52 protein-coding genes (2 of these 52 running past the window's edge) are annotated in these 56,088 nt (G+C 67.8%); 24 read left to right on the top strand and 28 right to left on the bottom strand.

What is annotated here, in order from left to right; translation table 11 throughout:
* The 4 genes from RAH40_RS02785 to RAH40_RS02770 all read left to right on the top strand — a co-directional run.
* Positions 1-198 carry the 3' portion of a succinate dehydrogenase cytochrome b subunit gene (locus tag RAH40_RS02785; protein ID WP_306600549.1) on the top strand. 501 nt of this gene lie to the left of the window's left edge, so the window shows 198 of its 699 coding nt (coding positions 502-699); its start codon lies off the left edge, out of view; the stop codon is at positions 196-198.
* Positions 199-209: 11 nt separating this feature from the next.
* Complete coding sequence (locus tag RAH40_RS02780; RefSeq protein WP_306600548.1) at positions 210-2,126, top strand: fumarate reductase/succinate dehydrogenase flavoprotein subunit; 1,917 nt, start codon at positions 210-212, stop codon at positions 2,124-2,126.
* Positions 2,127-2,138: 12 nt separating this feature from the next.
* Positions 2,139-2,921 (top strand): succinate dehydrogenase/fumarate reductase iron-sulfur subunit, encoded by a 783-nt coding sequence (locus RAH40_RS02775; RefSeq protein ID WP_306600547.1) that lies wholly within the window; start codon positions 2,139-2,141, stop codon positions 2,919-2,921.
* Positions 2,922-3,106: 185 nt separating this feature from the next.
* Positions 3,107-3,670, top strand: coding sequence for a hypothetical protein (locus tag RAH40_RS02770; protein WP_306600546.1), 564 nt, complete (start codon positions 3,107-3,109; stop codon positions 3,668-3,670).
* A gap of 10 nt (positions 3,671-3,680) precedes the next feature.
* Here RAH40_RS02770 and RAH40_RS02765 read toward each other — a convergent pair whose 3' ends face one another.
* Together RAH40_RS02765 and RAH40_RS02760 are read right to left on the bottom strand one after the other, a co-directional pair.
* Positions 3,681-4,847: a CapA family protein gene (locus RAH40_RS02765; RefSeq protein ID WP_306600545.1), complete on the bottom strand. Its 1,167-nt coding sequence runs from the start codon at positions 4,845-4,847 to the stop codon at positions 3,681-3,683.
* A gap of 49 nt (positions 4,848-4,896) precedes the next feature.
* A complete protein-coding gene (locus tag RAH40_RS02760; protein WP_306600544.1) occupies positions 4,897-5,763 on the bottom strand; it encodes a radical SAM protein in 867 nt (288 codons plus the stop codon).
* 174 nt (positions 5,764-5,937) lie between these two features.
* On the opposite strand from RAH40_RS02760, the gene RAH40_RS02755 reads away from it, so the two are divergent.
* Positions 5,938-7,068 carry a saccharopine dehydrogenase family protein gene (locus tag RAH40_RS02755; protein ID WP_306600543.1) on the top strand — a complete coding sequence of 377 codons (1,131 nt, stop codon included), beginning with the start codon at positions 5,938-5,940 and terminating at the stop codon, positions 7,066-7,068.
* Positions 7,002-7,370 (top strand): hypothetical protein, encoded by a 369-nt coding sequence (locus RAH40_RS02750; protein ID WP_306600542.1) that lies wholly within the window; start codon positions 7,002-7,004, stop codon positions 7,368-7,370. The genes RAH40_RS02755 and RAH40_RS02750 overlap by 67 nt, the downstream gene beginning before the upstream one ends.
* On the opposite strand, the gene RAH40_RS02745 is transcribed toward RAH40_RS02750, so the two are convergent.
* The 6 genes from RAH40_RS02745 to sucC are packed head-to-tail and all read right to left on the bottom strand — an operon-like array spanning position 7,321 to position 11,662.
* A complete protein-coding gene (locus RAH40_RS02745; protein ID WP_306600541.1) occupies positions 7,321-7,773 on the bottom strand; it encodes a tetratricopeptide repeat protein in 453 nt (150 codons plus the stop codon). The genes RAH40_RS02750 and RAH40_RS02745 overlap by 50 nt on opposite strands.
* A 50-nt stretch (positions 7,774-7,823) precedes the next feature.
* Positions 7,824-8,384: a 2'-5' RNA ligase family protein gene (locus tag RAH40_RS02740; RefSeq protein ID WP_306600540.1), complete on the bottom strand. Its 561-nt coding sequence runs from the start codon at positions 8,382-8,384 to the stop codon at positions 7,824-7,826.
* Between the two features lie 27 nt (positions 8,385-8,411).
* The gene (locus RAH40_RS02735; RefSeq protein ID WP_306600539.1) at positions 8,412-9,206 is read right to left on the bottom strand and encodes a phosphatase PAP2 family protein; all 795 of its coding nucleotides are present in this window, start codon (positions 9,204-9,206) and stop codon (positions 8,412-8,414) included.
* Positions 9,206-10,087 carry a succinate--CoA ligase subunit alpha gene (gene sucD, locus RAH40_RS02730; protein ID WP_306600538.1) on the bottom strand — a complete coding sequence of 294 codons (882 nt, stop codon included), beginning with the start codon at positions 10,085-10,087 and terminating at the stop codon, positions 9,206-9,208. Before sucD ends, RAH40_RS02735 begins: the two co-directional genes overlap by 1 nt.
* 22 nt (positions 10,088-10,109) lie before the next feature.
* Positions 10,110-10,508, bottom strand: coding sequence for a hypothetical protein (locus tag RAH40_RS02725; protein ID WP_306600537.1), 399 nt, complete (start codon positions 10,506-10,508; stop codon positions 10,110-10,112).
* Positions 10,505-11,662, bottom strand: a complete 1,158-nt coding sequence (gene sucC, locus RAH40_RS02720) for an ADP-forming succinate--CoA ligase subunit beta (protein ID WP_306600536.1) — start codon at positions 11,660-11,662, stop codon at positions 10,505-10,507. The genes RAH40_RS02725 and sucC overlap by 4 nt, the downstream gene beginning before the upstream one ends.
* Positions 11,663-11,782: 120 nt before the next feature.
* On the opposite strand from sucC, the gene RAH40_RS02715 reads away from it, so the two are divergent.
* Positions 11,783-13,330 carry a type IV pilus twitching motility protein PilT gene (locus tag RAH40_RS02715; RefSeq protein WP_306600535.1) on the top strand — a complete coding sequence of 516 codons (1,548 nt, stop codon included), beginning with the start codon at positions 11,783-11,785 and terminating at the stop codon, positions 13,328-13,330.
* 155 nt (positions 13,331-13,485) lie between these two features.
* Here the strand turns inward: RAH40_RS02715 and RAH40_RS02710 are convergent, their stop codons facing one another.
* From RAH40_RS02710 to RAH40_RS02700, 3 genes are read right to left on the bottom strand one after another with little or no spacing between them, the layout of a single operon-like run.
* A complete protein-coding gene (locus tag RAH40_RS02710) occupies positions 13,486-14,481 on the bottom strand; it encodes a polyprenyl synthetase family protein (RefSeq protein WP_306600534.1) in 996 nt (331 codons plus the stop codon).
* A gap of 3 nt (positions 14,482-14,484) precedes the next feature.
* A complete protein-coding gene (locus tag RAH40_RS02705; RefSeq protein ID WP_306600533.1) occupies positions 14,485-14,982 on the bottom strand; it encodes a YajQ family cyclic di-GMP-binding protein in 498 nt (165 codons plus the stop codon).
* Positions 14,972-15,622, bottom strand: coding sequence for an NUDIX hydrolase (locus tag RAH40_RS02700; protein ID WP_306600532.1), 651 nt, complete (start codon positions 15,620-15,622; stop codon positions 14,972-14,974). The genes RAH40_RS02705 and RAH40_RS02700 overlap by 11 nt, the downstream gene beginning before the upstream one ends.
* A gap of 50 nt (positions 15,623-15,672) precedes the next feature.
* Here RAH40_RS02700 and RAH40_RS02695 point away from each other — a divergent pair, with 50 nt between their 5' ends.
* Positions 15,673-16,296 (top strand): hypothetical protein, encoded by a 624-nt coding sequence (locus RAH40_RS02695; RefSeq protein WP_306600531.1) that lies wholly within the window; start codon positions 15,673-15,675, stop codon positions 16,294-16,296.
* Here the strand turns inward: RAH40_RS02695 and RAH40_RS02690 are convergent, their stop codons facing one another.
* From RAH40_RS02690 to RAH40_RS02670, 5 genes are all read right to left on the bottom strand, one after another.
* The gene (locus RAH40_RS02690) at positions 16,297-17,013 is read right to left on the bottom strand and encodes an AraC family transcriptional regulator (RefSeq protein WP_306600529.1); all 717 of its coding nucleotides are present in this window, start codon (positions 17,011-17,013) and stop codon (positions 16,297-16,299) included.
* A 121-nt stretch (positions 17,014-17,134) separates the two neighbouring features.
* A complete protein-coding gene (locus RAH40_RS02685) occupies positions 17,135-18,547 on the bottom strand; it encodes an alanine racemase (protein ID WP_306602276.1) in 1,413 nt (470 codons plus the stop codon).
* Positions 18,548-18,552: 5 nt separating this feature from the next.
* A complete protein-coding gene (locus RAH40_RS02680) occupies positions 18,553-19,776 on the bottom strand; it encodes a mandelate racemase/muconate lactonizing enzyme family protein (RefSeq protein ID WP_306600528.1) in 1,224 nt (407 codons plus the stop codon).
* Between the two features lie 21 nt (positions 19,777-19,797).
* Positions 19,798-22,746, bottom strand: a complete 2,949-nt coding sequence (locus tag RAH40_RS02675) for a carboxypeptidase regulatory-like domain-containing protein (RefSeq protein WP_306600527.1) — start codon at positions 22,744-22,746, stop codon at positions 19,798-19,800.
* A 168-nt stretch (positions 22,747-22,914) separates the two neighbouring features.
* Positions 22,915-24,105, bottom strand: coding sequence for a mandelate racemase/muconate lactonizing enzyme family protein (locus RAH40_RS02670; RefSeq protein ID WP_306600526.1), 1,191 nt, complete (start codon positions 24,103-24,105; stop codon positions 22,915-22,917).
* Positions 24,106-24,377: 272 nt separating this feature from the next.
* On the opposite strand from RAH40_RS02670, the gene RAH40_RS02665 reads away from it, so the two are divergent.
* Positions 24,378-26,315 (top strand): serine hydrolase, encoded by a 1,938-nt coding sequence (locus tag RAH40_RS02665; RefSeq protein WP_306600525.1) that lies wholly within the window; start codon positions 24,378-24,380, stop codon positions 26,313-26,315.
* A 63-nt stretch (positions 26,316-26,378) separates the two neighbouring features.
* On the opposite strand, the gene tdh is transcribed toward RAH40_RS02665, so the two are convergent.
* Together tdh and RAH40_RS02655 are read right to left on the bottom strand one after the other, a co-directional pair.
* A complete protein-coding gene (gene tdh / locus RAH40_RS02660; RefSeq protein WP_306600524.1) occupies positions 26,379-27,407 on the bottom strand; it encodes an L-threonine 3-dehydrogenase in 1,029 nt (342 codons plus the stop codon).
* Positions 27,408-27,423: 16 nt separating this feature from the next.
* Complete coding sequence (locus RAH40_RS02655) at positions 27,424-28,611, bottom strand: glycine C-acetyltransferase (RefSeq protein WP_306600523.1); 1,188 nt, start codon at positions 28,609-28,611, stop codon at positions 27,424-27,426.
* A gap of 99 nt (positions 28,612-28,710) precedes the next feature.
* On the opposite strand from RAH40_RS02655, the gene RAH40_RS02650 reads away from it, so the two are divergent.
* Genes RAH40_RS02650 through RAH40_RS02640 form a run of 3 tightly spaced genes read left to right on the top strand, consistent with a single transcriptional unit; the run spans position 28,711 to position 31,757 of the window.
* On the top strand, positions 28,711-29,256 hold the full coding sequence (locus RAH40_RS02650) for a hypothetical protein (RefSeq protein ID WP_306600522.1): 546 nt from the start codon (positions 28,711-28,713) through the stop codon (positions 29,254-29,256).
* 31 nt (positions 29,257-29,287) lie between these two features.
* On the top strand, positions 29,288-30,817 hold the full coding sequence (gene guaA / locus RAH40_RS02645; protein WP_306600521.1) for a glutamine-hydrolyzing GMP synthase: 1,530 nt from the start codon (positions 29,288-29,290) through the stop codon (positions 30,815-30,817).
* Positions 30,818-30,869: 52 nt separating this feature from the next.
* Complete coding sequence (locus RAH40_RS02640) at positions 30,870-31,757, top strand: TIGR01777 family oxidoreductase (RefSeq protein ID WP_306600520.1); 888 nt, start codon at positions 30,870-30,872, stop codon at positions 31,755-31,757.
* Here the strand turns inward: RAH40_RS02640 and RAH40_RS02635 are convergent.
* The 3 genes from RAH40_RS02635 to RAH40_RS02625 are packed head-to-tail and all read right to left on the bottom strand — an operon-like array spanning position 31,754 to position 35,435.
* Entirely contained in the window at positions 31,754-32,395 is a 642-nt protein-coding gene (locus tag RAH40_RS02635; RefSeq protein ID WP_306600519.1) for a redox-sensing transcriptional repressor Rex, read from the bottom strand. The two genes, RAH40_RS02640 and RAH40_RS02635, sit on opposite strands and share 4 nt — an antisense overlap.
* 33 nt (positions 32,396-32,428) lie before the next feature.
* The gene (gene miaB, locus RAH40_RS02630; protein ID WP_306600518.1) at positions 32,429-33,733 is read right to left on the bottom strand and encodes a tRNA (N6-isopentenyl adenosine(37)-C2)-methylthiotransferase MiaB; all 1,305 of its coding nucleotides are present in this window, start codon (positions 33,731-33,733) and stop codon (positions 32,429-32,431) included.
* Positions 33,734-33,764: 31 nt separating this feature from the next.
* Positions 33,765-35,435, bottom strand: a complete 1,671-nt coding sequence (locus RAH40_RS02625) for a metallophosphoesterase (protein WP_306600517.1) — start codon at positions 35,433-35,435, stop codon at positions 33,765-33,767.
* 61 nt (positions 35,436-35,496) lie between these two features.
* On the opposite strand from RAH40_RS02625, the gene RAH40_RS02620 reads away from it, so the two are divergent.
* On the top strand, positions 35,497-36,276 hold the full coding sequence (locus RAH40_RS02620; RefSeq protein WP_306600516.1) for a ferredoxin--NADP reductase: 780 nt from the start codon (positions 35,497-35,499) through the stop codon (positions 36,274-36,276).
* 827 nt (positions 36,277-37,103) lie between these two features.
* On the opposite strand, the gene RAH40_RS02615 is transcribed toward RAH40_RS02620, so the two are convergent.
* From RAH40_RS02615 to groES, 3 genes are all read right to left on the bottom strand, one after another.
* A complete protein-coding gene (locus RAH40_RS02615; RefSeq protein ID WP_306600515.1) occupies positions 37,104-37,592 on the bottom strand; it encodes a hypothetical protein in 489 nt (162 codons plus the stop codon).
* Between the two features lie 210 nt (positions 37,593-37,802).
* Positions 37,803-39,440: a chaperonin GroEL gene (gene groL, locus RAH40_RS02610; RefSeq protein WP_306600514.1), complete on the bottom strand. Its 1,638-nt coding sequence runs from the start codon at positions 39,438-39,440 to the stop codon at positions 37,803-37,805.
* Between the two features lie 34 nt (positions 39,441-39,474).
* Positions 39,475-39,762: a co-chaperone GroES gene (gene groES / locus RAH40_RS02605; RefSeq protein ID WP_306600513.1), complete on the bottom strand. Its 288-nt coding sequence runs from the start codon at positions 39,760-39,762 to the stop codon at positions 39,475-39,477.
* Positions 39,763-39,978: 216 nt separating this feature from the next.
* Between groES and RAH40_RS02600 the strand changes: the two genes are divergently transcribed.
* The 4 genes from RAH40_RS02600 to RAH40_RS02585 all read left to right on the top strand — a co-directional run bounded on the left by RAH40_RS02600 (position 39,979) and on the right by RAH40_RS02585 (position 43,480).
* A complete protein-coding gene (locus RAH40_RS02600) occupies positions 39,979-40,686 on the top strand; it encodes a zinc ribbon domain-containing protein (RefSeq protein ID WP_306600512.1) in 708 nt (235 codons plus the stop codon).
* 10 nt (positions 40,687-40,696) lie between these two features.
* A complete protein-coding gene (locus RAH40_RS02595) occupies positions 40,697-41,359 on the top strand; it encodes a YggS family pyridoxal phosphate-dependent enzyme (protein ID WP_306600511.1) in 663 nt (220 codons plus the stop codon).
* A gap of 89 nt (positions 41,360-41,448) precedes the next feature.
* The gene (locus RAH40_RS02590; RefSeq protein ID WP_306600510.1) at positions 41,449-42,996 is read left to right on the top strand and encodes a methyl-accepting chemotaxis protein; all 1,548 of its coding nucleotides are present in this window, start codon (positions 41,449-41,451) and stop codon (positions 42,994-42,996) included.
* A gap of 64 nt (positions 42,997-43,060) precedes the next feature.
* Positions 43,061-43,480 (top strand): hypothetical protein, encoded by a 420-nt coding sequence (locus RAH40_RS02585; RefSeq protein ID WP_306600509.1) that lies wholly within the window; start codon positions 43,061-43,063, stop codon positions 43,478-43,480.
* Positions 43,481-43,599: 119 nt separating this feature from the next.
* Here the strand turns inward: RAH40_RS02585 and RAH40_RS02580 are convergent, their stop codons facing one another.
* From RAH40_RS02580 to RAH40_RS02570, 3 genes are all read right to left on the bottom strand, one after another.
* Complete coding sequence (locus RAH40_RS02580; RefSeq protein ID WP_306600508.1) at positions 43,600-44,298, bottom strand: NAD(P)H-binding protein; 699 nt, start codon at positions 44,296-44,298, stop codon at positions 43,600-43,602.
* A complete protein-coding gene (gene ftsW, locus RAH40_RS02575) occupies positions 44,295-45,401 on the bottom strand; it encodes a putative lipid II flippase FtsW (RefSeq protein ID WP_306600507.1) in 1,107 nt (368 codons plus the stop codon). Before ftsW ends, RAH40_RS02580 begins: the two co-directional genes overlap by 4 nt.
* Before the next feature lie 86 nt (positions 45,402-45,487).
* Positions 45,488-48,067 carry a zinc-dependent metalloprotease gene (locus RAH40_RS02570; RefSeq protein ID WP_306600506.1) on the bottom strand — a complete coding sequence of 860 codons (2,580 nt, stop codon included), beginning with the start codon at positions 48,065-48,067 and terminating at the stop codon, positions 45,488-45,490.
* A gap of 412 nt (positions 48,068-48,479) precedes the next feature.
* Here RAH40_RS02570 and RAH40_RS02565 point away from each other — a divergent pair, with 412 nt between their 5' ends.
* Positions 48,480-48,746 (top strand): hypothetical protein, encoded by a 267-nt coding sequence (locus tag RAH40_RS02565; RefSeq protein WP_306600505.1) that lies wholly within the window; start codon positions 48,480-48,482, stop codon positions 48,744-48,746.
* Positions 48,747-48,797: 51 nt separating this feature from the next.
* Here RAH40_RS02565 and RAH40_RS02560 read toward each other — a convergent pair whose 3' ends face one another.
* Entirely contained in the window at positions 48,798-50,453 is a 1,656-nt protein-coding gene (locus RAH40_RS02560) for a methylmalonyl-CoA mutase (RefSeq protein ID WP_306600504.1), read from the bottom strand.
* 85 nt (positions 50,454-50,538) lie between these two features.
* Here RAH40_RS02560 and RAH40_RS02555 point away from each other — a divergent pair, with 85 nt between their 5' ends.
* The 6 genes from RAH40_RS02555 to RAH40_RS02530 form a co-directional block, all read left to right on the top strand.
* Entirely contained in the window at positions 50,539-52,134 is a 1,596-nt protein-coding gene (locus RAH40_RS02555) for an amidohydrolase (protein ID WP_306600503.1), read from the top strand.
* The gene (rpe, locus tag RAH40_RS02550) at positions 52,131-52,793 is read left to right on the top strand and encodes a ribulose-phosphate 3-epimerase (RefSeq protein WP_306600502.1); all 663 of its coding nucleotides are present in this window, start codon (positions 52,131-52,133) and stop codon (positions 52,791-52,793) included. The genes RAH40_RS02555 and rpe overlap by 4 nt, the downstream gene beginning before the upstream one ends.
* A 171-nt stretch (positions 52,794-52,964) precedes the next feature.
* The gene (locus tag RAH40_RS02545) at positions 52,965-53,639 is read left to right on the top strand and encodes a PAS domain S-box protein (RefSeq protein WP_306600501.1); all 675 of its coding nucleotides are present in this window, start codon (positions 52,965-52,967) and stop codon (positions 53,637-53,639) included.
* 79 nt (positions 53,640-53,718) lie between these two features.
* On the top strand, positions 53,719-54,672 hold the full coding sequence (locus RAH40_RS02540; protein WP_306600500.1) for an energy-coupling factor ABC transporter permease: 954 nt from the start codon (positions 53,719-53,721) through the stop codon (positions 54,670-54,672).
* Positions 54,669-55,475 carry a cobalt ECF transporter T component CbiQ gene (cbiQ, locus tag RAH40_RS02535; RefSeq protein ID WP_306600499.1) on the top strand — a complete coding sequence of 269 codons (807 nt, stop codon included), beginning with the start codon at positions 54,669-54,671 and terminating at the stop codon, positions 55,473-55,475. The genes RAH40_RS02540 and cbiQ overlap by 4 nt, the downstream gene beginning before the upstream one ends.
* Positions 55,472-56,088, top strand: partial view of an energy-coupling factor ABC transporter ATP-binding protein gene (locus tag RAH40_RS02530; RefSeq protein WP_306600498.1) — the 5' portion only. It continues 136 nt past the right edge of the window; the window shows 617 of its 753 coding nt (coding positions 1-617); the start codon lies at positions 55,472-55,474; its stop codon lies off the right edge, out of view. Before cbiQ ends, RAH40_RS02530 begins: the two co-directional genes overlap by 4 nt.

Genomic DNA, 56,088 nt, shown 5'->3' with positions numbered 1-56,088 from the left:
GCGTTCTACATCGTGGCCCAGCTCTGCCTGGGCTTCCACATGTGGCACGGCGTGTGGAGCCTGACGCAGACGCTCGGCTGGTCCCATCCGCGCTACGACCGCCTGCGCCGCAGGTTCGCCTACGTGATGGCCACCCTGGTGGCCGCCGTCAACATTTCGTTCCCCATCGCCGTCCTCACCGGCATCATCCACCTGTAGAAGGCATGACCATGGAACTGAAATCGAACTGCCCGACCGGACCCATCGCCGACCAGTGGGACAAATACCGCTTCGACCTGAAGCTGGTCAACCCCACCAACAAGCGCAGGTACAAGATCATCATCGTGGGCTCAGGCCTCGCCGGCGCGGCCGCCGCCGCGTCCCTGGCCGAGCTGGGCTACGACGTGCACTGCTTCTGCTACCAGGACAGCCCGCGCCGCGCCCACTCCATCGCCGCGCAGGGCGGCATCAACGCCTCCAAGAACTACCACAACGACGGCGACAGCACCTTCCGCCTCTTCTACGACACCGTCAAGGGCGGCGACTTCCGCGCCCGCGAGGCCAACGTCTACCGCCTCGCCCAGGTGTCGGTGAACATCATCGACCAGTGCGTGGGCCAGGGCGTGCCCTTCGCCCGCGAATACGGCGGGCTCCTGGACAACCGCAGCTTCGGCGGCGCCCAGGTGAGCCGCACGTTCTACGCCCGTGGGCAGACGGGGCAGCAGCTGCTGCTGGGCGCCTACCAGTCCCTGGAGCGCCAGATCGGCCTGGGCACCGTGAAGATGTACACCCGGCACGAGATGCAGGAAGTCATCGTGGTCGACGGCGTGGCCAAGGGCATCGTCACCCGCGACATGGTCACGGGCAAGATCGAAAGCCATGTGGCCGACGCGGTGGCTCTCGGCACCGGCGGCTACGGCAACGTCTTCTACCTGGCCACCTACGCCAAGGGCTGCAACACCACGGCCATCTGGCGCGCCTACCAGAAGGGCGCGGCCTTCGCCAACCCCTGCTACACGCAGATCCACCCCACCTGCATCCCCGTCACCGGCGACCACCAGTCCAAGCTGACCCTCATGTCCGAGAGCCTTCGCAACGACGGCCGCATCTGGGTGCCCAAGAAGCAGGGCGACAAGCGCGCCCCGGGCGACATCCCCGAGGACGAGCGCGACTACTACCTCGAGCGCAAGTACCCCTCGTACGGCAACCTCGCCCCCCGCGACATCTCCAGCCGCGCCGCCAAGCAGGTCTGCGACGAAGGCCGGGGCGTGGGCGACACGGGCCTGGGCGTCTACCTGGACTTCAGCGACGCCACCAAGCGCCTGGGCGAGAACAAGATCCGCGAGAAGTACGGCAACCTCTTCGAGATGTACGAGCGCATCACGGGCGAAGACCCCTACAAGGTGCCCATGCGCATCTACCCCGCCAGCCACTACACCATGGGCGGCCTGTGGGTGGACTACAACCTCATGACCACGATCCCGGGCCTCTTCTGCATGGGCGAGGCCAACTTCTCCGACCACGGCGCCAACCGCCTGGGGGCCTCGGCCCTCATGCAGGGCCTCGCCGACGGCTACTTCGTCCTCCCCGCCACCATCGGCGGCTACCTGGCCACGATCAAGCCCGGCTCGCGCATCACCACGGACCACCCCGCGGCCAAGGCCGCCGAGGAATCCGTGCGCGCCAAGAACAACAGGCTCCTGTCCGTCAACGGCAAGGAGACCCCCACCGAGCTGCACCGCGCGCTCGGGAAGATCATGTGGGAGAACTGCGGCATGGGCCGCACCGAGGCCAGCCTCAAGAAGGCCCTCCAGGAGATCCCCGCCCTCAAGGAGCGGTTCTGGAAGAACCTGAAGGTCCCCGGCAGCATGGCGGACGTGAACCAGTCGCTGGAACTGGCCGGGCGCGTCGCCGACTTCATCGAACTGGGCGAGCTCATGTGCCTGGACGCCCTGGAGCGCCGCGAGTCCTGCGGCGGCCACTTCCGCGAGGAATGGCAGACTCCGGACGGCGAGGCCCTGCGCGACGACGAGAACTTCTGCCATGTGGCGGGCTGGGAGTACACCGGCGACGGGAACGCCCCCAAGCGCCACGTGGAAGAGCTCCAGTTCGAAAACGTCCACCTCGCTACCCGCAGCTACAAGTAAGGAAGGCAGGCCATGGAAAAGCACATCAACGTCAAGCTGCACGTATGGCGCCAGAAGAACGCCGCGGACAAGGGCCACTTCCAGGATCTCGAGGCCAAGAAGGTCTCCACCGAGATGTCCTTCCTGGAAATGCTCGACGTGGTCAACGAGGACCTCATCCACAAGGGCGAGGAGCCCATCGTCGTCGACCATGACTGCCGCGAGGGCATCTGCGGCGCCTGCAACCTCGTCATCAACGGCCGCCCCCACGGACCCAAGGAACGCACCACCACCTGCCAGCTGCACATGCGCAGCTTCCAGGACGGCGACGACATCACCATCGAGCCGGTGCGCGCCGACGCGTTCCCGGTGATCAAGGACCTGATGGTGGACCGCTCCGCCTTCGACCGCATCATCGCCAAGGGCGGCTTCATCAGCGTCCCCACCGGCAGCTGCTGCGACGCCAACGCCCTGCCCGTGGCCAAGGAGAACGCCGACCTGGCCATGGACGCCGCCGCCTGCATCGGGTGCGGCGCCTGCGTCGCGGCCTGCCCCAACGCCAGCGCCATGCTCTTCGTGGCCGCCAAGATCAGCCACCTCGCCCTGCTCCCCCAGGGCCAGCCCGAACGCTACACCCGCGCCCGGGCCATGGTGAACCAGATGGACGCGGAGGGCTTCGGCACCTGCACCAACCACGGCGAGTGCGAGGCCGCCTGCCCCAAGGGCATCACCCTCGACAACATCGCCCGCATGAACCGCGACTACATCAAGGCCAGCATCACCTACCGTCCCGAAAGCGCCACGGGCGGATTCTAGCCCCGGCGGACCGACACCCCCGGCCGTCCGCTTTGGCGGACGACCGGGGGTGTTCGTGTACCGCCGGGCTTCTGGCGTTCGGCCGCCACTGCGCCGGAGGCCTGTCGAATGAAATCGTTAAATAAGAATTCTATTGTGTGAACGTTTTTGTATATGCTTAAACGTAAATATACCTAGGAGGTCCCATGTTGCCCGTGTTGCTCCTCAGCGCACTCCTTCAGGCCGCCCCCGCACCCCAGGCCAAGCCGGCGCCTGCGCAGGCGCCCCAACCCTCCTTCAAGGTCAACGAGGTCCGCCCCGGCCTGTACACGGGTGGGCTCATGACCTACGAGACCCTGTCCGGGCTCAAGAAGCTGGGGATCCAGACGGTGCTCCATCTCCGCCCGGAGAAGGAGGCGCTTTCGCTGCCCGCCACCGAGCGGGTCGCCGTGGAGGGCATGGGCCTGACCTACGCGCACTCCCCCGTCACCCCCCAGTTCGAGGACGAGGAGTTCGACGCCGTCCGCAGGGCGATCAAGGCCATCGACCTGAAGAAGGGCGCGATCCTGCACTGCTTCAACGGCAACCGGGCCTCGGCCTCGCTGCTGACCTACTTCGTCCTGGACGAGAAGCTGCCCCTGGACCAGGCCCTGGTCCTGGCCCGCAAGGGCGGGCTCACCCTGGTGGCGGCCGAGAACGCTGCGCGCTTCTACATCAGCCGCAACGGGGGGCCGGCCTACGTGGAGCAGGCGGGAGCGGTCAAGCACTAACGGCGTCCGCTCACGGCCTCCCGCCCACCACGACCGCCGCCCCGAGGATCTCCGCGGCCCGGGCCCGGCGCAGGTAGAGGGTGCGGAGGTATTCCTGCTGCTCCACCACCTTCGCCTTGTCCATCGGCTCAGCGGCCCGCAGGCGGTCCAGCTCGCCTTCGGCCTGGGCCAGCGTCGTGCTGAGGGGAATCACCTCGATGGAGCGGACCTTGGTCTTCCCCGCGTTGCGCTCCTGCCAGTTGTTGCGGGTCCACAGGGGCTCGCAGCGTGCGTCCTCAACCCGCACCGGCTCGGAGCCGTCCGCAAGCTTGAGCTTCACGAACCGGCAGCGGAACAGGACGCCGTCCCGGCTGTCGCCCCCGGCCACGGGGAAGAGGTCGGCCCGGTACATGCGGTCCTGGTTGGAGATGAAGTTGCCCAGCGAATAGGCCACGACGGTGCGGCGGGGGCCGGTCTCCAGCACCTCCACGGCCTGGAGCACGTGGGGGTGGTGGCCCAGGATGAGGTCGGCACCGGCCCGGGCCAGGCGCCGGGCCACGTCCTTCTGGCGCGGCAGGGGCGCGTGGAGGTATTCGGCACCCCAGTGGATGCTCACCACCACGGCGTCGGACTGGGCCCGGGCGGCGGCCACGGCCCTTTCGGCTTCGGCGGGGTCGAGGGAGCGCACCCAGGGGCTTGCGGCCTTCTGGTTGAGGTTGACGTTGAAGATGTCCGTGAAGGCCAGGAAGGCGATCCTCAGGCCCTTCACCTCCAGGATCCGCGGCGCCTCGGCCAGGGCCCGGGTGGGTCCGCTGCCCACGGCGGGGAGGCCGGCGGCCTCCAGGCGCTCGAGGGTTTCCGCCAAGCCTTTGGGCCCCTGGTCGAAGGCGTGGTTGTTGGCGGTGGAGACGATGGTGAGGCCGGAAGCCTTGAGGGCGGCGGGCAGGTCCTCGGGGGCGTTGAACTGGAAGGGGCGGCCGGGGCGGCCGGTCCTCGGGGCGATGGGGGTCTCCAGGTTGGCGAAGGCGATGTCCGCCTGTTTGAAGAGGGGCGTGACCTCCTTCCAGAGCTCGGTAAGGCTCCCCGCCTGGACGGCGGAGGTCTTGACGTCCTGGTGCATGAGGATGTCCCCCACCGCCACCAGCTCCACGCGCGCCAGTTCCTCGGCAAGGCGGCCGTCGGGCGTGCCCGGGGCCACCGGGGCGCGGCTCCCCAGGGTCAGGGCCAGGAGACCGGCCAGGAGCAGTCTAGGCGGGACCGTAGAAGACCTCCACCGGCAGGCCTGGCACTCCGTCCATCACCTTGGCAGCCAGCAGGTCCAGGTCGCGGGCCGGCAGGGGCCTGGCCTCGGGCTCGGGCGTGGGGCGCGCCACGGTGTAGAGCTGGATGGCCTGGAGGGTTCCCCGTTCCCGCACGGTCCGCAGGCACTGCAGGTAGGCCTCCACCTCGCCGTCGGAGGGGCCCTTGCCCCGCCATTCCAGGAAGAGGGTCTGGATCACGATGGGCCAGCGTTCCGCGGTGGCCCCCAGGTTGTCCAGGATGCGTGAGAAGGGCACCTTGGAGCGGTTCACCTCCCGGTAGTAGGCTTCCGTCCCGGCGTCCAGCTTGGCCCAGATCTCGCCGTTGTTGGCCATCAGGAGGCCCAGCCCCTCGACGATCTCGGGCGCCTGGAGCCGCGAGGAATCGGTGATGAGGACCAGCTTCACGTCCTGGAGGCCCTTGCGGGCCTTCAGGGCGGCGATGCGCTCCACGGCCCGGGGGAACTCGCGCAGGGTCGTGGGCTCGCCGTCCCCGGAGAAGGCGATGTCGTTCAGGCGCCGGTGGCGTTCGTCGGCGGTGTGGAAGGGGGGCGTGGCGAAGAGCTCGCCGGATTGCGTGAGGTCCAGCAGCACCTCCATCTCGCGCTCCAGCTGGTCCAGGTCCACATCCCTGCGCCGGGCCGGCGTGGCGCGGTCCACTTCGCAGTAGACGCAATCGAAGTTGCACACCTTGTCGGGGTTCAGGTTCACGCCGAGGCTCACGCCCTTGCTGCGGCGGGAGATGACCGGGTAGCAGTAGTCGAAGTCCTGCCAGCTGCGCCGATGGTCCAGGTGGGCTGTGACGAGCTCGTTCATGCCTGAAGGATACTACGGGTCTCGCGTCCGCCCTTCGCTTGGGCGGGCAGAGACACAGACCGCCGTGGACCGGTCCCTCCAACCGGTGTGACCACATCATTAAAATTTGGCAAAAGCCTTCATTCCCTTGAGGTAGTATGGATTTACGAAAAAAATATTACGGGAGGGCTTCATATGAAGAATATTTGCGTGCTCGGCGCCGGCCGCGTCGGCGCGACCATGGCCCTTGACCTCGCCCGGGACGGGGAGTTCGACGTCACCGTGGCCGATCTCTCGGAAAAGGCCCTGGCGCGGCTTTCGTCCAAGGGCCTCAAGGTCACCGCCCGCGACCTCTCCCGGCCCGCCGAAGTGACCGCGGCCATCCAGGGCGCGGACCTGGTGGTGGGCGCCGTGCCCGGCTTCATGGGCTTCCGGACCATGAAGACCGTGCTGGAGGCCGGCAAGCCCATCGTCGACATCTCCTTCTTCCCCGAGGACCCCTTCCTCCTGGACGGCCTGGCCAAGGAGAAGGGGCTCATCGCGATCATGGACGCCGGCGTGGCCCCGGGCTGCGACAACTTCATCGTGGGCGACCTGCAGCGGCGCCTGGACTCCATCAGCAACTTCGAGTGCTACGTGGGCGGCCTCCCCGCCATCCGCACCTGGCCCTTCGAGTACAAGGCCGGCTTCAGCCCGGTGGACGTGGTGGAGGAGTACACCCGCCCCGCCCGCTACGTGGCCCACGGCAAGGAGATCGTGATGCCCGCCCTCAGCGAGCCCGAGCTCATGGACTTCCCCGGCGTGGGCACCCTGGAGGCCTTCAACACCGACGGCCTGCGCTCCCTCATCCACACCGTGGACGCCCCCTTCAAGAAGGAGAAGACCCTGCGCTACCCCGGCCACATCGAAAAGATGCGCATGCTGAGGGAAGCCGGGTTCTTCGGCCTGGAGCCCATCGACGTGGGCGGCGTGAAGGTGGCCCCCATGGACCTCACCACCCGGCTCCTCTTCCCCATGTGGCAGATGGAGGAGAACGACGAGGACTTCACCGTCATGCGCGTCATCGTCGACGGCATGAAGGACGGGAAGCCCGAGCACCACGTGTGGGACCTGCTGGACCGCTACGACCGGGAGACGAAGATCACCTCCATGGCGCGGTCCACCGGCTACTCCTGCACCGCCACGGTGCGCCTGGTGGCGGCGGGGCTGTTCACCCGCAAGGGCATCGCGCCGCCGGAATACGTGGGCAAGGTGGAGGGGTGCTGGGAGTTCATCCGGAAGGATCTGGCCCGCCACAACGTGAACTGGATCGAGACGAGGTCCTGACCGGGTTAGGAGTCGGCCTGGCAGGTCGCACCTGCCACGCCAATCAGCTCCTGCCCGATGCCGCCACCAACCGCCTGGTCGGGGTCCGCCAGGAGACCTCCACGGGCAACACGCTGGTGACGTTCAACAACCTGGCCACCGGCACCCAGCTCGGGTTCCTGTCCCTTCCCGGCGCGTCCAACGCCTCCATGCGCATGCTGCGCTTCGGAAAGCGGGGGCTCGCCATTGTCTCGCACGTCTACAGCGAAACCCTCAGCCGGCTGGACCTGTTCGAATCGGACCTGCTTTCGGCCTTTCCATGAGGCGGGCCCGCTCCAGCAGGGCCTGAGCCCGGAGCGGGTCCTTCCCGCCGCCCTGCCCTTCCCTGAGCATCCCGGCCAGCCGGATCATCGCCTTCGGGTGTCCCGCATCGACCGCCCGCTCCAGCCAATGCCGCCCGGACGCATCATCCCGGTGGAGATCGGCCTCGCCCCCCAGATACTGGGCAGCCAGCTGGAAGCAGGCCTCCGGGTCCCCGTCCCGGGCCCGGTCGATGAGGTCATGGGTCGCCCGGGTGTAGCGTTGGCCACGGTCCCGCAGGCGATACCCCAGGATCAGGAAGATGGGGGCCACCGGCAGGAGGATCCAGAAAGGGTTGTCGTGTTCGCCCGGAAGGCCCCGCGCGGCGGCGAAGGCGGCCCACAAGCCCAGAAGGGCGAAAGCCACGCCGGCAACGAGAAGAGACACGGTCAGGCGCGGCGCCCAGCGCCCTGGCTTCAAGGCTCGCCGGCCGCCGCCGGCCGTCCCATCAGGGGGAACCGGTCGCAGGGCTCGTAGCGGGGGCCGATCCAGTCGAACAGCGTGAGGTTGCGCACCTCGAAGGAGAGCCGCAGGTCCTGCTGCAGGACCAGGTCCACGGCCTGGCCGTAGGTGCCCCTGGCGGCATCCCCCTGGGCCAGGGTGACGTGGGGCACCCAGCGCTCGGGGTGGTACAGGGGCGGGATCTGGCCGCCCCGCTTCGTGAGCTCGGCGCAGACGGCCTGGTGCAGCTCGAACAGGACGGGGGTCTTCACAACGGGGGCGTAGAGGATCCGGGCCGGAGCGCCGAACAGGCCGATGCCGCTGGTCTCCAGCATGAAGGGGGGCATGGACTGGGAGACCCGCTCCAGGAGATCCTTGACGTCGTGGTGGGTCAGCTGGTCGAAGGCGAGGAGGGTGACATGGGGAAAGGGGACCTTGTGGACCCCTGACAGGCCGAACTCCGCTTCCAGCAGCGACCAGATCCCCCGCACCCGGCTGGCGGCCGGGTCATGAAGAACCAATGCGATTGTGGACATGGACAGAAGTATACCCGAAGGCCCGGGTCAGAACCGCGCGGTGAGCGTGAGGCCCTTGAAGCCGGGGGAAAAAGCCGGTGTGACGTTGAACTCCGCGCGGCCGGCCCGGGAGCGGATCCCCTGGTTCACCCGCACGACGGCTCGGCCCATGACGGTGCCCACCAGGGCGCCGGCTACCACATCCGAGGCGAAGTGATCCCGGGTGCCGAGGCGGGAGGCCCCCACCAGGCCGGCGACGCCGTAGGCGCACCAGCCCACCCATGGCTCGGCCGAACGCATGGACAGCACCGAGGCCATGGCGAAGGCCTGGGTCGCGTGACCGGAAGGAAAGGCATTCTGGTGGGAGAGGGGATGGAAATCGTGCGTGCCCTTCTCCTCCGCGGGCCGAGTCCGGCCGAGGCCGACCTTCAGCGGCAGGATCGCCACCTGGGCCAGCACGGTGGCCACGCCCATGTCCACGACGACCGAGCGGGCCTCCTCCTTGCCGAGAAGGGTGAAGCCCAGGTAGCCCGCGCCCATGAGGACGAGGCCGCCGGTGCCGCCGGGCTGGGAGAGGTTCTTGAAGAGCCTGTCCCGGGAGTCGGTGCGGTTGCGCCGCGAGGCATCGTCCAGGGTCGTGTCCAGGAGGAGGGCGGTGCCCACCACGGCCGCGGCGCCCAGGCCCAGGGCCTGCCAGTCGGAGGCGACCCAGGAACCCGGGGCCCGGGCCAAGGTCGTGGCGTCCTCCCAGGCCAGGCCGGGGAGCCGGGTGAAGTCGTCGCAACGGCTGGGGGTCTGGCTCCAGGCGACCGTGCCCGCGAGGGCCAGCGCAAGCGCCCGCATCAGGCCTTGGCCGCCAGGCGCTGGGCCATGGCCTTGCCCATGTCGGCGGGGCTCACCACCACGGTGATGCCCGCGGCCTCCAGGGCGGCCATCTTCTCCTTGGCGGTGCCCTTGCCGCCGCTGATGATGGCGCCGGCATGGCCCATGCGCCGGCCCGGAGGGGCGGTCTGGCCCGCGATGAAGGCCACCACGGGCTTGGTGACGTTGGCCTTGACGTAGGCGGCGGCCTCCTCCTCGGCGTTGCCGCCGATCTCGCCCACCATCACGATGGCGTGGGTGTCGGGGTCGGCCTGGAAGAGCTTGAGGCAGTCGATGAAGTTGGTGCCGTTGATGGGATCGCCGCCGATGCCCACGCAGGTGCTCTGCCCGATGCCCAGGGCCGTGAGCTGGCCCACGGCCTCGTAGGCCAGGGTGCCGGAGCGGCTGATGATGCCCACGTGGCCGGCCAGGTGGATGCGCCCGGGCATGATGCCGATCTTGGCCTGGCCGGGGGTGATGACGCCGGGGCAGTTGGGCCCCACGAGGCGCTGGCCGGGGTGCTCGGCCAGCACCCGGTTCACCTTGACCATGTCCTGCACGGGAATGCCCTCGGTGATGCAGACGATGAGCTCGATGCCCGCGTCCAGGGCCTCGAGGATGGCGTCGGCGGCCGCGGGGGGCGGCACGAAGATCATGGTGGCGTTGGCGCCCGTGGCCTTGCGGGCGTCCTTCACGGTGTTGAAGACGGGGAAGCCGTCCACCTCGGTGCCGCCCTTGCCGGGCGTGACGCCGCCCACCACCTGGGTGCCGTAGTCCCGGCAGCCCTTGGCGTGGAAGAGGCCTTCCCGGCCGGTGATGCCCTGGACGATCAAGCGCGTGGAATTGCCGAGAAGGATGGACATGGTTGACCTCGGAAGAAGGGGTTCAGGCGTCGTCGCGGAAGGAGTCGGGATCCGGCCCCGGCGCGGGCCGGGACGCGGGGATGCGGGAGTCCGGCAGCCGCGACTTGAGGGCGCGGAGCTCGGTGAGGTACTGGCGCTTGACGGCGTCGAGCTCCAGGTTCCTGCGGTACAGCTGCAGCACGAGGGCCGCCACCACCGCCAGGTTGAGCGGCACGGCGATCCACATGAGGAGCGGGGCGTGGAAGGTCGTCTTCTCCCAGTTGCCCGCGCCCACGATCCAGATGAAGAGCCACATCATGGGCAGGAAGCCCACGGTGACGTAGAAGAAGCCCCACCCGATGCGCCAGGCTCCCCGGTGCATCACGGACTGGTACTCGGCCCACTTGGCCTCGTACTCGGCCTTGGGATCGGCAGCGCTCATTGGATGGAGGCCACGACCTTGCGCGCCGCGTCGTCGAGGTTGGCGGCCACCTGGATGCGCAGCCCGCTCTCGGAAAGGATCTTCTTGCCCTGCTCGACGTTGGTGCCCTCGAGGCGCACCACCACGGGGATCGTCACGCCGATGTCCTTGGCTGCGTTCACCACGCCCGCGGCCACGATGTCGCAGCGCATGATGCCGCCGAAGATGTTGACCAGCACGGCCTTGACGCCGGGGTCCTGGAGGATGATGCGGAAGGCGTTCTTCACGGCCTCCTCGGAGGCTCCGCCCCCGACGTCCAGGAAATTGGCCGGGCTCGAGCCGTGGTGCTGGATGATGTCCATGGTGGCCATGGCGAGTCCGGCGCCGTTGACCATGCAGCCGATGCTGCCGTCGAGCTTGATGAAGTTCAGGCCGAACTTCGAGGCCTCGATCTCGGCATGGGCCTCCTCGTCGAGGTCGCGGTAGGCCACGATCTCCGGGTGGCGGAACAGCGCGTTGTCGTCGAAGGCGATCTTGGCGTCCAGGGCGCAGACGTCGCCCTGCACGGTGACCACCAGGGGGTTGATCTCGACCATGGAGCAGTCCTTCTCCACGAAGAGGCGGTACAGGTTCTGGAAGAACGCGGCGCCCTTCTTCCAGCTGTCGCCCTCCAGGCCCAGCGCGAAGGCCAGTTCCCGGGCCTGGTGGCCGGAGAGTCCCAGCGCGGGATCCACGGCGATCTTCACGATCTTCTCGGGGGAGTGCTCGGCGACCTCCTCGATCTCGACGCCGCCCTCGGTGGAGGCCAGGGCCGTGACCCGGCCGGTGGCGCGGTCCACCAGGAAGCTCAAGTACAGCTCCCGGGCGATGTCCACGGGGTCGGAGAGGAAGACGGTGTGGACCGTGCGGCCCTCGGCGCCGGTCTGCTTCGTGACCAGATTCATCCCGTTCATCTTCGTGAAGAGCTCGGCGGCCTCCTCTGGGGTCTTGGCGAACTTGACGCCGCCGCCCTTGCCGCGGCCGCCGGCGTGGATCTGCGCCTTCACGACGCTCTTCCCGCCCATCTCCTTCGTGATGGCGGCGGCTTCGGCCGCGTCCCGGGCCACCCTGCCTCCAGGCGTGGCGACGCCGTACTGCCTTAGTAGTTCCTTGGCCTGGTATTCGTGAATGTTCATCAGGTCTCCTGGAGCATGGCGCGGGTTGCGGATCGCCTAGTGTAGCCGGATCCTGGGTCTTTGTATCAACGAGTCCGGAGCCGGATTCGGCTAGACTGGGGGGGCCCCACGGAGCCCGCCATGCCCCAGTTGGACCGACTGCTGGCCCACATCACCCCGCGGGGCGGCCACCGGCTCCGCCTGGAACCCAACGCCCCGCCCATCCTGGAAATGGCCGGGGGGGTGGAGATGCCGCTCCTGGCCAACCCCCTGCCCCCGTCCATGGTCGAGGCCCTAGCCAAGGAGGTCGTGCCCACCGCCAAGGAGGCCGCGCTGGCCGCCACCGGCGAGGCCTACTTCGACCACGAGGCCGGCGGGGAACTGTACCGCGTCCTGGTGAGCCGCGGACCCCAGGGCACCCGGATCACCGCCGAGCCCTCCCGGGGCGCCGCCACGGAAACCCAGCCCCTGCCCCGGCGAACGAACCCGCCGGCCGCGCCGGTCACGGCGCCCCTCCCGGTCCCCGCGGCCCCGCCCCCGGGCCAGAAGGGCGGAACCCGCGCCCAGCCCATCTACGGCACCCACCCCATGGCGGAGGCGATGTTCCGGGCCCTCCTGGAGCGCAAGGGATCCGACCTCCACCTCAGCTCCTTCGAGGCGCCCATCGCCCGGGTTCACGGGGACCTGGAGGACCTCACGGACTTCGGGATCCTGGGCCCCACCCAGATCATGGAGATCATGGAGGCCCTGGCGCCCGTGGCCGCGTGGCGGCAGTTCGCCGAGAAGAGCGACGCCGACTTCGCCTACCCCTTCGAGGCCGGCGGCTGCCGCCTGCGGGTGAACTACTTCATGGACCGGGTGGGGCCCGGGATGGTGTGCCGGGTCATTCCCAACGAGATCCCGGACCCGGACAGGCTGGGCCTGCCCGACCCCGTCCGGCGCCTGGCGGGCCTCAACAAGGGCCTGGTGCTCGTCACCGGCCCCACCGGCTCGGGCAAGTCCACCACCCTGGCCGCCATCATCGACCTCGCCAACAAGCAGCGCGACGACCATATCCTCACCATCGAGGATCCCATCGAGTTTGTGCACGCCCGCAAGCGCTGCCTGGTGAACCAGCGGGAGGTGGGCACCCACACCGAGTCGTTCAAGTCGGGCCTGAGGGCCGCCCTGCGCGAGGACCCCGACATCGTCATGGTGGGGGAGATGCGGGACCTGGAGACCATCTCCATCGCCCTCGAGACGGCCATCACCGGTCACCTGGTCTTCGGCACCCTGCACACCTCCAGCGCCATCGGCACCGTGGACCGCATCGTGGACCAGTTCCCCGCGGACCGCCAGCAGCAGATCCGGGTGATGCTCGCCGACGCCCTGAAGTGCGTCATCAGCCAGGCCCTGCTCAAGCGCATCGGCGGGGGCCGCACCGCCGCCCTGGAGACCCTCTTCATCACGCCGGCCATCTCCAACCTCATCCGCGAAGGCAAGAACTTCCAGATCCCCAGCGCCATGCAGACGGGCCGCGCCTACGGCCAGAAGCTCATGAACGACGCCCTGGTGGAAATGATCCTGGCCAAGCAGATCGAGGCCAAGGAAGGGTACATGAAGTGCCCCGACAAGGAATCGTACATGAACGCCCTGAAGCGGGCCGGCATCGAGTGGGATCTGCGGGCCCACGAGGCGCAGCAGGGCTGACAGGCTGGCCTAGCCTTCCTCGGCGAACCTCGGCCCCCCGGCCTCCTCGGCGATGCATTCTGTTTCAGCCCTCTCCGGCGCATCTTTTTTTTGCGCCGCGGGATCGAGGAAAGAAAGGCATCGCCGAGGTAGCCGAGGTTCGCCGAGGAGGGAAATCAGCTGCTCCGGGCCAGCAGGATGTCCGGGATGTCCAGCAGGAGCCGCTTGGTGCCCGCGTGCCCCTCCACCTTCTCCAGCGCCGCGGTCGCGGCCTCCGAGGCGCGGCGGGCCAGGTCGCGCGTCTCGGAGAGCGCCTCGTGGCGCTCCAGGAGATCGCGCAGGGACTTCTCGTCGGCGGGCGCGATGGGGACCTTCTCGCCGTTCTCCCAGATGCGGGCGATGATGGGCCGGGCCTCCAGGGGGGCCCGCTCCATGAGGGTGAGCATGGGGAGGGTCAGCTTGCCTTCCCGCAGGTCCGAGAAGACCGGCTTGCCCATCTCGGCCTCGGTGGAGGTGTAGTCCAGGAGGTCGTCCACCAGCTGGAAGGCCCTGCCGATCTCCAGGCCGTAGCGGCGCAGGGCCTCGCAGTCGGCCTCGGGGCGCTTCGCCAGCACGGCGCCGGTCTCGGTGCAGCCGGCGAAGAGGAGGGCCGTCTTGCGCTCCTGGATGTCGAAGTAGTCCTTGCGGGTGGTGTCCAGGTTGAAAAGGCAGTCGTTCTGGATGAGCTCGCCCTCGATCATGCGCGTGGTGACGTCGGCCATGATCTCCAGCATGCGGAAGGACCTGCCGGCGATGGCCGAGGACATGGAGTGCAGGTAGAGGAGGTCCCCGAAGAGCACGGTGAGGGTGTTGCCCCAGAGCGAGTTGAGGGTCGGCCTGGCCCGGCGGGTCTGGGCGTGGTCGATGACGTCGTCGTGGATGAGGGTTGCGGTGTGGACCAGTTCGAAGACCACGGCGAACCGCACGTCCTCGCTGGATTCGACGCCGCAGAGGCGGCTGCCCAGGAGCACCAGGGCCGGCCGCAGGCGCTTGCCCTTGCCCGAGCCCACGTGCTCGGCCAGCCTGCTGATCACGGCCACATCGGACTTGAGCTTGCGCTGCAGTTCCTCCTCCACCTCGGCCAGCTTGCCGGAGATGGGCAGGAAATAGCGCAGCAGGTCGATGCGGGCCATCGTTCAGTTCCGGTAGTTCGTGAACTGGAGATCGAGCCCCTGGTCGTTCTTCTTGAAGAGGGCGATGGCCTCCTGCAGGTCGTCCCGGTTCTTGCCCGAGACCCGCAGCTGGTCGCCCTGGATGGAGGCCTGCACCTTGACCTTGGCGTCCTTGAGGACCTTCACCAGGCCCTTGGCCTTTTCGGAGGGGATGCCCTGGAGGATCTTGACCTCCTGGCGGCAGGTGCCCTTGGTGGCGGGTTCCACCTTGCCGAACTCCATGGCCCGGATGCTCACGCCGCGCTTGACCAGCTTGCTCTGGAGCACGTCCACCACGGCCTTGAGGCGCACCTCGTCGTCGCTGGCCAGGACGAGGACCCCTTCCTCCTTCAGGTCGATCTTGGAGATGGAACCCTTGAAATCGAAGCGCTGGCCGATCTCCTTCATGGCCTGCGTGACGGCGTTCTTCACCTCGTCCATGTCCACCTTGGAGACAACATCGAACGAACAATCACTGGCCATCAACCCCTCCGTGATCCTCCAATGTAGCATCCCCGTGACGATTTAGGTCCCTCTTGAGGTCCTCCCACCCCTCCCACAGGAACATGCGCAGAAGGGCCACCTGCACCAGCGCATGCTCGATGCGGCCGTCCCTCAGCATCGCCTCGGCCTCCACCCAGGGCACGGCCCATACCCGGAGTTCCTCGGAGGGATCCAGGTCCAGCGCAGCCTCCTGCCGGCAGCCCAGGGCCAGGAAGAAGTGGCAGCGGTTGTCCTGGATGGCGGGGTTGGGCAGGCAGCTGCCCAGGCTGATCCAGCGGTCCGGGGCGTGGCCGGTCTCCTCCAGCAGCTCCCGCCGTCCGGAGGTGCCCGGATCCTCGCCGGGGTCGCAGACCCCTCCCACCACCTCCAGCGTGCTCGCCCCGATCCCGTGGCGGAACTGCTCGACCAGGAGCAGTTCCCCCTCCCGGGTGAAGGCCACCACGTTCACCCAGTCCGGGCACAGGAGCCGGGTGAAGCCGTGTTCCCGGTCCGTGTGGGGCGAGCTGCGCTGGACGAGTATGTGCTGGAACAAACGGGTTTCACTTTTCACCTCCACGACCTTGTCGAGCCAGGGACGGGAGGGATCGAAACCGGGGGAGTGCTGGGCGAGTAGGCGCATGGGACCAGTCTAATCTTCATTCCAGGTCGGGTTGGTGCTATGGTTCCGCCATGGACTTCCCGCGAGCATCGATCCTGGCCCTGGCGGCGGTGTTGCTAACCGGCTGCGGCTCGGAGGATCCCCGCCTTCCGGAAAAATTGTATGAAGAAGCCATAGAACTCAACCGGCAAGGGCGGAACCAGGAGGCCCAGAGCCTCATGAAGCAGCTGGCCTCCCAGTACCCCGAGTCCCCCAAGGGCCAGCAGGCCACCAAGGACCTCTTCACCCTGGAGGCCCTGCTCCGGCAGGACCTGCGGGACCGCACCCGGCAGCTCCACGGCACCATGAAGCGCATCTCGGACGCCCTCACGCGCTACAAGGGCAACCACGGCGAGTACCCGCGGTTCCTCTCCGCCCTGGTGCCCGAGTACCTGGAGCAGATGCCCGAGACCCCCTGGAAGCACCCCTTCTTCTACCGGCCCTACGTGACCTCCCCGATCATGGACGTCAAGGACCGCCGGGGCCGCGTGGCCCAGGTGTTCAGCTCCAAGCTCGACGGCTACCTCCTGGTGTGCCTGGGCGTGGACATGCAGGTGGGCGGCGACGACCTGGCCGCGGACACCTACGTGGTGAACGGCGAGTGGTACAAGGGCAGCGCGCCCCCGACCATCCCGACCCCCCAGCCGGTGCGCTGACTAGGACTTCATCCGCTTCGAGATGGCCCGCATATGGGAAGGCGTGACCCCGGTAACGGAGCGGAAGGCGCGGGTCAGGGCGCTGTGGTCATAGAAGCCGCAGTTCTGGGCGATCTCGGCGATGTTCTGGTCCGTGTCCCTCAGCTGGCGGGTCGCCTCGGTGAGGCGCACCTGGTTGATGAGCTGGCTGGGCGTGACCCGGAAGATCCTCTTGATGAGCCGCGCGAAACGGACCGGAGCGATGCCGCAGCGCGCCGAGAGGTTCAGCGGGGAGATGGGCTCGTCGAAATGGCACTCGAGGTGATTGAGAGCCTCGGCTAGGGTCGGAGGAATCTCCACGTGTTCACCCGGGGCCAGAAGGACGCGGCTGGTCGCGACCAGTCCGACGATCTTCCTCCCCTGGTCCATCAAGGGGATCTTCGTCATGAGGCACCACCCCGGCCGGCGGAAGGAGTACCAATCCAGCTCCAGGTGGTTGATGAAGGATTTCCCGGATTGCATGACGAGCTGGTCCTGGGCCTCGAAGATCGCAGCGAGGGCCTTGGGGTAGATGTCCCAAACCGTCCGGCCGTAGAGTTCGGACTTGTTCTTGAGGCCCACCCGGGCCACCAGGGCCTGGTTGACGCCCACATACCGGCCGCCGAGATCCTTGATTGCGAAGACAGTGTTGGGCTGCTGGTCGAAGAGTTCCTCGAATGCGGATTGGCCGGCAAACAAGGGCGTGACGTCAGGGAGGGCGTGCGGCAGGGGTCCCCGGTTCGGGGGCCCCGTGGGAGGCGCCGGACTGGGCCGGCCTGGATTCAAGGAGTTGGGGAGACTCATACGTTCGATGGTAGCCTTATTGATTGAAGAGGTCCTGGAATCGATCCCGGAGCTTCATGACGGTGACCTTCCCGTCCCCATCCACAAGGATCCGGGCCGGACGCGGAAACGCATTCGCGTTGCTGGCCATGAAGTGGCCGGAATAGGCTCCCGTGTCCCGGACGACCAGGGTGTCGCCGCGACGGGGGCGGCGGTGCAGGCTCGTCTTGAAGGGAGTGAGCAGATCTCCAGAGAAGCAGAGGTTGCCGGCGATGAAGGTCTCGAAGGGTTCGGACTCGGCCGGTCCCCCCAGAAGGTGCCACCGATTGGCCCCCCCTTCCAGGAGGGCGTCCGCATGGCTCGTGATGCCCATCTCCACGGCCACAAGGTTGTGGGCCGACGCGACGCGCCGGACCTGGGAGACCGTGCAGAGGGTGATCCCCGCGTCCTCCACGATGCTGCGCCCCGGCTCCACCATCAGTTCCGGTCCCTCCAGGGACGCCAGCGCCTCGAGGGTGCCCAGAGCCCGGCCCTCCACCTGGACCTGACCCTGGAGGATCGCCCGCAGCATCGCCGCCTTGGGCCAGGGGCTGTGGAAGGCGGTTCCGTGCCAGCGGGAGGCATCCAGGACGCCGTCCGCGCCCGCGCGCAGACCTCCCGTGGCCCCATTCCAGCCGAAGCCGTCCTGGGCGGCGAGGCGCCGGAGCAGGGTGTCCCAGGCCGGCCGGTCAAGGTAGTTGACGGGAAAGCCGCCCCCCAGGTTCAGGATGGAACATCTCCCCGTCCGGGCCTTCAGGGCCCGGGCCAGTTCCACCATGCGTCCCAGCACCGCGAGATAGGGTTCCGGGCGCGTCACCTGGGAGCCGATGTGGGCGTGGAGTCCCAGGAAACGAAGCGATGGGAAAGCGGAGAGGTTTTCCAGCAGATCCTGGATCTCGTTGATCTGGATGCCGAATTTCGACCAGGTGCCGCTCGTGAGGATGCTGGCCCCCGTCACCTCCCCCAGGGCGAAGCCCGAGAGCCTCAGGAGCAGGCGCGCCTGGCGTCCCTGACTGCGGGCCACAGCCTCCACCTGGGCCAGTTCCTCCACAGAGTCGGCCACCAGCAGCATGTCCTGGGCCACGGCCTCCCCGATGAGCCCGTCGTCCTTTGCGTTCCCGTTGACGTTCACGGCCTGGGCGGGGATTCCGGCCTGCAGGGCGCAGCGGACCTCGAAGGGCGAGGCGGCGTCGGCCCCTGCCCCGTCCTGCGCCACCGCAGCCAGCAGCGCCGGATGGCCCGAGGCCTTCACGGCGTAGCGGATCGAGCCTTGGGGATACAGGTCGCGGAAAACCCGGGCGAAGTCCCGCAGGTTGTTCCGGACCGGGGGAAGGAACGTGACGTGGAGCGGCAGGCCGTAGGCCTCCGGCCACGCCTCGGCGGAGCAGCCGAACCCCTCCCCCAGGTCCATGGGCCTCAAACTCGCTTCATCCGCTTCAGGAACGCCGGATCGATGTCGGCACCCAACCCGGGTTTCTCCGGCAGGGTGACGACGCCTTGGCGGACCGTCATTCCGTCGATGACCGGATCATCCCCGAATTCCAGGAAGGCATCGAGATCGGCGAAGGTTATGTTCTGGCGCGCCGCGTGGACATGGGCCGCGGCTGTCAGGCCGAGGCGGCTCTCGGCCATGCACCCGACCATGCAGGGGATGCCGGCGGCCTCCGCGATCCAGGAGATCCTGAGGGCGTTGCTGATGCCGCCGGATTTCATGAGCTTGATGTTGAAGTAGTCGCACGCCTGGGCGCGGATCAGCGCGAGGGCGTCATGGGGTGAGAAGAGGGCCTCGTCCGCCATGATCGGGATCGGGCTGGCGTTGCGAACATGGCGCAGGCCCTCGAGGTCCGAGGCCGCCAGGGGCTGCTCGCAGCACTGGATGTTGAACTTCTCCATGCGCCGCAAGGCCTGTACGGCCTGGGGGACGGAGTACCCCTGGTTGGCATCGATGCGGATGGTGCAGTCGTAGCCCACGGCGTCCCGGATGGCCTGGAGCCTGGCGACGTCCGGATCGGGTTCCGTCCCCAGCTTGACCTTGTGGATCCTGAAGCCCTTGGCGAGGTGGTCGCGCACATCCTGGGCCATCTTCTCCGGGGTGCCCAGGCCCGTGGTCCAATCGGTCTCGAAGGACGTCTGGTCCCCGCCCAGCAGCCGGAACAAGGGGAGGCCTGCGGCTTTGCCGAGCAGGTCGTAGAGGGCCATATCGAAGGCCGCGATGATGCTGGGGTTCGAATGGAGGTAGCCGCCGAACACCTTCTGGGCGCCCTCGATGGCCAGGGGGTCCCTGCCCTTGAGCAGGTCGCGCAGGTGGCGGGCCACATCAAGGTTGGTGGCCTGGTTGTCGCCCGTGACCGACTGGAGGGGGCTGGACTCGCCCAGGCCCACCAGCCCGGAATCCGTGAGGATCCGGATCAGGACCCCCTGGGTGCCCTCGATGACATCAAAGGCGATCTTGAATGGCTGGTTGAACTTCAGATCGAAGCAGTAGACTTCCACGTCCTTGATCTTCATCCGCCCCGTGACCTTCCGGGCTTCCGTGAGCGCGCGGGAGGCGGAGGCGGCAGGGAGGGCAAGGCCGCCGCTGGCCACTGCCAGGGCCCCTGCGCCCAGGGTCTTCAGGAACTCGTTGCGCGTGAAGGGCATGTCATACCTCGGAAAGGAGACTCAGAACTGGATCTTGACGCCCAGGGTGTAGCGCCGGCCCTGGACCCAGGCCCTTGACTGCTCGAGCTTCGGGTCCCGGTCGCCCGGATCGCCGGTGAAGGGCTGGGTGGCCGTCTCATAGACGTAGGTGGTCTTTCGGGTGTTGAAAAGGTTGAAGCAATCCACGAAGGGGGTCGCCTTGAGGCCCATGGGCAGGCTTACCTGGTAGTCCAGGTGCAGATCGAAATTCGTGATCCAGGGGGTGCGGCCGAACTGGCCCAGGCGCCCACCCGCCGGTGAAGCGGCGCCGGCCCCGGTGAAATCGCCGTGGTTGTCGAAGTGGCTGATGGGCACGCCACTGGTGGAGTCGCCGCTGAGGCCGGCGTTGAGGTCGTTGCCGGCCACCGTGAAGCGGTGGGAGGCCTGGAGCTTGATGGCGTGGGTCCGGTCCCCGATGAGGAGGCCCGAGCCGACCATGAAGGCGTTGTTGTAGGCTTGGCCTATGTTGGCAAAGCCCGCGGAGGTTGTGCTGGGGCTGGCGCTGTAGCTCACCCCCTGGTAGTTGCCGCTCAGGCGGGACCAGGTATAGCTGAACTGCAAGGCATCGCGGTCCGAGCGCTTCGCCAGGGAAATGTCGATGGATTTGTATTCGTTGTACATTTTCGGGTAGTGGGTATCGTTGACCGTGATCTTCTGGCCGCTGTTCTGGCTGCTGGGATCCGTGCGGGCGGTCCAGGATGCCGTCGGTCCGGGATTCCAAAGAATGCCCTGGCCGGGCCACTGGACGGGACTGCCGCCGATGAAGGCGCTCGCGACCCCGGAATCGTAGTAGTTGCCCTCCGTGTCGGCGAGGGCGGAGATCTCGATGGGATCCGTGAGCTTGCGGTATTTCGCATGCAGGCCCAGCCACCAGCCGCGGGACAGGTCCTTGTCGAAGCCGAATATCCATTCCGTGCGCTTGGGGAGCTTGATCCCATCCGCGACGGGGGCCGACTTCGTCTGGCCGCTGGAGTCCTGCATCAGGTCATAGCCATTGGGGTCGAGGATGATCGGCTGGCCGTTGTTGTAGGTGAAGGCGGTACTGGGGCCGAAGTAGCCGAATATTCGCTGTGTGAAGGTCTGGTCCCCCGCAAGGGCGACGGCGATGAAATTCGGCATGGCCTCGTAGTACACGGCATAGCTCGCCGAGAACTTGGTCCTGCCATCATTGGCCGGATCCCAGGTGAGGCCGAGCCTCGGCTGGAGGTAGTCCTTCCCCTTGAACGAGAGGATGGTCTGCCCACCCACCTGCCGGACGCTCTGGGATTCCATCCGGGCGCCGTACATCAACCGCAGGCCGGGCAACGCCTCCCAGATGTCCTGGGCGTAGAAGGCCGAGTATCTGGATTTACCGGTGGTCTTGCTGTGCAGTTCCACCACGTCGAGCATGGGCCATTCATTGGCGAGGACGTAGTACAGGAGCGGATACTGGCCATTCTCGCTCATGGGACTGAGAGGTCCGGTGGTGGTCTGGCCGTTGTGCACCGTGGCGTCGATCTGGCTGAACCCGAATTTGAAGGCATGCTGGTTCCAGAGCCAGGACAGATCGATGCGGGCCTGGTTGCTGGCGCTGTCGGTGGGGGCGGTGTTCACCACCCCCCGGCCGCCGCTGTAATGCGCGACCTTGCCCGCCAGTTCGGGGTGGGTCGCCGCGCCCGGTCCGCCGATGTAATAGTAGTAGTCCCAGACCGCCTGGGTGCGCTGGACGGACTCGGCCGAATAGGTGTAGTCGGTAGCGACCTTGACTGAGCCCACCTTGGCGGAGAGGAGGAGGTTCGAGGCGATGGTCCAATCGAAGCTGAGGCTCAGGTTGGTTACGGTGTCCCGCTGGTCCAGGCCCTGGTTCAGGGTGCCGCCCCCCTGGTAGATGGGATCCTGGTTGTTCTTGGTGACGTCGGTGGAAGCCGCGAAGGTGAACTGGACGTCCTGGGTGGCAAACCAGTTGATCTTGCCCAGGGCCTGCAGCCGGTCCAGGGTGGGCCTGCCGCCCACGAGTCCCGGGTCGTCATTGGGAAGGGGCCGCTGGCCCTTGGAGGATTCCGAATCCACCCCGGCAAAGTAGAAGAGCTTCTCCTTGATGACCGGCCCGCCCAGTTCGAAGCCGAAGTCGGTGCGCGACCTTGGCGGGTCCTGCTTCGCGAATTCGTTGCCCTTGGCAACCGCCTGGCAGCCGCCCGGGTCCCAGGTCATCCAGGCGCTGCCCCGGGTCGTGTTCGTCCCCGACTTCGTCACCACATTGACCACGCCGCCCAGGGCGGAGTATTCCGGCCGGAAACCGCCCGTCTGGACCTCGATCTGTTCGATGAAATCGGTCTTGAGGCCCGAGCTCTGGGTGCCGAACCGGTAGTCGTTGGTGTTCATTCCGTCGATGACGAACTGGTTCTCGGCGGCGGAAGCTCCGCTGATGTTCACCCCCGACACGCCCATCACCCCCGGGTTGTAGTCGGCGGAGGAGCCCGGAGCCAGGAGCGCGAGCGAATTGAAATTGCGGGTCTTGGGAAGGGAATCGATGGCCTTGCGGTCCAGGTTCAGGCCCTGGGTCGTGCTGGTGAAGTCCACGGTGCCGGCGGTCTCGACCACCTCGACGATCATTTCCTTCATCAAGCCGAGTTTCACATTGACCGTCTGGTCATTGTTGGTGGCCACGGACAACCGTGTCTGGAACCGCACGAAGCCTGGCTTGGCAACCTCCAGCAGCCATTCGCCCGGGTTCAGAAGGCCGAAGTGGTAGGTCCCGTTCGCCTGGGACACGGTGGATCGCCGCACCTGGCTGCTGGAAACCGTCACGGCCGCCCCGGCCACAGGCGAACCGTCAGGGGCGCGCAGGATCCCCGAAATGGCTCCGGTGGTCATGCTCTGGGAATAGGCTGCTGGACCGGAGGCGGCGAGGACCAGCGTTAGGAGGCCTAGCCTAAGGATGGATCGGCTCATGATCGAGGCTCCTGGAAAGCGTTCGCCGCAGGGACGGCGAGCAAGGTGGGGAACTTCAAATCAAAACAAGGGCTCGGGTTTTACCAATCATCAGAGAAATCGGGGTCTGCCGCTTGGTCCGCTGCCCGGGTTTTCCTGTGAATTTGATACAACCTTGCCCCTTCAAGGTCAGCGAACCCGTTCGAGTTTCCGGAGGAAGGCGGGGTCGATGTCGGCCCCCAGGCCGGGCTGCTCGGGCAGTGTCACCAGGCCCCCCGCGACCCGGATGCCGCCGAGGATGGGGTCCACGGTAAAGTCATAATGGCTGTCGAGGTCGGCCATGGTGATGGCCCGCCCGGCCCCGTGGACATGAGCTGCCGCCGTCAGGCCCAGGCGGCTCTCAAGCATGCACCCCACCATGCAGGGCACGCCTCCGGCCTCGGCGATCCAGGCGATCTTCAGGGCGCTGGTGATGCCTCCGCACTTCATGAGCTTGATGTTGAAGAAGTCGCAGGCCTCCTCCCTCAGGAGCCGGAGCGCGTCGGAGGGCGAGAAGAGGGACTCGTCCGCCATCAGCGGGATCGGGCTGACGGTGCGCAGGTACCGCATGCCCTCCAGATCCTTGTGGTCCAACGGTTGTTCACAACATTGAAGGTTGAACCGCTCCATGTGCTGGAGGGCATACCGGGCCTGGGGCACCGTGTAGCCCTGGTTGGCGTCAATGCGCAGCGTCACCGCGCCGCCCACGGCCTCCCGGATCGCCTGGAGCCGCGCGAGGTCCGCCGCGGGTTCCTGGCCGAGCTTGATCTTCAGGGTCCTGAACCCCTGGGCCAGGGACGCCCGGGCGCTCGCGGCCATCGCCTCGGGCGTTTCCAGGCCGATGGTCAGGTCCGTCTCGAAGGTGGTCGTGTCGCCGCCCAGGAGGCGAAAGACGGGGAGTCCCGCCGCCTTGCCGAGGAGATCCCAGAGGGCCATGTCGAAGGCGGCGACGATGGCGGGATTCGAGTGGAGATGGACGCCGATGAGTCCGAGGGTGCGCTCGATGGCCAGGGGGTCCTTGCCGATCAGGAGATACCGGATCTGCCGGGCGGCGTGGACCGCCGTAGCCTGGGTGTCGCCTGTCACCCGGAGCAGCGGGCTGGCTTCGCCCAGGCCCGTGAGGCCGGCGTCGGTGCGGATGCGGATCAGGACGCCCTTGGAATGGTCGAACGTTTCGAAGGCAACCGTGAAGGGTTCCTTCATTCTCAACTCGAAGGGGTAGATCTCCACGTCCCGGATCCGCATCCTGGCCGCCAGGGCCCTGGCTTCCGGCAGGACGCCGCCGCCCCCGGCCAGCGCGGGCAAGGGCGGCTTGGCCACCGCCCAGGCCAGGCTTCCCATGCCGAGCGTCTTCAGAAAATCCAACCTGGAACAGGTCATATCCAGCCCTCCCCGAGGCTTCATGTTCCGTGATGGCCCAGGGGCGGCGCTTGGCTGGAAGCCGTGCGGAACCTGCGAAATCCCGCCTAGTGCGGTGGATTGGTCGGATTTGGCAGAGGGCGGCGCGATCGGCACCAAGCTGCCGCGCCATAATGTCAGGACAATTCCAGCCATGAACTCCACCGCGAACCCCGTGAACCGGGGACTGGCCTGACCCTCAGGGAGAACGTCCCATGCCGATTCCTTCCCGCCTGTCCAGACTTCCCAGCCTGCTCCTGCTGGGGTTCGCCGCCCTGCTTGGGCAGGCGGAATCGCCCCGGGCCGCGCCGGCCGCCCCGCCCGCCCTGACGGCACAGGATGCCCAGGCGTGGCTGGACGGGCTCCTCGGCTATGGGATTCCGTCCGCGGACGTGGCCAGCGCCGTGGTCACGGTCGTCAAGGATGGCAGGATCCTGGTGAGCCGCGGCTACGGCTCCGCGGACATCGCCTCCGGGAAGCCGGTGGATCCCGCCACCACCATGTTCCGGCCTGGATCGGTATCCAAACTGCTCACCTGGACGGCGGTGATGCAACTGGTCGAGCAGGGCAAGCTGGATCTGGACAAGGACGTCAACACCTACCTCGACTACCGCATCCCGGACCGGGGAGGGCGCCCCGTCACGCTCCGCAACCTCATGACCCACACGGCGGGTTTCGAGGAGTGCATCCGGGGCCTCATCATCCCGGACCAGGCCGATTTCATGAGCAACGGCGCGACCTTGAAGCGCTGGGTCCCCGAACGGGCATACGCGCCCGGCCAGGTGCCCGCCTATTCGAACTATGGCGCGTCCGTCGCCGGATACCTGGTGGAGCGGGTCAGCGGCATGCCCTTCGAGGCGTACGTCGAGCAGAACATCTTCCGCCCCCTCGGCATGGAGCACAGCACCTTCGTCCAGCCCCTTCCGGACCGTTTCAAGGGGCACATGGCCACCACCTACCAGCTGGCCTCGGAGCCCCCTAAGTACTTCGAGCTCATCTCCATGGCCCCGGCTGGCAGCTTGTCCGCATCCGCAGACGACATGGGCCGCTTCATGATCGCCCATCTCAATGAAGGCCGCTACAACGACGCCCAGATCCTCAAGCCGTCCACGGCGCGGATGATGCACGAATTCGAGCTGACCTGCACCCCGGGGGCCCACCCCATGGCCCTGGGCTTCTACCGCCAGGACCGCAACGGACAGACCATCATCGCCCACGGCGGGGACACGATGTTCTTCCACAGCGACCTGATGCTGCTTACCCGGGCGAAAGTGGGGCTCTACCTGTCCATCGACGGGGTCGGCCAGGACAAGGCCGCCTACCGGCTCCGGCAGGCCATCGAGGACGGCTTCCTCGACCGCTATTTCCCCATGCCGGCAGCCGCCGCGCCCCGGGCGCTGCCCACCGCGCGCGAGCATGGCGCGCAGGTCGCGGGGAACTACTGGTGCAGCCGGAATCCGAAAAGCAGTTTCCTCTATGCCCTGCGGTTCCTGGGGATGCAGGAATTCAGGCAGGACGGCCAGGGCGACCTGGTGTGGAAGGACCTGCTGACCGGCAAACCCAGGCATTTCCGCGAGGTGGCGCCCTTCGTCTGGCAGGACCTCCAAGGCCAGGACCAGCTGGTCTTCGTGGTGGAGGGCGGCAAGGTCCAGCATATGGCCATCGAACCCTACTCGCCGATCATGGTCTTCTTCCCAGCGACCGCATGGCAGTCCTTTCTCGGCAGCAAGGTGGTGCTGGGCTATGCGTTGACCGTTCTCCTCGCCGCCCTGGCACTTTGGCCCCTCGCGGCCCTGGTCCGCTGCCGGTGCGGGAAGCCGTCCGGGCTCTCCCCCCGGGCCCAGGGGTGGTACCGGGCCAGCCGGCTCGCGGCCCTGACGAACCTGGCTTGTGCGGGCGGGTTCGCCTATTGGCTCCAATCCATGGGTGAGCACCATCTGGTCTTCGCGGATGCTCTCCAGCGGCTGTTCCAGATCCTTGGGCTGATCTCCCTGGCCGGGACGGTCGCGGCCATCGGCAATGCCGTCCTCGCCTGGACCGAATCCAGTGGCTGGTGGCGCAAGCTGAACAGCGCCGCCCTTGCGGTGGCGTGCATTCTCGCTTCGCTCCTCTCCCTCGGCCTGCACCTGCTCAAGATGGGCCTTGACTACTGAGTCCCTCGGATTTGACGAGGTGGGCCGGCCCCTCAGATTATTGAGCCGACCCACCCAGTCAGGCTAGACGCCCCAGTCCAGGATGACCTTCCCTGACTTCCCGCTGCCCATGACCTCGAACCCCTTCCGGAATTCGTCGATGGGGAAGTGGTGCGTGATGATGGGACTGATGTCCAGCCCGCCCTGGATCATGGCGGCCATCTTGTACCAGGTCTCGAACATCTCCCGCCCGTAGATCCCCTTCAGGAACAGGCCCTTGAAGATCACCTTGCCCCAGTCCACGGCCACGTCCTCGCCGAGGATCCCGAGCATGGCGATGCGGCCGCCGTTGGCCATGGAGTCGATCATGCCCCGGAAGGCGCCGCCGTTGCCGCTCATCTCCATGCCGATGTCGAAGCCCTCGGTCATGCCCAGCTCCTTCTCCACGTCGGCCAGCTTCTCCCTGCTGACGTCCACGGCGCGGGTGGCGCCCATCCTGCGGGCGAGGTCCAGGCGGTAGGGGTTCACGTCGGTGATGACGACGTTGCGGGCGCCCACGTGCTTGGCGATGGCCACGGCCATGATCCCGATGGGGCCGGCGCCGGTGATGAGGACGTCCTCGCCCACCATGTCGAAGGAGAGGGCCGTGTGGGCCGCGTTGCCGTACGGGTCGAAGATGGAGGCCAGGTCGTCGGAGATGCCGTCGGGCACCTTGAAGAGGTTCGAGGCCGGCAGCGACAGGTACTCGGCGAACGAGCCCGGGCGGTTCACGCCCACGCCCCGGGTGTTGGGGCAGAGATGGCGCTTGCCGGCGCGGCAGTTGCGGCAGTGGCCGCAGACGATGTGGCCCTCGCCCGAGACCCGGTCGCCCACCTTGTAGCCCTCGACCTCCGCGCCCACCTGCTCGATGATGCCCACGTACTCGTGGCCGACGTGCATCGGCACGGGGATCGTCTTCTGGCTCCAGGCGTCCCAGTTCCAGATGTGCATGTCCGTGCCGCAGATGGCGGACTTGTGGATGCGGATCAGCACGTCGTTGGGGCCCGTCTCCGGCATCGGGACGTCCTCCATCCAAAGCCCGGGTTCCCGCCTGCTCTTGACCAATGCCTTCATGGGGTGCCTCCGTATGCTACTTGATGACGCCCAGGGCGCGTCCGACCTTGGCGAAGGCGGCGATGGCCACGTCCAGGTCCTCCCGGCTGTGGCCGGCCGACATCTGGGTGCGGATGCGGGCCTGGCCCTTGGGCACGACGGGGAAGAAGAACCCCGTGACGTAGACGCCCTCCTCCAGCAGCCGGGACGCGAATTCCTGCGCCAGGGGCGCGTCGTAGAACATCACCGGGATGATGGGATGCTCCCCGGGCAGGAGCTTGAAGCCCAGCCTGCCCATCTCCGTGCGGAAGTGCAGCGCGTTGGCCCGGAGCTGGTTGCGCAGGCCGTCGCCCTGCTCGAGCATCTCCAGGACCTTGATGCTGGTGGCGGTGATGGAGGGGGCCAGCGTGTTGGAGAAGAGGTAGGGCCTGGACTTCTGCCGCAGCCAGTCGATGACCTCCTTCGAGGAGGAGACGTAGCCGCCCGAGGCGCCGCCCAGGGCCTTGCCCAGGGTGCCCGTGATGATGTCCACCCGGCCCATGACCCCGTGGTGCTCGTGGGTGCCCCGGCCCTTGGCGCCGATGAAGCCCACCGCGTGGCTGTCGTCCACCATCACCATGGCGCCGTACTTCTCCGCCAGGTCGCAGATGGCGGGAAGGTTGGCCAGGTAGCCGTCCATGCTGAACACGCCGTCGGTGACCACCAGCTTGAACCGGGCTCCCGAGGCCTCCTGGAGCCGGGCTTCCAGGTCGGCCATGTCGCTGTTGGCGTAGCGGTAGCGCTGGGCCTTGCAAAGCCGGATGCCGTCGATCAGCGACGCGTGGTTGAGGGCGTCCGAGATGATGGCGTCCTCCTCGCCCAGCAGCGGCTCGAAGACCCCGCCGTTGGCGTCGAAGCAGCTGGAGTAGAGCTGGGTGTCCTCCATGCCCAGGAAGGTGCTGATCCGGGCCTCCAGCTCCTTGTGGATGTCCTGGGTCCCGCAGATGAAGCGCACGCTGGACAGGCCGAACCCGCGGCGGGCCAGGGCCTCCTGGGCCGCCTCGACCAGGGCGGGGTGGTTGGCCAGGCCCAGGTAATTGTTGGCGCAGAGGTTGATGACCTTCTTCCCGTTGGCCTCGACCCAGGGGCCCTGGGGGCTGGTCATCACCCGCTCGTTCTTGTAGAGCCCCTGCTCCCGGAGGGCGCGGGTTTCCTGGGCGAGATGGTCGAGGAAGAGCTTGTTCACGTTGGACCCCTTTTCGGCTCGGCCATTATAGGACGGGGAATTCGTGAGACTAGTCACGTACTCCTGGGGCCACTAGAATTGGGCCAGAGGGCCACCCCCATGCGCATGCTGCTCGCAGTACCCTTCCTGGTCACCTTTCTCGCCTGCGGTTCGTCCAAGCTCTCCCGGAGGGAGGCCGAAGGCGACATCAAGAAGGACTACCCGGTCCAGATCGTGGTGACCATTCCCGAGTCCGCCTCGGCCATCAAGGGTTCCGCGGAACACGCCAGGCTCGTGGCCCTCCAGGAGGCCGCCGGCAAGGGCGCCTTCGCCGTGACCCGGAAGGTCGAAGGGGATCGCGAGACCTTCTCCTTCAAGCCGGGCGCGTCGTCCCCCAAGGAGGTCCGGCTTTCGCCCAAGGGCTACGAGCTCCCCGCGGCCGAGGCGGAGTTCGTCCGGGCCCTGAGGATCGAGTACATGCGGGATTCCGCCCGGGTCACCTACCAGATCCGGCTGGGCAGGCCCACGGCCTGGTTCGGCCTCTTCCAGACCCTCCACCCGGGCGTGCGCGCCGGGGAGACCAAGGAACGCCACGCCTCCTACCGGAAGGAGGGCCGCAGCTGGGTCCTGCAGGGCACCGACGAGACCCTGAAGAAGGCGCGTTAGCCTCTGGTATCATCAAGTTTTAGGGGCCCCCATGCATCATGAACGCGTCGCCATCCTCGATTTCGGGTCCCAGTACACGCGCCTGATAACCCGGCGGCTGCGCGACCTCGGGGCCTTCGGGCTGGTCTACGGCCCGGGCGCCACGGCCCAGGAGATCGGCGGGCCCGACCTCAAGGGCGTGATCCTCTCCGGCGGCCCCAACTCCGTCATGGAGGCCGGCGCGCCGGACCTGGATCCGGCCATCCTGGCCCTGGGGGTGCCCATCCTGGGCATCTGCTACGGCCAGCAGCTCCTGGCGCGCAATCTGGGCGGGGTCATCCACCGCTCCAGCCGCAGGGAGTACGGCAAGGCCATGATCCGCATCCAGGACCCCGAGAGCCTCCTCTTCCGGGGGCTGGAGGACGAGCTGCAGGTGTGGATGAGCCACGGGGACCACGTGGAGAAGGCCCCCGCGGGCTTCGGGATCACCAGCCACACCCGGGGCGTCCCGGTGGCGGCCATGGAGGACCGGGCCCGGCGCATCTACTGCATCCAGTTCCACCCGGAAGTCACCCACACCCAGCACGGTTCCAAGGTCCTGATGAACTTCCTCCACGTCTGCGGCATGAAGCTGGACTGGAACACGGGCCAGTTCATCGAGGAGAAGACCCGGGCCATCCGCAGGCAGGTCGGCGAAGGCCGCGTCGTCCTGGGCCTCTCGGGCGGCGTGGACTCCAGCGTGGCCGCGGTGCTGCTGCACAAGGCCATCGGCAAGCAGCTCACCTGCGTGTTCGTGGACACCGGCGTCATGCGCAAGGACGAGATGACCCAGGTGCAGGAGGCCTTCGCGCCCTTCGACATGACCGTGAAGTGGGTGGATGCCCGCGCCGCCTTCCTGGGGGCCCTGGAGGGCGTGAGCGACCCCGAGCAGAAGCGCAAGATCATCGGCCGGACCTTCATCGAGGTCTTCGACAAGGAGGCCGGGACCGTGCAGGCGGACTTCCTGGCCCAGGGCACGCTCTACCCGGACGTCATCGAGAGCTCCGGCGTGGGCGGGGCGGTGCTTGTCAAGTCCCACCACAACGTGGGCGGCCTTCCCGACGTCATGAAGCTCAAGCTCGTGGAGCCCCTGCGGGAGCTCTTCAAGGACGAGGTGCGCCGCGCGGGCCTGGCCCTGGGCCTGCCCGAGGACATGGTCTGGCGCCACCCCTTCCCGGGCCCCGGCCTCGCGGTGCGCATCCCCGGCTGCGTCACGGCCGAGCGCGTGGCGATCCTCCAGAACGCCGACGCCATCTTCATCGAGGAGCTCAAGGCCTCCGGGTGGTACCGCAACACCTCCCAGTGCTTCGCCGTGCTGCTGCCGGTGCAGACCGTGGGCATCATGGGCGACGAGCGCACCTACGAGAACATGTGCGCCCTGCGTGCCGTGACCAGCGAGGACTTCATGACCGCCGACTGGGCGCGCCTGCCCCACGATCTCCTGGAGAAGGTGGCCCAGCGCATCGTCAACGAGGTCAAGGGCATCAACCGGGTGGTCTTCGACATCACGAGCAAGCCCCCCGCGACCATCGAGTACGAATAAACGGGAGCGGAAGGCCCGCCTCCGGCATCACATCCTTGATGGAGGAACAGCGATGGCGGAGCTGAAGATCGTGGTCCTGGCCGGCGGCACGGGACTGGTGGGCAGGCACCTGGCGGATTCCCTCTCCCGGGACGGGGTGGAGGTGCGGGTGCTGAGCCGGAGGCCGGGCTCTCCTTTCTCGTGGGACGACCTGCCCCGGGCCCTGGAGGGGGCCGACGCCGTCGTGAATCTCGCTGGGGAGGGCATCGCCGACAAGCGTTGGACCCCCTCCCGCAAGGACGCCATCCTCCGCAGCCGGGTGGAGTCCACGAACCGCCTCGTGGCGGCCATGGGCGCCCTGCCCTCCCCGCCCCGGGCCTTGGTGAACGCCAGCGCGGTTGGGTTCTACGGCCCCATGGACGGGCGCCCCGTGGAGGAGGGGCGCGGACCCGGGAAGGGCTTCCTGGCCAAGGTCTGCCGCCAATGGGAGGCCGCGGCGGACGCGGCCACTCCGCTGGGCATCCGGGTGGTGAAGCTGAGGCTGGGCGTCGTCCTGGCCCGGGACGGCGGCGCCCTGCCGAAGATGGCCTTTCCCGTCCGCATGTTCCAGGGCGCCAGGCTCGGCCACGGCCAGCAGGGCCTGAGCTGGATCCACATCGACGACCTGGTGCGCCTGGTCCGGGAGGCCGCGGAGAACCCCGCCTTCTCCGGGGCCCTGAACGCAACCTCCCCCCGCCCCGTCACCAACGAGACCTTCACCCGCGCCCTGGCCCGCCGCCTCCGCCGGCCCATGCTGCCCATCCCCGGCTTCGTGACCCGCACGGCCCTGGACCTCCTGTTCGGGGAGATGGGGCGCGAGATGCTCCTGGAAGGATCCTTCGTCTATCCCAGGAAGGCCCTGGAACTCGGGTTCACGTTCAGGTTCGAAAAGGTGGAGGAGGCCTTGGCGGACCTACTCTAGGGTTTGGTCCGGCTCCGCTCCGACAGCTTCCTGCTGAAGATCGCGAGGCTGGCGTACAGCTCCACGTTCTCCACGATGATGTCGTCGGGCACGTCCAGGGTGATGGGGGCGAAGTTCCACATGGCCCGGATGCCGCTCTGCACCATCACCTCGGCCAGGTGCTGGGCGCGGTCGGCGGGGATGGTGAGGATGCCGATGGTGATGTGGAGGCGCCGGATCACCTCCTCCAGCTTGTCCACGGGGTACACGGGCACGCCGTGGATCTTCTTGCCGATCTTGGAGGGGTGGGCGTCGAAGGCGGCGGTGATGCGGATGCCGGCCTTGTCGAAGCCGGGATAGCCCAGCAGGGCCGAGCCGAGGTTGCCCGCCCCCACGAGGCAGGCGTCGGAGGCCGAGTTCCAGTTCAGGAAGGTCTCGATGGAGGCCAGCAGATCGGCGACGCGGTGGCCGACCTTGGGCTTGCCCTGGCTGCCGGTGGCGGCCAGGTCCTTGCGCACCTGGGTGTGGTGGATGCCCAGATCCTCGGCCATCTGCGTGGCGGAGATGATCTCCTGGCCCTCGCCGTGGATGCGCTTCAAATAATGGTAATACTTCGGTAACCGACGCAAGGTAGGAGTGGGTACCGCCGAGGCTGCCATGGATTTTCTCCGATCCGAGTATACCCAGTAACGCTAGGGTAGCTCAGCACGAAGAAAATGGGGGCCGGCCCCGGTGACGCGGATGTCCACCAGTTCCCCGAAGGGGAGCCGGCGGCCTTCCGGTACGGCCAGGTGGACGTTCTTCCATTCCCCGGTGCGGGCCAGCCAGTGGCCTCCGTCCAGGGCGCCCTTGCTCTCCACCCGGGCCTTGAGGGAACGCCCCACCATCCTCCGGTTGCTCTCCAGGGTCAGTTCGGTCTGGCGAGCCTGGAGGCGCGTGAGGCGCCGGGACTTCTCGGCGTGGGGCAGGTCGTCCGCGAGCTTGAGGGCCGGGGTTCCGGGGCGGGGGGAGTACACGAAGCTGAAGGACATGTCGTACCGGACCCGCTCCAGCAGGGCCAGGGTGCCCTCGAAGTCCTCCTCGGTCTCCCCGGGGAAGCCGACGATGAAGTCCGTGGAGAGGTTGATGCGCTCCCGGGCATTCCCCAGATAGGCCAGGCGCTCGAGGTACTGGTCCACCGTGTACTCCCGGCGCATGCGCCGGAGCACCGCGTCGCTGCCGCTCTGCACCGGCAGGTGCAGGAAGGGCGCGACCTTGGGGTTGGACACCAGGGTGCGGGCCAGTTCCTCGGTGAAGTTCATGGGATGGCTGGTGGTGAACCGGATCCACTCCAGCCCGTCCACCTCCGCCACGCGGTCCAGGAGCTGCGCGAAGGTGCAGCCGCCCATGTAGCTGTTCACGTTCTGCCCCAGCAGCTCCACTTCCCGGAAGCCCATGGCCGCCAGGTCCTCCACCTCGGCGACGACGTCCTTCCAGGGCCGGTGGCGCTCCACGCCGCGGGTGGTGGGAACGATGCAGTAGGTGCAGGCGTGGTTGCAGCCCTCGATGATGGTCACCAGGGCCTTGGCGGTGCTGTGGCGCAGGGTGGTCTCCGGGGGGAACAGGTGGTTGTCGGGGTAGTCCCCGGTGTCGATGACGCGGGCCCTGCCGGCCCGGGCCTCCTCCACCAGCCGCGGCAGCTGCTGGATGGCCATGGTGCCCAGCACGAAGTCGATCTGGGGGGCCCTCCGGAAGAGCCCGGCCTTCTCCTGCTGGGCCAGGCAGCCCGTGACCCCCACCAGGAGGGGCCTGCGCCTCTTCTCGTCCCGCAGGCGCCCCAGCTCCGTGTAGACCTTGTTCACGGCCTTTTCCCGGATGGAGCAGGTGTTGAGGAGCACCACATCGGCGTCCTCCACCCCCGCGGCGGCCTCGAAACCTTCTTTTTCCATCAGACCCGCCAGCTTCTCGCTGTCGTGGTCGTTCATCTGGCATCCCCAGGTCTGGATCAGGTACTTCATCGCCCACCGCAAATGGACATTCTACCGGGTGTCAGCGCGTGAGGGTGAACTGGTCGAGGACGGCCCCGGCCCCGTCCATCTGCCTGAATCGGAGCCGGTCCCGGTCGAGGTCCAGGACCGAAAAGGAGTGCCGGTCGGCGATCAGGGCCTGGTGGAAGGGTTTGGGCCCCTTCGCGGGGACCCGGAAGCGGTTTTTGTGGCTGATTCCGCCCCCGGCGCCCGTGATGATCTGGATGGGGCCGGCGGCCTTCGTGGTGGCGGCGCCGTCGTAGGCCAGGTCCGGGAGGATGTGGGCCTCATCGACGCCGCCCGGGGCGAGGGTGAAGGGGCGGGTGCGGGCGTAGGCGTGGAGGTGGCCGTTGACGACCAGGTCCACCCGGTGCCGCTGGAGGACCGGCCACAGCTGGGCCATATGCCAATCATTAGTATGTTTGAAGCTGGATTGGTTGAACCCGGGGTGGTGGTAGAGGACGATGCGCCAGAAGCCCGCGGGGGCGCCGTCCAGGGCCGTTTCCACCCAGTGCCGCAGGGCCGGGTCGTCCCTGTGCATGTAGCGGTTGGAGTCCAGCACCACGAAGCGCGCATCGCCGGAATCGAACCAGAAGTTGCCCATGGCCGGGTAGCGGGCGCCGGCGGCCTGCCGGAACGGGGCCCAGGCCTGGGCCGGGCTGAGGTTGGCCACGTGGCCCCCCTGCAGGAGGCCGGGGCCGTTGAGGGGCTGGTCCCAGCAGTAGTAGTAGGCCAGGCTCCCCAGCGGCGGGGGCGCTCCGCGGTCCACGTGGGCCACGTCGTGGTTGCCCAGGATGCCCACCATGAGCCGGGAGCGCATGAAGGGGGCCGGGCCTCCGTTGTAGGTGGGGTAGAAGTGCGCCCGGTACTCCTGGTAGGTGCCGTGCGGGTAGGAGAGATCCCCCACCGCCAGCATGAGGTCGGGCTTCTGGGCCGCGATCCCCTCGGCGATGGAGCGGGACGCGGGGTTGCCGGGTTCCACCAGGTCGCCGGCGATCACCACCCGCTGGCGCTGGCCCGGGGCCATCCGGGCCCGGGCCCCGTTCACCTGGAAGACCCGGCGACCGTCCCGGAGGACCCGGTAGTCGAAGGTCCCCCCCGGCTCGAGGGGCTTCAGGACGGCGGTCCACGCCCGCTGGGCGGGCACCTGGGTGCCCGGGATGTCCACCAAGGTGGAGGCCGGGTCGGCCATGCGGACCCACGTCCCGGTGGTGCGCACCTCCACGGCCCAGGTCCCGGTGTCGTACGCCGGCGCGTGCCACATGAGGCCGAGCCGGTCCGGGCGGTCCGGGGCCTCCCCCAGTTGGAGGCAGGGCGGGACGGTGAAGCTGGCCGGATCCTCGAAGTCCGGAGACGGTTTCACCTGGACCTTCACGGCCTCGGAGCGGACCTGGCCCGAAGGTGACGTGACCGTGAGGACGACGGAGGTGTCGCCCAAGGGCACGAAGGCCAGGGCCTGGCCGCTGGCGATGGCCCCCAGGCCCGGGTCCAGGGCGCCCTTTCCCCCGGTGAACTCGGCCCGCAACGTCACCGGGCTGCCGGCTTCCACCGGATTGGGATCGGCCTCGAACCGGAGGATGACCGGGGCCGCGGGCGGGTCGGCGGGGGCCTTGGACCCCCCTCCCCGGCAGGCGGCCAGGACCAGGAGAACGCAGGTCAGGACAAGGGTTCCGGCGGGGCGCGGAGAGTTCATGATTGATTTATGTCATTGCCCACCGACAGGTTCCCGGTAGGCTCGGGGTGGAGATTTCGCGATGACGGATGACTGGACCCAGGCCTGGCGGACCGCGACGGTCACGGACAACAGGGAGGTGGGCCGGGGCTTCCACCTGCTCCACCTGGAGGTGGCCGACGCCCTGCCCTTCCCCTTCGAGCCCGGCCATGTGGTGGTCCTGCGCCACGAGGGCCACCGCCACCCCTATACCCTCTCCCGGACGGACCCCGCCGCGCGCAGGGTGGGCCTGCTGTTCCGGGTGGTCAAGGGTGGACGCCTGACCCCGTCCCTGGGCACGGCGGCCCCCGGCACGGAAGTCGAGATCAGCGGCCTGCACCACGAGCCCATCGCGGACATGATCGCCCCGGAGGCCCTGGCCCTGGTCGGCCTTTCAACCGGCTCGGGCATCGGCCCCCTGTGGGGTTTCGCCGAACGCGCCCTGGCCGCGGGGTTCGACCGCCCCATCACGCTCGTCGCCGGCTACCGGGAGGAGGAGGACATCTGCCTGGCGCCGGAGCTCGACGCGCTCCAGGCCGCGCACCCCGGGTTCGCCTGGCACCCTACGCTCACGCAGCCCGGACCCGGGTGGACCGGCCTGCGGGGCCGCGTCGGCACAAGCGCGGCGGCCCTGGTAAGGGACCCCCGGGCCTGCCATTTCCACCTGGTGGGCAACGGGGCCATGCTCGCGGAGGTGAAGGCCGCCCTGGCGCTGTGCGGGGTTCCGGCGCCCCAGGTCACCTCGGAGGTGTTCTTCAACTTCAAGGCGGAGGCCGATCCGGAGGCGGTGGAGGAACTCGCGAGGCGGTTCGGCGGAGCTTGACCCCGGCTGATCAGCAGACACCCTCTCAGACGGACATTGAATGATGGAGCTGAAATTCAAGGCGCTTATCGCTAGGGATGGCTGGGGGGGCTTGGGCCTGGCACCGAAGAAGAATTCGTGCTCGCCGCACACAGCGCCGACGCATAGCGCCACGAAGACAAAGATCTTCAGCGTTCCCCACCAGTCTTCCATGAGCTCGCCTCGAATCATGGAGAACCAATCTGGCGTGAAGTAGAAACGGACACATTCCCAAAAGCCGCTCCAGCTTCGAAAGATCACCCATCCAAGTCCGAGGTACAAAGGAATGTTGAGGAGAGCGATGACCACCCAGCGGGTAATATCGTTGTCCATGATTCGCCCCACGAAGACCGGGAGAAGGAGGCCATCCGTATGGCTGGCCGTTGGAAGGGATGATTCGCCTTGAGCTGGATCGATTACCCAAGAGGGTATCACCATGTGAGGGAAACCTTCGCCGGTTGAACTCCAGCCCTGGGTCCTGGCAGAATCCGGCAATTGCCTCGAAATTGGTTCTTAACGGGACTGGGGGAGGCGCAGACCCATCCATGCTTTGGCTTTTGTCTGGAAGGGAGGCTGGGGCTGGTCGTGGGAGGCCGTCCTGACCCCCATCATCCAGGCAGGTTGAGACGAAAAGCCTCTCGCCGAGGCGCCGAGGGGCCGAGGTCCGCCGAGAAAAGATCTTCTTCTATTCCTCGGCGAGGGACCCTTCGATGGCGTTTGCCGGGTTCATCGGGCAACAGGTCGGCAGCAGTGGACTTCGGACATCTTGGGTCTGTCGACTCAAGGAGGAAGGAGGCCGCTTCTGCCTGTCATAGGATGACGCAGGTCCCCCGGACGGCGTCCTCATCCTGGATGGCCTTGCGCAGCTCAGCCAAGGGCAGGACGATCCGCACCGTCACGGCGCCGGCCATCCAGAGGCTGCCGGTGCCGCTCCGGACGCAAAGGGCGCCATCGTCCTCCAGAACCAGGCGTGCAAGGGGCCCCGCCGTAGCGGTGTGCCAACGGGTGGCGCCGTCGGCGTCCGTGAGCACCAGATTGCCGTCCTCCCGCATCGTTAGGGCGCCCGCGCCCTCGAAGCCCTCCCCGGGCGACTCCCACTGCAGGACCGCGGCCGGAGCCAGGCGGTACACCGCCACCTTGCCGTCGTCCCGCACGTCCAGGCGATACGCCCCGTTGCGGGAGGTGAGAGACTGCCCCTTGGCGAGGCTCGCACCGCTGGCCAGCGTGTCCTGCGCACCCGCGACGGCGCCCGCTCCGATCAGCAGGGAAGGAAGGATCCAGGATCTTGAAATTCGCACGCTCCACCTTGGGGACAGGGAAACCTTTTTTCATCCTCTTTCCCGGCTAATTTTTCGTTTGGTTTTGCCGGGGATGGACGGGGGTGGACAGGGATAAGGACGGCCTAACGCCATGCCGAGAGGATGCGCGCAAGGGCGGACAGGTTCGCTCCCCGGCAAAAAGAAAGGGGCCCCGAAAGGCCCCTTCCCCTTTTGCCCTTAAGGCCGTGGCTAGTACATGTCTTCCATGCCGCCGCCCATGCCGCCGGGGCCGCCCATGGGAGGATTCTTCTTGTCCTCGGGCAGGTCGCAGACGATGGCTTCGGTGGTGAGCATCATGGACGCCACGGAGGCGGCGTTGCGCAGGGCGCTCTTGGTCACCTTGGCGGGGTCGATGACGCCGAAGGCCACCATGTCGCCGAACTCGCCGGTGGCGGCGTTGAAGCCGAAGTTGCCCTTCTCCTCCTTGACGCGGTTGACGATGACGCTGCCTTCCACGCCGGCGTTGTTGGCGATCTGGCGGAGGGGCTCCTCCAGGGACTTCTTGACGATCTCCACGCCCGTGGCCTGGTCGCCGGTGAGCTTCAGGGTGGCGAGCTTGACCAGGGAGCGGAGCAGCGCGACGCCGCCGCCGGCCACGATGCCGTCCTCGACGGCGGCCTTGGTGGCGTGCATGGCGTCCTCGACGCGGGCCTTCTTCTCCTTCATCTCGGTTTCGGAAGCCGCGCCCACCTTGATGACGGCGACGCCGCCCACGAGCTTGGCCAGGCGCTCCTGCAGCTTCTCCTTGTCGTAGTCGCTGGTGGAGATCTCCACCTGCGAGCGGATCTGCTTGACGCGGCCCTGGATGGCGCTGGGCTCGCCGGCGCCCTCGATGATGGTGGTGTTCTCCTTGTCGATGACGATCTTCTTGGCGGTGCCGAGATCCTCGATCTTCAGGTTCTCGAGCTTGAGGCCGAGATCCTCGGTGACGGCCTTGCCGCCGGTGAGGATGGCGATGTCCTCGAGCATGGCCTTGCGGCGGTCCCCGAAGCCGGGGGCCTTGACGGCGGCGATGTTGAGGGTGCCGCGGATCTTGTTGACCACCAGGGTGGCCAGGGCCTCGCCGTCCACGTCCTCGGCGATGATCAGCAGGGGGCGGCGGCTGTTGACGACCTGCTCCAGGAGGGGCAGGAGGTCGCGCATGTTGGAGATCTTCTTCTCGTAGATCAGGACGAGGGGGCTCTCCAGCTCGACCTTCATCTGGTCGGGGTTGGTGACGAAGTAGGGGCTGAGGTAGCCGCGGTCGAACTGCATGCCCTCGACGACGGTGAGCTCGGTGTCGCGGCCCTTGGCCTCTTCCACGGTGATGACGCCGTCCTTGCCGACCTTGGCCATGGCGTCGGCGATGATCTTGCCGATCTCCTGGTCGCCGTTGGCGGAAATGGCGCCCACCTGGGCGATGGCGTTGCCCTCGACGGGCTTCTTGATCTCGTCGATGGCGGCGACGACGCAATCCACGGCGAGATCGATGCCCTTCTTGATCTCCATGGTGTTGGCGCCGCTCACGACGGCCTTGATGCCTTCCTTGTAGATGGCGCGGGCCAGCACGGTGGCGGTGGTGGTGCCGTCGCCGGCGATGTCGGAGGTCTTGGAGGCCACTTCACGGACCAGCTGGGCGCCCATGTTCTCGTGCTTGTCCTTGAGCTCGATCTCCTTGGCGACGGTGACGCCGTCCTTGGTCATGAGGGGGGAACCGAACTTCTTCTCGATCAGGACGTTGCGGCCTTTGGGGCCGAGGGTGACCTGCACGGCGTCGGCGAGCTTGTTGACCCCGCGCAGGATGGCCTGGCGGGCTTCTTCGGCGTAGATGATGGATTTGGCGGACATTGTTTATCTCCTGAAGGGTTTCCGGAATTCGTTTCTAGCCGACGATGGCGAGGATCTCGTCTTCGCGAACGATGACGTGGTCGATGCCTTCGATCTTCACTTCGGTGCCGGTGTACTTGCCGATCAGGACCTTGTTGCCGGCCTTGACGGACATGGGGATGCGCTTGCCGTCCTCGGCGAACTTGCCGTCGCCCACCGCCACGACCTCGGCTTCCATGGGCTTCTCCTTGGCGGTGTCGGGGATGATGATCCCTCCCTTGACCGTTTCGGCAGGCTCGCTGCGCTTGAGCAGGACACGATCGTATAGGGGCTTGATTGCCATGATGGCCTCCGTGTGAAAAGGGACCCGGGAGCGTCCCCCGGGGTGGCTGTTAGCACTTACTATCAGCGAGTGCTAATCTAGCCCGCCCCCAAATGGATGTCAAGGGGGGCATTCCATGCTTGAGCCTAATTGGCTCACATTTTATTAATCATTTTATTTCGATCTTTGGAGGAGATTGCCCCGCCTCCACGGTCCGCTTGGGGGTAGGCTAGAGGAATGAGTCAGCTTTCCCTCCTGATCGAACTCCAGACCGTGCATGACAATCTGCACGTCATCCAAAGGGACCTGAGCGCATTCCCGCCCGACCTGGCCGCCCTGGATTCCGAACTCAAGATGCTGGCGAAAAAGCTCGAGGAGACCGGCAGGGCCCTGGCGTCCTCCCGGACCCAGCAGGCCACCCTCACCACGAACCTCGCCGCCGCCCAGAAGCAGGAGGACCTGTCCAAGGCCGCCGTCAAGGAGACGAAGCAGAAGGCGCAGTTCACCCTGGCCATCCGCGAGCTGGACGACCGCCAGCGGCAGAAGACCGCCATCGCCCGCCCCCTGAAGGACGTGGAGACCCGCATCGAGGCCCTGGAACGGGCCGAGGGCGAGATGCGCACCCGGCAGGCCGAGGCGCAGAAGCAGTTCGACGAGCTCCGGGCGGTCTTCCTCTCCGAGCACGAGAACCAGGTGGAGGGTGAACGCCGCCTCCAGAAGCGCCGGGCGGAGATCTCCGAGGCCGTGGACCCCGCCGTGCTGGTCAAGTTCGACCGGCTCCTCCAGCAGCGCCAGGGCCGCGCCGTGGTCCCCATCGACAAGGGTTCCTGCGGCGGCTGCCGCACCCGCCTGAGAACCCCGTTCCTGGCCCAGCTCCGGGAAGAGAAGAACCTCTATTGCGAGTCCTGCCAGCGAATCATCTACGATCCCGCACAACTCCAGTGAGCTTCAAGGGATGAGCCTACTCGGTGCCCGCGTTGCCCGGTTGCGATCCCGCATCCAGCGGGCGTGCGAGGACTGCGGCAGGGATCCCGGCGGCGTCGAGCTTCTGCCGGTCTCCAAGCGCCAGCCCATGGCCCTGGTGCGGGAGGCCGCGGACCTGGGCTTCGGGAGCTTCGGGGAGAACTACGTCCAGGAGGCCCTGGCCAAGATCGCGGAGGCCCCGGACCTGGACTTCGTCCTCATCGGCCCCCTGCAGCGCAACAAGGCCAAGGCGGCGCTGGCGCATTTCCGGCAGATCATGACCGTGGACCGCCCGGACCTGGCCCTGCGCCTGCGCCACCTGGCGGCGGAACTGGACGTCGTGCGCGGAATCTGGCTCCAGGTGGATCTCTGGGGGGAGACGACCAAGGTGGGCGGCGCCGGCGCGGGCGACCTGGAAGCCCTATTCGCCGCGCTGGAGGACGATCCCCGGCTGCCCGTGCAGGGCTTCATGGCCATCCCTCCGCCCGAGGACCCCGGCTCCTTCCGGGCCCTGGACGAGCTGAGGGCCCGCTGGCAGGAGAAGGTGGGCCGCAGGCTGAGGCTCTCCATGGGCATGAGCGGCGACCTGGAAGAGGCCATCCGGGCCGGCAGCGACCAGATCCGCATCGGGACGGCCTTCTTTGGGACACGCTGAGCCAACTTTGTTGTCATAATTTACGTTCGACCATTTATGATTCAGTACACCTTTTGCACATTCCCAACCCGCCTGGCTAGGAGTCTGAGATGGAATTCTGGAAATCACTGAGCATCAGGAAGAAGCTGAGCTATTCCATCCTCGCGCTCACCCTGCTTCTCGGCATCTTCGCGGGAATCGTTTCGGGATGGAAGCTCACCTCGACGCAGACCGAGGGGATCTGGTCCAAGGGCCACAGCCTTTCCGCCGTGCTGGCCGAGGCGACCACCTCCTCCTACCTCTCCGACGATCTGGGCACCACCACGGGCGCCACCGAGCGCGCCCTGGAGTTCGTCAAGGACGACCAGGACGTGAGCATCGCCGCCGTGGTGGCCGTGGACACCGCCACCAAGGCCGTCGCCGTGAAGTTCCAGAAGCGCTACCGCGCCGACGCCAAGGTCGACACGGCCGTCCTCTGCGAGCCCCTGGGCAAGGGCGGCCTCAAATACGAGAAGGGGGGCTTCATGATCACCGCCTCCCCCCTCGGGGCCGAAGCCCAGGACCCCGCCAAGAAGGTCTACCAGGTGCTGGTCATGAACGACACCAACATCTCCAAGGAGAACCTGAAGAGCATGGGGATGATGTTCGTCCTGGGCCTGCTCATGGTGGCCCTGGGCTACGTGGCGTCCCAGGTGCTGGGCAACGCCATCGTCAAGCCGCTTGAGACCATCCAGAGCCGCATGCGCGACATCTCCGAAGGCGAGGGGGACCTCACGGCCCGCCTCGACGTGGTCGGCACCGACGAGATCGCCCAGCTTTCCCTGCACTTCAACCGGTTCGTGGAGAACATCCAGGGCATCGTCCACCAGGTGATCACCATCTCCACCAACATCGCCTCGGGCTCGCTGCAGATGACCGCCGGCATGTCCGAGATGGCCTCCACCGCCGACGCCATCGCCCACACCGCCGAGAACCAGAAGTCCAGCGTGCGCCAGGCCAACGACAGCGTGGGCACCATCGCCAACTCCTCCAAGGTCATCTTCTCCACGGTCTCGGACGCCCTGAACGTGTTCGACCAGGCCCAGGAGGCCGCCGGCAAGGGCGGGACTGCCGTGGGCGCCGCCGTCAGCGGCATGCAGGTCATCAACCAGAACTCCAAGCAGATCGGCAACATCCTCAACGTCATCACCGAGATCGCCAACCAGACCAACCTGCTGAGCCTGAACGCCGCCATCGAGGCCGCCAAGGCCGGCGAGCACGGCAAGGGATTCGCCGTGGTGGCCGAGGAGGTCCGCAAGCTGGCCGAGCGCAGCGCCCAGGCCGCCAAGGAGATCACCGCCCTCATCCAGACCTCCAGCAAGAGCATCGACGACGGCACGTCCATGGTGAACACCGCCGGCTCCGCCCTGCGCAGCATCGAGGAGTCCATCAAGGCCAGCGCCGAGCGCATGAAGACCATCGGCAGCCAGAGCCAGACCCAGAGCCAGGACAGCTCCACCGTGGTGAACGCCATGGGCAGCCTGTCCAGCATCGCCGAGGGGAACGCCGCAGCCACCGAGCAGATGGCCGCAACGATCCGGGAGACCACCCGCACCGTCAACGAACTGAGCAACCTGGCCGAGAACCTCAACAACCTCGTTTCGAGGTTCAAAGTCTGAAGCTTACCTTTCCTCCCCGGCTGCCGATAAGTCTTGGGTTCGGCCAATTCCGAGGAGGCAGCCCATGGGTTTCCGGATCAAGGCGTTCGCTGCGATGGCGCTTGCCTTCGCGGTCCTGTCCGCGGGCGACCTCGCCCCGGACCAGCAGGCCAAGTTCATCAAGATCCTCGCCAGCAGCGCGGGTTCCGCCGGCAAGGTGGCGTGCAAGGACGCCGCCCTGGCCGGCGAACTGGCCAAGATGGGCATGGCCAACGACGCCGGGTCCAAGGTCGCCTGGGCATCCTCGGAAGCCGAGGTGAAGAGCCTCAAGGCCGCCGGCAAGCTGGTCATCTGCGGCAGGCTGGAGTGGCTGGCTGCGGGCGGGGGCATCGCCATCGTGGAAGAGGGGGGGAAGCCGCAGATCATCCTGAGCATGGGCAACATCGCGGCGTCGGGCATCACCCTGTCGGACGCGGTGCTCAAGATCGGCAAGAAGCTCAACTAGGATTACCGGGGGGGTTTTTATCCTTTTTCATCCCCGTTCAGCCCCGGCAAATTAAACGCTGAATTTGCCGGGCATGAACGGGAACGAAAAGGGTAAAGACAGAAATAATTATCTCTATCTCACGGGGCCAGGATGGGGTGATGCAGGGCCAGGCCGCTCAGGACGCGGCTGCCGGTGGCGTGAGGGTTGTCCAGGCTCATCCAGAGCAGGGCCTTGGCCACCTGGGAGGCCTCGATGGGGGCGTAACGCCATAGGAGGGCTGAGCGGGGGGCCAGATAGCGGGCGGCCGCCAGGTAGGGTTTGGCCAGCAGGAATGCGCCCAGGCGCTCGGCCAGGCGGAACTCCTCCCGTTCGCCCAGGAGCAGGGAGGGACGCACGATGAGGTAGGGGAGGCCGCTGGCCACCAGCACCTTCTCCGCCTCGGCCTTGGTCTCCAGGTAGAGGCCCCGGGGATGGCCGGCCCCGGCGCTGGAGACCAGCGCGAAGGCGGGGCGGGGCTGCAGGGCGGCGAGGCGGGTGATGAGGGCGGCGGGGTAGCCCAGGTCCACTTCCCGGAAGGCCTCGGGGGAACCCGCCTTCTTCAACGTGGTTCCCAGGGCGCAGAGGAGGAGGTCGCAGGGGATCTCGGTTCCCAGGCGCTCCAGGTCGGCCGGGGAGCGGTAGTCGAAGACCACCTCCTTCACCCGGCCCGACAGGGACCTGAGGGTGCCCGCGCGGCGCACCAGGGCGGTGAAGTCCACGTCCCTGCGCGCTTCCAGCTGCCTCACCAGCTCGCGCCCCACGAGGCCCGTGGCCCCGGCGATCACCACGTTTCTCATTCGCTGGCTTCCTTGGAAATGGCCAGCAGCAGCCCCAGGGACGCGAGGCTCGCGATGAGGCTCGAGCTGCCGTAGCTGATGAACGGCAGGGGGATCCCCTTGTTGGGGGCGAGGCTGAGGACCACGCTGAGGTTCATGAGGGCCTGCACCACCAGCAGGAGGGTGAAACCCATGGCGCAGAGCTTCAGGAAGCTGTCCCGCACCCGGTGGGCGATCCGGTAGCCGCGCCAGAGGATGCCCACGAACAGGGCCAGGACGAGGATGCTGCCGATGAGCCCGGCCTCCTCGGCGATGACGGCGTAGATGAAGTCCGTGTGCGCCTCGGGGAGGTAGTTCAGCTTCTGCATGGAGGCGCCCAGTCCCACGCCCGTGATGCCGCCGTTGCCCACGGCGATCAGGCTCTGCAGGGCCTGGTGGCCCTTGCCCAGCGGGTCGGCCTCGGGGTTGAGGAAGCTGAGCACCCGGGCCCGCCGGTACGGCTCGAACCACACGAAGGCGAAGCCCACGGCGCCCAGCGCGGGGGCCGCCACCGCGAAGATCCACCGCTGCGCCCCGCCCAGGAAGGTCACCAGGAGGGCCACGAAGAGGATCAGGAACGTGGTGCCGAAGTCCGGTTCGCGAAGGATCAGGGCCAGGGGCGCAAGGAGGATGGCGAAGAGGGTCACCAGCTTGGGGATGGACTCCCGGCTCCCCCTGCCCCACAGGTCCCGGTGCCGGATCATCCACCAGGCGGTGATGAGCACGGAGATGGGCTTGAACAGCTCCGAGGGCTGCAGGCTCAGCCGGCCGAACCGGATCCACCGGTGGGCGTGGTTGATGGCCGGGAAGAAGAACACCGCCCCCAGCAGCAGCAGGAACACCACGTAGAGGACCTGGAGCGTCCGGGGGTTGTCCCGCAGCATGACCAGGTCGGTCTGGGTGAGGGCCAGCATGATGGCCACGCCCACGAACCCGCCCACCATCTGGTTCACCAGGAAGGTGGTGGCGGCGCTGTGGTTCTTGAAGGCGGAGGCGGAGAAGACCCAGACCATCCCCACGGCCATGAGGGCCAGGGCGAAGAAGAGAAGCAGGCGATCGATGGGGCGGCGGACGTCGGGGCTCAAGGCGGGCTCGGTGGCAAGGTGAAAAGACCATTCTAGCCATTCCACGCCGCCGGCGCCCTGCCGGAAAAAGGTCCCGGGGGGGGGAGCTAGGTGCTGGCCCGCACCATGGAGGCCTTGAGGGTCTCGTCGATGGTGGCCCGGCATTCGGCGATGTGCGCCCGGGTCTCCCTCGAGAAGCCCTGCCTGCGGGCCGCGGCCGCAAGCTGCGTGCGCAGGGCCGCGAGCTCCTCCCGCGCCAGGGCGCGGGCGTCGTCGGGGGTGACCGGGCCGGATTTCAGGACCAGGGTGATGAGCTGGCGCAGGTGCTCCTTCTGGAGGCCCCGGCGGGTGGCGGTGGGCTCGACGCCCTTGCGGAGCTCCTCCCAGATGGCGGCGTGGAGGCCGTCGAAGAGTTCCGAAAGGCGGAAGACGTCCTTGTCGGCGGTCTTCTCGGGGGCGTCCAGGATGCGGGCCATGGCCCAGGGGTTGAGGACCCGCGCGAGGACCGCCTTCTGGATGGAGAGGGCCCGGGCCGACACCGAGAAGTCCGGGACGCTCCCGGTGGGGCCGTAGCCCCGGTCGAAGGGGTCCAGGGTGAGCCGGGAGACGAAGTCCGGCCTCAGCCGCAGCGCGTCCATGGTGAATACGGAATCGGTGATCAGCTTGAGCGCGGCCCGCTGCCGGGCGCCGCTCACGGGCGTCAGGGGCGTCCGGGGGGAGCCCGCGTGGTCGCGCAGGTACACCACCCCGCCCAGATACTTGGCGGCGTTGAAGGTGGCCGAGGCCATCTGGTTCAGGGCAAGGCTGGTGGTGCGGCGGAGCTGCTTGTAGTTGTCGCCGGGCTGGAAGGTGCGCTCCTGGAGCCGGCCCAGGAGCTCGTGGCTGAGGGCGATGCGCTTGCCGAGGTACGCCAGGGGGTCCTGGCCCAGGTCGAAGCGGTTGACCTCGGGGTCCATGGCGGCGCTGCCCGAGCCGGCCTCCTCGTCCGTGGCGTAGGCCAGGAGCGGGTCGGTCTCGCCCCGGGCCGCGATGCGGGCCAGGTCCGCCTTCTCCTCGGCGGGGGGCAGGACCGCGTAGGCGTATTCGATGGCCCAGAAGTCGTAGGGCCCCAGGGTGGGCATCGTGTAGTCGGCCTGGGGGTGGCCGTCCAGGGCCAGGTTGACGGGGGTGTAGTCCATGACCGAGCCCGCGATGCCGTGGGCGGAGGTGAAGGCCTTGTCCGCCAGCTGCGCCTCCGTGTAGGCGATGGAGGCCCTGAAGTTGTGCCGGAGCCCCAGGGTGTGGCCCACCTCGTGCATGACCACGCTCTTGAGGTAGGCCTGCACGAAGGCGTCCGCCCCGGGCGACCCGGGCTCCATGCCGCCCCGCGCCTCCAGGAGGTCGGCCCCGAAGGCCAGCTCGTCCCGGCCCTCGGCCAGGTAGCGGCACGCGGCCCTGCCGCCCTGGGGCACCTCCTCCCGCGAGCTCTCCCGGATGCTGCGGGCGAAGCCGTCGCCCACGGCGATGTCGGCCTCGAGGATCTCGCCCGTTCGCGGGTCCACGAGGCTGGGCCCGATGGCGAAGCCCGCGTCCACGCCCAGGAACCAGCGGATGGAGGCGTGCCGGAGGCCGTGGGCGTCCGGGTCGGCGTCCGCGGGCTGCTGGCGGACTTCCAGGGCGTCCTGGAAGCCGATGCGCTCGAAGGCCTTGTTCCATTCCAGGATCCCGGCCCGCATGGTGTCCCGGTACTTCTCGGGGATGTTGCGGTCCAGCCAGAAGACGATGGGCTGCTTCGGGCGGCTGAGCGGACTCGACGGGTCCGCCTTTTCCAGCCGCCAGCGGTTGATCAGGCGGGTCCGGGGATCCGGACGGTCGTCCTGGGAGAAGTCCCAGACGGTGGCCACGAAATGCCCCAGCCGGTCATCGGCCTCCCGGACCTTCATGGGTTCCCCGGGCAGCCTGGCGAGGGTGTACCGGAACCCCAGGAACAGGCTGCGCAGGTCCTCCAGGGTGCCCGGCAGGGGCGCGGCGGAAATCACCGGCCTGGCCATGGCGAAGTGCGCGCTGACCTGGAAGGAGGCATAGTCGGGGGAAGCCGAGGCGCTGGCGAAGGAGCTGTTGGGCAGGTCCATGGCGTAGGGCTGGCGGAAGGCGGCCTCCAGGTCCAGGGTGGCCATGGGAAGGTCTTTCAGGAAAAGGAGGTTGGCCTCCACCAGGAAGCCCTTGCCCCGCGGATCGGGCAGCGACACCACGGGGGCCGAGGCCAGCAGGCTGTCGGAGAAGCCATCAGCCACGGCGTGCGCCATGGGCGTGCCGGCCCGGGCGGTGAAGGCGGCATTGCGCGCGAGCAGCTGGAGGGTGTTGCCGATGCGCTTGAAATAGACCAGGTGGCTGTCGCCCATCATGCCGCCGTAGATGCCCCGCTCGCCCAGGCCGCTGGGGAAGGTCCAGGACAGGAAGAAGAGGGGGCCCAGCTGATCGGGCTTCAGATCGATCCAGACCTTCTCGTCCTTGCGCCAGAGCGTGAACAGGCCGTGCTGCTCCCGGGCGCCCTGCACCACGTCGGCGTAGGGCTTGAGAGGGACGGGGGCCTCCTTCGCCATGACGACCGAGATGGGGGCCTGGGGAAGCGGGGTCGGGGGCGGAGGCGGCTCGGCGGAAAAGAGGAAGGCCGAGGCTGAGACCAGGGCCAGGACAACGTGCTTCATCGAACCTCCATGGGTCAAACCTAGGGCTTTTCAGCTCCATGTCGATGACAGGAGGGGACTTCCGTTCCTTCGGCCGCTCACTTTATGACGTCTGTCCGCTCGATCCAAATTGTTAAATGATTCGGCTTTTTGATTCCATGCGCTCGCACGCCCGCCATCCGGATTGTGACGGCGACCACGACCTGACGTTGCATCAAATTATAAGCAAACAGGAACGTTGTGCGCACCCGGCGAGACCCGTCGGCCCATGGGGCAAGGTGTAAAAAAAAGGCACAACTGTCGCATCCATGTGAATTTTTCAAATGGGGCGTTGACGGAGGGCCCGGCGACCCTAAGTTTAGGACCTCGCCGGTCGGCGAGACCTTCCCAACCCCAAGCGGAGCTATGCTTCGCACGATCCAGGAGGTCCGCAATGTTGATTTCAGCTATGTTCCTTATGGCTTCCGTCCTGTCTCCGATCCCGGCCGTGCCGGGCGAGGCAACGGCCGTCGTGGAACCCTCCCCCACCGCCACGATCTGCCCGGTCTGCGGCAAGTCCATCGAACCCGGCCAGGGGACGAAGATTTCCCTCCGCGGGCGTGAATACATCGTGGACGACACGGCCTGCAGCGATCAGCTGATGACGGATCCGGACAAGTTCCTGGAACCCGACGGAACGCCGAAGAACGCCAAGAAGTAGAGCCTCGATTTCCGGCGGCCCTCCGCGAAGGGCCGCCGGGAACCGGCTTTTCTAGAGCACGAGCCGTTCCTGGTATTCCCCGAACACGGTCCTCATCGCATCGCACACCTCGCCCACCGTCGCCTCGGCCTTCACGGCGTCGAGGATCAGGGGCATGAGGTTGCCGGTGCCCTTGGAGGCGGCGGTGAGGGCTTCCAGTTTCCCGCGCACGGCGCCGTTGTCCCGTTCGGACCGGTACTGGGCCACCTGCGTGCGGCGCCGGGCGCCGAGGGCCTCGTCGACCCGCAGCAGGTCGGGCTTGGCCTCGTTCTGGATGGTGAACTTGTTCACGCCCACCACCACCTGTTCGCCGCGCTCCACGCCCTTCTGGAACTCGTAGGCGGCGTTCTGGATCTCGCGCTGGGGGATGCCCTTCTCGATGGCCGAGACCATGCCGCCGGCCTCGTCCACCTTCCTGATGAGGGCCTCGGCACGGGCTTCCAGCTCGTCGGTGAGGCTCTCGATGAGGTAGCTGCCGGCGAAGGGATCCACGGTGTCGGCGATGCGGGATTCGTAGGCCAGGATCTGCTGCGTGCGCAGCGCGATGCGGGCGCTCACCTCGGTGGGCAGGGCGAGGGCCTCGTCGCGGCTGTTGGTGTGCAGGGACTGCGTGCCGCCCAGGACGGCGGCCATGGCCTGCACGGTGGTGCGCACGATGTTGTTGTCGGGCTGCTGGGCGGTGAGGGTGGAGCCCGCGGTCTGGGTGTGGAAGCGCAGCATCTGGCTCTTGGGGTCGTCCGAGCCGAAGCGCTCCTTGATGATCTTCGCCCACATGCGCCGCGCGGCGCGGAACTTGGCGATCTCCTCGAAGAACTGGTTGTGGGCGTTGAAGAAGAAGCTGAGCCGGGGCGCGAAGTCCTCGAGCTTCAGGCCCGAGGCCAGCGCGGCCTCCACGTAGGCGATGCCGTCGGCCAGGGTGAAGGCGATCTCCTGGGCCGCGGTGCAGCCCGCCTCGCGGATGTGGTACCCGGAAATCGAAATGGTGTTCCAGTTGGGCACGTTCGAAGCGCAGAACTCGAAGATGTTCGTGATGAGCCGGATGCTGGGGCGGGGCGGGTAGATGTAGGTGCCCCGGGCCATGTACTCCTTGAGGATGTCGTTCTGGATGGTGCCGCTGACCTGGCTCCAGGAGGCGCCCTGCTCCTCCGCCACGGCCAGGTAGAGGGCCAGCAGCACCGAGGCCGGGCCGTTGATGGTCATGCTGGTGCTCACCTTGTCCAGGGGGATGTTCTGGAAGAGCACGCGCATGTCGCGGATGGAGCAGATGCTCACGCCCACCTTGCCCACCTCGCCCATGGCCATCTCGTGGTCCGGGTCCATGCCGATCTGCGTGGGCAGGTCGAAGGCCACGGAGAGGCCCGTCTGGCCCTGCTCCAGGAGGTAGCGGTAGCGCTTGTTGGATTCCTCCGCGGTGCCGAAGCCCGCGTACTGGCGCATGGTCCAGAGGCGGCCCCGGTAGCCGGTGGGCTGCACGTGGCGGGTGAAGGGGTACCGCCCGGGGCGGCCCAGATCCTTCAGGGGATCCAGGTTCTCGACGTCGGCGGGCGTGTAGCTGTTCTTGAGGGGAATGCCGGAGCTGGTCTCGAACTTCGGGGACCGCAGCTTGGACGGATCCTCCTTCACTTCCAGGTTCTCGCGCACCTGTCGAAGGTAGTCGGGCTGGTACATGCGGCCTCCAAGGTTTGGCCCAGGGTACCAGAGGACGCTGCGTGTTTGGGTCACAGTGCTCTAGACTGGGTGGAAAGGTGAAGCCATGCCCATCCACGCCCTCCCCCCTCCTCCCGCCATCCAGGTCCTGCTGGGGGCGGAGGTGTGGTCCGGCGACGGGGCGTCCCGCCCCGGTCAGGCCGTGGCCCTTCGCGGAGGCCGGATCCTGGCCGCCGGTCCCAGCGCCGAGGTGCTCCAGAAATACCCCGCGGCCCGCAGGATCGAGCTGCCCGGAGGCACCCTCCTGCCGGGCTTCATCGAAGGCCACGCCCACGTGCTGGGGCTGGGTCTCATGGATCAGCAGGCGGACCTCGCCTCCGTGCCGAGCCTGGCGGCCGCGCTGGAGCGGGTGCGCGCCTGGGCCGCCCAGCGCAAGGGCTGGGTCGAGGGCCGGGGCTGGGACCAGAACCTTTGGCCCACCAGGACCTTCCCCACCGCGAAGGACCTGGACGCCGTCACGGGCGACCGGCCCGCGGCCCTGGAGCGGGTGGACGGCCACGCCCTCTGGGTCAATTCCGCGGCGCTGAAGGCCGCCGGCATCACCCGCGCCACGCCGGATCCCCAGGGCGGCAGCATCCTCCGGGACGCCGCGGGCGAACCCACCGGCATCCTCGTGGACGGCGCCGCGGACCTGATCGCCAAGGTCCGCCCCGCCCCCTCCCCCGCGGCCGTGGAGGCCGCGCTGGCCGTGGGCCTGGACCGCCTGCGCAGGCTGGGCTTCACCTCCGTCGCGGACATGGGCGTGGACCGCGCGACCCTGGAGGCCTACCGCCGCCTGGCCAAGGCCGGCAAGCTCCCCATCCGCGTCTTCGCGTACCTCTCCCACGACATGAAGCTCATGCTCCAGGAACTGCGCCGGGCGCGGAGCCCCAAGACCGCCTTCCTGCAGGTGCAGGGCGTCAAGTTCTACCTCGACGGGGCCCTGGGCAGCCGCGGCGCCCGGCTCCTGGAGCCCTACGCCGACGCGCCCACCACGGGCATCTGGACCACCGATCCCGTGAGGGTGGCCGCGGACGTGAAGGCCACCGTGCGCGCCGGTTACCAGCCCGCCATCCACGCCATCGGCGACGCCGCCAACCGCAAGGCCCTGGACATTTTCGCGAAGCTTCCCCGCCGGCCGGCCCTGCCCCCGCGCATCGAGCACGCCCAGATCGTCACCGCCGAGGACGCGGCCCGCTTCGGTCCCCTGGGCGTGGTGGCGAGCATCCAGCCCGTCCACTGCACCGACGACCACGCCTGGACCCCCGCACGCCTGGGTCCCGCCCGGGTGGACGAGGCCTTCCCCTGGCGCACCTTCCTGCAAGGCGGCGCGCTCCTGGCCCTGGGCAGCGACGCGCCCGTGGCCGACGCCAATCCTTTCGTGGGCATCGTTTCCGCGGAAACCCGGCAGGACGCGGCCCTGGATCCGCCCGGAGGCTTCCTCCCCGCCCAGCGCCTCACCCGGGCGGAGGCGGTGCGGGGCTACACCAGCGGCAACGCCCGCGCCCTGGGGCACGCCGACCTGGGCGTCATCCAGGCGGGGGCCACCGCGGACCTGATCTGGGTGCAGGCGCCGCTGATGACCCTCACGCCCGCCGAGGTGCGCAAGCTGAAACCCGGCCGCCTCTGGGTGAACGGAACCGAGCTGACGGAGAAGCCATGAAGCGACCCCTCCCCCTCCTCGCCCCTTCCATCCTGTCGGCGGATTTCGCCCGGCTGGCGGAGAGCCTCCAGGTGCTCGGCGACCGGTGCGTCGTGCACGTGGACGTCATGGACGGCCGCTTCGTGCCGAACATCACGCTGGGCATGCCCGTGGTGGCCGCGCTGCGCAGGGAGACGAGGCTGCCCCTGGACTGCCACCTGATGATCGTGGAACCCGCGAAGTACGCCCTGGAGTTCGTGAAGGCCGGCGCGGACTGGGTCTCCATCCACCAGGAGGCGGACCCCCACGCCCATCGCACCCTCACCGCCATCCGCGAGGCCGGCGCCAAGGCCGGCATCGTCCTCAACCCCGGCACGCCCGTGGAGACGCTCACGGACCTGGTGGGGGTCTTCGATTTCGTGCTCCTCATGAGCGTGAATCCCGGATTCGGGGGGCAGTCGTTCATCCCCCGGGTGCTGGACAAGGTGCGGCGCCTCGATGCGCTCAGGAAGGAACGCGACGCGTCCTTCTTCATCCAGGTGGACGGGGGCGTGGGCCCCGGCAACGCCGGCGCCCTGGTGGCCGCGGGCGCGGATGTCCTGGTGGCCGGCAACGCCGTTTTCAAGGCTGCCGACCCCCGGGCGGCTATCTCCAGCCTCCTGAGTGCTATGGATATCTAATTTGATAAATCTCTTAAAAATATTGAAATAATCCAAGATCGGACAGATAAAGACCTATGCTTTGGTGTGGTCAGGCGCGGCGAGGGTAGGCATCCATGCCTTATGGGTGAAGCGACTCTTGATACTATTTGCCGATGGCTAGTACCCAGGAAGGCCCAGTAGGCTGAACGCATGTTCGATACGGGTGCACACCTAAGGAAAGTCAGGAAAAAATACAACCTGACGCTGGATCAGCTTGCAGGCAGGAGCGGAATCGACCGGGGCACCATCAGCCGGATCGAACTGGGCCATGTGTCCCCACGCATCGACACCATCGACTGCCTCTGCAGGGCCATGAACACCACCCTGCCGGAATTCTTCGGCCACGGGGACCTGTGGACGGGCGCCCCGGACGCCGCACCCCAGGCGGGACCCGTCCGGGACTTCCGGGCGGGCGCCGAGACCTCCAACCCGGAGGCCGACCTCTACTGGCCCGTGCCCAAGGCCATGTGGCAGAGCCTCGTGGATGTGGTGGAGCGCTTCGAGGCGCTCCTCGCCCACAGCAGCGAACTGGTGCTCGTCCTGGACTCCCAGGGCCGGATCATCTACCTTTCCCCCGGCGGGGAGAACCTCCTGGGGCACAAGCGCGCCGAGGTGCTGGGCCTGTCGGTGCTCGACATCATCCACGCCGACGACCGCCTCCGCTTCCAGGCTGCCCTGCTGGGCGAGGGCCCCGGGTCGGCGACCTCCCGGAACTTCCGGCTGCGGCACAGAAACGGCGAATGGCTCGCCTTCGAGTGCACCCTCACGGACCACCTCAAGAGCCCCTCCATCCGGGCGAAGATCGTGAACGCGGCCCTGGCCTGACCACCCAACACGGCCGCCCGCGGTTGAGGCAGAATGAAGGACTCCGGTTCGCGTCGCCGCCGGCCTGGTTGGAGTCCCGATGCACATGTCCGATGCCCTCGTCTCCCCGTTCGTGGGCGCGGCGTTCTGGGCGGTATCGGGTACGGCCCTCTATCGCAGCGGCCAGGGGACGTCCCGGGGGACGGCCGTCTCGGTCCCCCTCACCGGGGTGCTGGGCGCCTTCACCTTCGCCATCCAGATGGTCAACTTCTCCATCCCGGGCACCGGCTCCAGCGGGCACCTGGGCGGGGGACTCCTGCTGGCCATCCTCCTGGGGCCCCAGGCCGCCTTCCTGACGCTCGCCTCGGTGCTCCTGGTCCAGGCGCTCTTCTTCGCGGACGGCGGCCTCCTGGCGCTGGGGTGCAACCTGTTCAACATGGGTTTCATCCCGGCCTTCATCGCCTACCCCCTGCTCTACCGTCCGCTCGCGGGTCGGGCCCGTGGGGCCGCCACCTTCCTGGCGGCCCTGGCGGCCCTGGGGCTGGGCGCCGGGGCGGTGGCGCTGGAGACGCGCCTCTCCGGCATCTCGTCCCTTCCCTTCCGTACCTTCCTGGCGGCCTTGGTGCCCATCCACCTGGTCATCGGCCTGGTGGAGGGCGCCGCCACGGTGGCGGTGGTGCGGTTCCTCCGCCACGCGCGGCCGGAACTGGTGGAAGGCGAGCCTGGGGGAGGCTGGAAGGCCGCGGCCCTGGTGGGCCTCCTGGCCCTGTTCACGGGCGGTTGCCTCTCCTGGGCCGCCTCGCGCTACCCCGACGGCCTGGAGCGGGCCGTGGCCCGGGTGGCCGGGGGCGAGCCCCGCGCCGCGCAGGATCCTCTGCACCGGGCCTCCGCCCGGGCCCGGGAAGCGGCCCCCATGCCCGACTACGCCCTCAAGGGACGGGGGGAGCCCTCCCGGGCCCAGACGTCCCTGGCGGGGCTCCTGGGCGGCGCGGCGACCCTCGCGCTGGTGGCGCTGGCCGCCCTGGGCCTCAAGGCCCTGCGGAAGCCCGCGTGACCGGCCTCGCGTCCCTCCTCCACTTCGGCACCCTCGACGACCTCGCCCAGGGCGACAGTGCCGTGCACCGCCTGGACCCCCGGGCCAAGCTCTTGGCCACGGGCCTGTTCATCGTCACGGTGGCCTCCTTCGGGCGGTACGAGGTGGCGGCCCTGGTGCCCTTCGCCCTCTTTCCCGCCGCGCTCATGGCCCTGGGCGGCATCCCGGCCGGCTTCATCGGGAGGCGGATGCTGGCGGCCCTGCCCTTCGTGCTGCTCCTGGGGGCCCTCAACCCCGTGCTGGACCGCGCGCCCCTGATCACCCTGGGTCCCGTGGCGGTGTCGGGGGGCTGGGTGTCCTTCGCCTCGATCCTCCTGCGCTTCGCCCTCACCGTGGGCGCGGCGCTGGTGCTGGTGGCCACCACCAGCATGGACGGCGTATGCCTGGGCCTGGAGCGCCTGGGGGCGCCGCGGGCCTTCGCGCAGCAGGTGGCCTTCCTCCACCGCTACGCCTTCGTCCTGGGCTCGGAGACATTGCGCATCCACCGCGCCAGGACCCTGCGGGCCTTCGGGAGGAAGCTCGCCCCGGGCGAGTTCGCCACCCTGGCCGGGCACCTCCTGCTGCGGGCCTGGGACCGGGCCCGGCGCATCCACATGGCCATGCTCAGCCGGGGCTTCACCGGCCACTTCCCGGAACCCCGGCCCCTGGCCTGGAAGGCGCGCGACCTCCTGTTCACCGTCCTGTGCGCCGCGTCCTTCGCCGCGCTGAGGTTCTGGAACCTGCCGCGGATCCTCGGCGACCTGCTCACCGGAGGCGCGGCATGACGCGGCCCATCATCGAGGCGGCGGACCTCCGCTACCGCTACCCCGACGGCACCGAGGCCCTGCGCGGCGTCACGTTCCGGGTCCTGCCGGGCGAGTCGGTGGCCCTGGTGGGCGCCAACGGCGCGGGCAAGTCCACCCTGCTCCAGCACCTCATCGGCACGGTGTTCCCCTCGAGCGGCGCGCTCGAGGTGGGAGGCCACCCCGTCGATCCGGCCCATCTCCCGGAGCTGCGCCGGCGCGTGGGCATGGTCTTCCACGATCCCGACGACCAGCTCTTCATGCCCACCGTGGCCCAGGACGTGGCCTTCGGCCCCCAGAACCTGGGCCTGGCGCCCGCCGAGGTGGAGGCGCGGGTGCGTGCGGCCCTGGAGACCGTGGACGCCCTGGCGCTTGCGAAGAAGCCCCCCTACCGTCTGTCGTCGGGCGAGAAGCGCCGCGTGGCCATCGCCACCGCCCTGGCCATGGAGCCCGAGATCCTCGTCATGGACGAGCCCACCTCGGGCCTGGACCCCCGCAGCCGGCGCCACCTGGCCGAGCTCCTGAAGGTCTTCGGCCACACCATGGTCATCGCCACCCACGACCTGGACCTGGTCATGGACCTCTGCCCGCGCAC

Source organism: Geothrix sp. 21YS21S-2, from assembly GCF_030846775.1.
Classification (GTDB): domain Bacteria; phylum Acidobacteriota; class Holophagae; order Holophagales; family Holophagaceae; genus Mesoterricola.
The sequence above is the reverse complement of the archived record's forward strand: the minus strand, read 5'-3'. Positions and strand labels throughout refer to the sequence as shown.

Coding starts and splice junctions, on each gene's coding strand:
- tdh (WP_306600524.1), bottom strand. CDS start 27,407: ATGAAGGCATTGGTCAAGAGCAGGCGGGAACCCGGGCTTTGGATGGAG.
- RAH40_RS02540 (WP_306600500.1), top strand. CDS start 53,719: ATGCACATGTCCGATGCCCTCGTCTCCCCGTTCGTGGGCGCGGCGTTC.
- RAH40_RS02570 (WP_306600506.1), bottom strand. CDS start 48,067: ATGAAGCACGTTGTCCTGGCCCTGGTCTCAGCCTCGGCCTTCCTCTTT.
- RAH40_RS02565 (WP_306600505.1), top strand. CDS start 48,480: ATGTTGATTTCAGCTATGTTCCTTATGGCTTCCGTCCTGTCTCCGATC.
- RAH40_RS02665 (WP_306600525.1), top strand. CDS start 24,378: ATGCCGATTCCTTCCCGCCTGTCCAGACTTCCCAGCCTGCTCCTGCTG.
- RAH40_RS02740 (WP_306600540.1), bottom strand. CDS start 8,384: ATGTCCACAATCGCATTGGTTCTTCATGACCCGGCCGCCAGCCGGGTG.
- RAH40_RS02680 (WP_306600528.1), bottom strand. CDS start 19,776: ATGCCCTTCACGCGCAACGAGTTCCTGAAGACCCTGGGCGCAGGGGCC.
- RAH40_RS02620 (WP_306600516.1), top strand. CDS start 35,497: ATGACGGATGACTGGACCCAGGCCTGGCGGACCGCGACGGTCACGGAC.
- RAH40_RS02770 (WP_306600546.1), top strand. CDS start 3,107: ATGTTGCCCGTGTTGCTCCTCAGCGCACTCCTTCAGGCCGCCCCCGCA.
- RAH40_RS02675 (WP_306600527.1), bottom strand. CDS start 22,746: ATGAGCCGATCCATCCTTAGGCTAGGCCTCCTAACGCTGGTCCTCGCC.
- RAH40_RS02555 (WP_306600503.1), top strand. CDS start 50,539: ATGCCCATCCACGCCCTCCCCCCTCCTCCCGCCATCCAGGTCCTGCTG.
- groES (WP_306600513.1), bottom strand. CDS start 39,762: ATGGCAATCAAGCCCCTATACGATCGTGTCCTGCTCAAGCGCAGCGAG.
- RAH40_RS02545 (WP_306600501.1), top strand. CDS start 52,965: ATGTTCGATACGGGTGCACACCTAAGGAAAGTCAGGAAAAAATACAAC.
- sucC (WP_306600536.1), bottom strand. CDS start 11,662: ATGAACATTCACGAATACCAGGCCAAGGAACTACTAAGGCAGTACGGC.
- miaB (WP_306600518.1), bottom strand. CDS start 33,733: ATGAAGTACCTGATCCAGACCTGGGGATGCCAGATGAACGACCACGAC.
- RAH40_RS02685 (WP_306602276.1), bottom strand. CDS start 18,547: ATGGACCTGGGGGAGGGGTTCGGCTGCTCCGCCGAGGCGTGGCCGGAG.
- RAH40_RS02760 (WP_306600544.1), bottom strand. CDS start 5,763: ATGAACGAGCTCGTCACAGCCCACCTGGACCATCGGCGCAGCTGGCAG.
- RAH40_RS02590 (WP_306600510.1), top strand. CDS start 41,449: ATGGAATTCTGGAAATCACTGAGCATCAGGAAGAAGCTGAGCTATTCC.
- RAH40_RS02650 (WP_306600522.1), top strand. CDS start 28,711: ATGCGCATGCTGCTCGCAGTACCCTTCCTGGTCACCTTTCTCGCCTGC.
- RAH40_RS02625 (WP_306600517.1), bottom strand. CDS start 35,435: ATGAACTCTCCGCGCCCCGCCGGAACCCTTGTCCTGACCTGCGTTCTC.
- RAH40_RS02780 (WP_306600548.1), top strand. CDS start 210: ATGGAACTGAAATCGAACTGCCCGACCGGACCCATCGCCGACCAGTGG.
- RAH40_RS02735 (WP_306600539.1), bottom strand. CDS start 9,206: ATGCGGGCGCTTGCGCTGGCCCTCGCGGGCACGGTCGCCTGGAGCCAG.
- RAH40_RS02670 (WP_306600526.1), bottom strand. CDS start 24,105: ATGGGAAGCCTGGCCTGGGCGGTGGCCAAGCCGCCCTTGCCCGCGCTG.
- guaA (WP_306600521.1), top strand. CDS start 29,288: ATGCATCATGAACGCGTCGCCATCCTCGATTTCGGGTCCCAGTACACG.
- RAH40_RS02580 (WP_306600508.1), bottom strand. CDS start 44,298: ATGAGAAACGTGGTGATCGCCGGGGCCACGGGCCTCGTGGGGCGCGAG.
- RAH40_RS02635 (WP_306600519.1), bottom strand. CDS start 32,395: ATGGCAGCCTCGGCGGTACCCACTCCTACCTTGCGTCGGTTACCGAAG.
- RAH40_RS02775 (WP_306600547.1), top strand. CDS start 2,139: ATGGAAAAGCACATCAACGTCAAGCTGCACGTATGGCGCCAGAAGAAC.
- RAH40_RS02755 (WP_306600543.1), top strand. CDS start 5,938: ATGAAGAATATTTGCGTGCTCGGCGCCGGCCGCGTCGGCGCGACCATG.
- RAH40_RS02710 (WP_306600534.1), bottom strand. CDS start 14,481: ATGGCCCGCATCGACCTGCTGCGCTATTTCCTGCCCATCTCCGGCAAG.
- RAH40_RS02705 (WP_306600533.1), bottom strand. CDS start 14,982: ATGGCCAGTGATTGTTCGTTCGATGTTGTCTCCAAGGTGGACATGGAC.
- RAH40_RS02560 (WP_306600504.1), bottom strand. CDS start 50,453: ATGTACCAGCCCGACTACCTTCGACAGGTGCGCGAGAACCTGGAAGTG.
- RAH40_RS02715 (WP_306600535.1), top strand. CDS start 11,783: ATGCCCCAGTTGGACCGACTGCTGGCCCACATCACCCCGCGGGGCGGC.
- RAH40_RS02725 (WP_306600537.1), bottom strand. CDS start 10,508: ATGAGCGCTGCCGATCCCAAGGCCGAGTACGAGGCCAAGTGGGCCGAG.
- RAH40_RS02700 (WP_306600532.1), bottom strand. CDS start 15,622: ATGCGCCTACTCGCCCAGCACTCCCCCGGTTTCGATCCCTCCCGTCCC.
- RAH40_RS02595 (WP_306600511.1), top strand. CDS start 40,697: ATGAGCCTACTCGGTGCCCGCGTTGCCCGGTTGCGATCCCGCATCCAG.
- RAH40_RS02600 (WP_306600512.1), top strand. CDS start 39,979: ATGAGTCAGCTTTCCCTCCTGATCGAACTCCAGACCGTGCATGACAAT.
- groL (WP_306600514.1), bottom strand. CDS start 39,440: ATGTCCGCCAAATCCATCATCTACGCCGAAGAAGCCCGCCAGGCCATC.
- RAH40_RS02640 (WP_306600520.1), top strand. CDS start 30,870: ATGGCGGAGCTGAAGATCGTGGTCCTGGCCGGCGGCACGGGACTGGTG.
- rpe (WP_306600502.1), top strand. CDS start 52,131: ATGAAGCGACCCCTCCCCCTCCTCGCCCCTTCCATCCTGTCGGCGGAT.
- sucD (WP_306600538.1), bottom strand. CDS start 10,087: ATGTCCATCCTTCTCGGCAATTCCACGCGCTTGATCGTCCAGGGCATC.
- RAH40_RS02695 (WP_306600531.1), top strand. CDS start 15,673: ATGGACTTCCCGCGAGCATCGATCCTGGCCCTGGCGGCGGTGTTGCTA.
- RAH40_RS02585 (WP_306600509.1), top strand. CDS start 43,061: ATGGGTTTCCGGATCAAGGCGTTCGCTGCGATGGCGCTTGCCTTCGCG.